At 67.9% G+C, this 57671-nt stretch carries 52 protein-coding genes (2 of these 52 only partly in view); 14 read left to right on the forward strand and 38 right to left on the reverse strand.

The features are described 5' to 3' along the window. The 3 genes from purC to purQ all read left to right on the forward strand — a co-directional run. Window positions 1–267: the 3' end of a phosphoribosylaminoimidazolesuccinocarboxamide synthase gene (gene purC / locus C507_RS0118450; protein ID WP_018701204.1), read on the forward strand. It extends 531 nt beyond the left edge of the window; only the last 267 of its 798 coding nucleotides appear in the window; its start codon lies beyond the left edge, outside the window; its stop codon occupies window positions 265–267. Between the two features lie 84 nt (window positions 268–351). Further along, complete coding sequence (gene purS / locus C507_RS0118455; protein ID WP_018701205.1) at window positions 352–591, forward strand: phosphoribosylformylglycinamidine synthase subunit PurS; 240 nt, start codon at window positions 352–354, stop codon at window positions 589–591. Window positions 592–617: 26 nt separating this feature from the next. Next, window positions 618–1295 carry a phosphoribosylformylglycinamidine synthase subunit PurQ gene (gene purQ / locus C507_RS0118460; protein ID WP_018701206.1) on the forward strand — a complete coding sequence of 226 codons (678 nt, stop codon included), beginning with the start codon at window positions 618–620 and terminating at the stop codon, window positions 1293–1295. A 23-nt stretch (window positions 1296–1318) separates the two neighbouring features. Here the strand turns inward: purQ and C507_RS0118465 are convergent, their stop codons facing one another. Genes C507_RS0118465 through C507_RS0118475 form a run of 3 tightly spaced genes read right to left on the reverse strand, consistent with a single transcriptional unit; the run spans window position 1319 to window position 4792 of the window. Further along, window positions 1319–1765: a hypothetical protein gene (locus C507_RS0118465; protein WP_018701207.1), complete on the reverse strand. Its 447-nt coding sequence runs from the start codon at window positions 1763–1765 to the stop codon at window positions 1319–1321. A gap of 49 nt (window positions 1766–1814) precedes the next feature. Continuing rightward, entirely contained in the window at window positions 1815–2366 is a 552-nt protein-coding gene (locus C507_RS0118470; protein ID WP_018701208.1) for a sugar O-acetyltransferase, read from the reverse strand. Window positions 2367–2371: 5 nt separating this feature from the next. Beyond that, window positions 2372–4792, reverse strand: a complete 2421-nt coding sequence (locus tag C507_RS0118475) for a mechanosensitive ion channel family protein (protein ID WP_083923678.1) — start codon at window positions 4790–4792, stop codon at window positions 2372–2374. Window positions 4793–4974: 182 nt separating this feature from the next. Between C507_RS0118475 and purL the strand changes: the two genes are divergently transcribed. From purL to C507_RS0118500, 5 genes are all read left to right on the forward strand, one after another. After that, window positions 4975–7176, forward strand: coding sequence for a phosphoribosylformylglycinamidine synthase subunit PurL (gene purL / locus C507_RS0118480; protein WP_018701210.1), 2202 nt, complete (start codon window positions 4975–4977; stop codon window positions 7174–7176). Between the two features lie 54 nt (window positions 7177–7230). After that, the gene (locus tag C507_RS0118485) at window positions 7231–7467 is read left to right on the forward strand and encodes a BolA family protein (protein WP_018701211.1); all 237 of its coding nucleotides are present in this window, start codon (window positions 7231–7233) and stop codon (window positions 7465–7467) included. Between the two features lie 62 nt (window positions 7468–7529). Next, window positions 7530–7865: a Grx4 family monothiol glutaredoxin gene (gene grxD, locus C507_RS0118490; protein ID WP_018701212.1), complete on the forward strand. Its 336-nt coding sequence runs from the start codon at window positions 7530–7532 to the stop codon at window positions 7863–7865. A 159-nt stretch (window positions 7866–8024) separates the two neighbouring features. Next, window positions 8025–8282, forward strand: coding sequence for a type II toxin-antitoxin system ParD family antitoxin (locus C507_RS0118495; RefSeq protein WP_018701213.1), 258 nt, complete (start codon window positions 8025–8027; stop codon window positions 8280–8282). Window positions 8283–8287: 5 nt separating this feature from the next. Then, the gene (locus C507_RS0118500; RefSeq protein WP_018701214.1) at window positions 8288–8596 is read left to right on the forward strand and encodes a type II toxin-antitoxin system RelE/ParE family toxin; all 309 of its coding nucleotides are present in this window, start codon (window positions 8288–8290) and stop codon (window positions 8594–8596) included. 81 nt (window positions 8597–8677) lie between these two features. Here the strand turns inward: C507_RS0118500 and gatA are convergent, their stop codons facing one another. The 9 genes from gatA to C507_RS0118550 form a co-directional block, all read right to left on the reverse strand. Beyond that, complete coding sequence (gene gatA, locus C507_RS0118505) at window positions 8678–10153, reverse strand: Asp-tRNA(Asn)/Glu-tRNA(Gln) amidotransferase subunit GatA (protein WP_018701215.1); 1476 nt, start codon at window positions 10151–10153, stop codon at window positions 8678–8680. Between the two features lie 83 nt (window positions 10154–10236). Next, window positions 10237–10524 carry an Asp-tRNA(Asn)/Glu-tRNA(Gln) amidotransferase subunit GatC gene (gene gatC, locus C507_RS0118510; RefSeq protein WP_018701216.1) on the reverse strand — a complete coding sequence of 96 codons (288 nt, stop codon included), beginning with the start codon at window positions 10522–10524 and terminating at the stop codon, window positions 10237–10239. Between the two features lie 127 nt (window positions 10525–10651). Continuing rightward, window positions 10652–11818: an ABC transporter permease gene (locus C507_RS0118515; RefSeq protein ID WP_026319238.1), complete on the reverse strand. Its 1167-nt coding sequence runs from the start codon at window positions 11816–11818 to the stop codon at window positions 10652–10654. Further along, window positions 11815–12840, reverse strand: coding sequence for an ABC transporter permease (locus C507_RS0118520; RefSeq protein ID WP_018701218.1), 1026 nt, complete (start codon window positions 12838–12840; stop codon window positions 11815–11817). Before C507_RS0118520 ends, C507_RS0118515 begins: the two co-directional genes overlap by 4 nt. 135 nt (window positions 12841–12975) lie before the next feature. Continuing rightward, window positions 12976–14886, reverse strand: coding sequence for an ABC transporter substrate-binding protein (locus C507_RS0118525; protein ID WP_018701219.1), 1911 nt, complete (start codon window positions 14884–14886; stop codon window positions 12976–12978). After that, window positions 14886–16784: an ABC transporter ATP-binding protein gene (locus C507_RS0118530; RefSeq protein WP_018701220.1), complete on the reverse strand. Its 1899-nt coding sequence runs from the start codon at window positions 16782–16784 to the stop codon at window positions 14886–14888. Before C507_RS0118530 ends, C507_RS0118525 begins: the two co-directional genes overlap by 1 nt. A 214-nt stretch (window positions 16785–16998) precedes the next feature. Next, window positions 16999–17304, reverse strand: a complete 306-nt coding sequence (locus tag C507_RS0118535; RefSeq protein ID WP_018701221.1) for a hypothetical protein — start codon at window positions 17302–17304, stop codon at window positions 16999–17001. Next, window positions 17295–19301, reverse strand: coding sequence for an adenylate/guanylate cyclase domain-containing protein (locus tag C507_RS0118540; protein WP_018701222.1), 2007 nt, complete (start codon window positions 19299–19301; stop codon window positions 17295–17297). The genes C507_RS0118535 and C507_RS0118540 overlap by 10 nt, the downstream gene beginning before the upstream one ends. Window positions 19302–19414: 113 nt before the next feature. Beyond that, window positions 19415–20629: an acyl-CoA dehydrogenase gene (locus C507_RS0118550; protein WP_018701223.1), complete on the reverse strand. Its 1215-nt coding sequence runs from the start codon at window positions 20627–20629 to the stop codon at window positions 19415–19417. A gap of 191 nt (window positions 20630–20820) precedes the next feature. On the opposite strand from C507_RS0118550, the gene pepN reads away from it, so the two are divergent. Continuing rightward, the gene (gene pepN / locus C507_RS0118555; RefSeq protein WP_018701224.1) at window positions 20821–23463 is read left to right on the forward strand and encodes an aminopeptidase N; all 2643 of its coding nucleotides are present in this window, start codon (window positions 20821–20823) and stop codon (window positions 23461–23463) included. 246 nt (window positions 23464–23709) lie between these two features. Then, window positions 23710–26118 (forward strand): PAS domain-containing sensor histidine kinase, encoded by a 2409-nt coding sequence (locus C507_RS0118560; protein ID WP_018701225.1) that lies wholly within the window; start codon window positions 23710–23712, stop codon window positions 26116–26118. A gap of 88 nt (window positions 26119–26206) precedes the next feature. Here the strand turns inward: C507_RS0118560 and C507_RS22005 are convergent, their stop codons facing one another. The 14 genes from C507_RS22005 to C507_RS0118630 form a co-directional block, all read right to left on the reverse strand. Then, window positions 26207–26941, reverse strand: a complete 735-nt coding sequence (locus C507_RS22005; protein ID WP_018701226.1) for an EF-hand domain-containing protein — start codon at window positions 26939–26941, stop codon at window positions 26207–26209. 193 nt (window positions 26942–27134) lie between these two features. Beyond that, entirely contained in the window at window positions 27135–30083 is a 2949-nt protein-coding gene (locus tag C507_RS0118570) for a bifunctional [glutamine synthetase] adenylyltransferase/[glutamine synthetase]-adenylyl-L-tyrosine phosphorylase (RefSeq protein ID WP_018701227.1), read from the reverse strand. Continuing rightward, window positions 30083–31516, reverse strand: coding sequence for a sensor histidine kinase (locus tag C507_RS0118575; protein ID WP_018701228.1), 1434 nt, complete (start codon window positions 31514–31516; stop codon window positions 30083–30085). The genes C507_RS0118570 and C507_RS0118575 overlap by 1 nt, the downstream gene beginning before the upstream one ends. Next, window positions 31491–32183, reverse strand: coding sequence for a response regulator transcription factor (locus C507_RS0118580; protein WP_018701229.1), 693 nt, complete (start codon window positions 32181–32183; stop codon window positions 31491–31493). The genes C507_RS0118575 and C507_RS0118580 overlap by 26 nt, the downstream gene beginning before the upstream one ends. Window positions 32184–32523: 340 nt before the next feature. After that, window positions 32524–34050 carry a Do family serine endopeptidase gene (locus C507_RS0118585; protein ID WP_018701230.1) on the reverse strand — a complete coding sequence of 509 codons (1527 nt, stop codon included), beginning with the start codon at window positions 34048–34050 and terminating at the stop codon, window positions 32524–32526. A 169-nt stretch (window positions 34051–34219) separates the two neighbouring features. Beyond that, entirely contained in the window at window positions 34220–35464 is a 1245-nt protein-coding gene (locus C507_RS0118590; protein WP_018701231.1) for a bifunctional alpha/beta hydrolase/OsmC family protein, read from the reverse strand. A gap of 33 nt (window positions 35465–35497) precedes the next feature. After that, window positions 35498–35974, reverse strand: coding sequence for a cytochrome c-type biogenesis protein (locus C507_RS0118595; RefSeq protein ID WP_018701232.1), 477 nt, complete (start codon window positions 35972–35974; stop codon window positions 35498–35500). After that, the gene (locus tag C507_RS0118600; RefSeq protein ID WP_018701233.1) at window positions 35971–37950 is read right to left on the reverse strand and encodes a heme lyase CcmF/NrfE family subunit; all 1980 of its coding nucleotides are present in this window, start codon (window positions 37948–37950) and stop codon (window positions 35971–35973) included. The genes C507_RS0118595 and C507_RS0118600 overlap by 4 nt, the downstream gene beginning before the upstream one ends. Window positions 37951–37997: 47 nt before the next feature. Further along, window positions 37998–38447: a cytochrome c maturation protein CcmE gene (ccmE, locus tag C507_RS22010; protein ID WP_018701234.1), complete on the reverse strand. Its 450-nt coding sequence runs from the start codon at window positions 38445–38447 to the stop codon at window positions 37998–38000. An 82-nt stretch (window positions 38448–38529) separates the two neighbouring features. Further along, the gene (gene ccmI, locus C507_RS0118610) at window positions 38530–39654 is read right to left on the reverse strand and encodes a c-type cytochrome biogenesis protein CcmI (RefSeq protein ID WP_018701235.1); all 1125 of its coding nucleotides are present in this window, start codon (window positions 39652–39654) and stop codon (window positions 38530–38532) included. Window positions 39655–39901: 247 nt separating this feature from the next. Then, window positions 39902–40342, reverse strand: a complete 441-nt coding sequence (locus C507_RS22015; protein ID WP_083923680.1) for an RT0821/Lpp0805 family surface protein — start codon at window positions 40340–40342, stop codon at window positions 39902–39904. A gap of 123 nt (window positions 40343–40465) precedes the next feature. Next, on the reverse strand, window positions 40466–41851 hold the full coding sequence (locus C507_RS0118620) for an ATP-binding protein (RefSeq protein ID WP_026319239.1): 1386 nt from the start codon (window positions 41849–41851) through the stop codon (window positions 40466–40468). After that, window positions 41835–42527 carry a response regulator transcription factor gene (locus tag C507_RS0118625; RefSeq protein WP_018701238.1) on the reverse strand — a complete coding sequence of 231 codons (693 nt, stop codon included), beginning with the start codon at window positions 42525–42527 and terminating at the stop codon, window positions 41835–41837. Before C507_RS0118625 ends, C507_RS0118620 begins: the two co-directional genes overlap by 17 nt. A gap of 9 nt (window positions 42528–42536) precedes the next feature. Beyond that, a complete protein-coding gene (locus C507_RS0118630; protein ID WP_018701239.1) occupies window positions 42537–42815 on the reverse strand; it encodes a PepSY domain-containing protein in 279 nt (92 codons plus the stop codon). Between the two features lie 145 nt (window positions 42816–42960). On the opposite strand from C507_RS0118630, the gene C507_RS0118635 reads away from it, so the two are divergent. The 4 genes from C507_RS0118635 to C507_RS0118650 all read left to right on the forward strand — a co-directional run bounded on the left by C507_RS0118635 (window position 42961) and on the right by C507_RS0118650 (window position 46107). Continuing rightward, window positions 42961–43677, forward strand: a complete 717-nt coding sequence (locus C507_RS0118635) for a bactofilin family protein (RefSeq protein ID WP_018701240.1) — start codon at window positions 42961–42963, stop codon at window positions 43675–43677. 166 nt (window positions 43678–43843) lie between these two features. Next, window positions 43844–44893, forward strand: a complete 1050-nt coding sequence (locus tag C507_RS0118640; protein WP_040401436.1) for an AI-2E family transporter — start codon at window positions 43844–43846, stop codon at window positions 44891–44893. A gap of 144 nt (window positions 44894–45037) precedes the next feature. After that, window positions 45038–45493 carry a hypothetical protein gene (locus C507_RS0118645; RefSeq protein ID WP_018701242.1) on the forward strand — a complete coding sequence of 152 codons (456 nt, stop codon included), beginning with the start codon at window positions 45038–45040 and terminating at the stop codon, window positions 45491–45493. Window positions 45494–45528: 35 nt separating this feature from the next. Then, window positions 45529–46107: an OmpA family protein gene (locus tag C507_RS0118650; protein ID WP_018701243.1), complete on the forward strand. Its 579-nt coding sequence runs from the start codon at window positions 45529–45531 to the stop codon at window positions 46105–46107. Window positions 46108–46339: 232 nt separating this feature from the next. Here C507_RS0118650 and C507_RS0118660 read toward each other — a convergent pair whose 3' ends face one another. The 12 genes from C507_RS0118660 to C507_RS0118720 form a co-directional block, all read right to left on the reverse strand. Then, window positions 46340–46741: a hypothetical protein gene (locus C507_RS0118660; RefSeq protein ID WP_018701245.1), complete on the reverse strand. Its 402-nt coding sequence runs from the start codon at window positions 46739–46741 to the stop codon at window positions 46340–46342. Next, window positions 46741–47778 (reverse strand): peptidoglycan-binding protein, encoded by a 1038-nt coding sequence (locus C507_RS22900; RefSeq protein WP_156829385.1) that lies wholly within the window; start codon window positions 47776–47778, stop codon window positions 46741–46743. The genes C507_RS0118660 and C507_RS22900 overlap by 1 nt, the downstream gene beginning before the upstream one ends. A gap of 675 nt (window positions 47779–48453) precedes the next feature. Further along, window positions 48454–52347, reverse strand: coding sequence for a baseplate multidomain protein megatron (locus C507_RS0118675; protein WP_018701248.1), 3894 nt, complete (start codon window positions 52345–52347; stop codon window positions 48454–48456). After that, on the reverse strand, window positions 52347–52802 hold the full coding sequence (locus C507_RS22030; RefSeq protein WP_083923684.1) for a C40 family peptidase: 456 nt from the start codon (window positions 52800–52802) through the stop codon (window positions 52347–52349). The genes C507_RS0118675 and C507_RS22030 overlap by 1 nt, the downstream gene beginning before the upstream one ends. Then, window positions 52780–53661 carry a DUF2163 domain-containing protein gene (locus C507_RS0118685; RefSeq protein WP_018701249.1) on the reverse strand — a complete coding sequence of 294 codons (882 nt, stop codon included), beginning with the start codon at window positions 53659–53661 and terminating at the stop codon, window positions 52780–52782. Before C507_RS0118685 ends, C507_RS22030 begins: the two co-directional genes overlap by 23 nt. Further along, window positions 53658–54302 (reverse strand): DUF2460 domain-containing protein, encoded by a 645-nt coding sequence (locus C507_RS0118690; RefSeq protein ID WP_018701250.1) that lies wholly within the window; start codon window positions 54300–54302, stop codon window positions 53658–53660. Before C507_RS0118690 ends, C507_RS0118685 begins: the two co-directional genes overlap by 4 nt. 184 nt (window positions 54303–54486) lie before the next feature. Continuing rightward, window positions 54487–55074: a phage tail tape measure protein gene (locus C507_RS0118695; RefSeq protein ID WP_018701251.1), complete on the reverse strand. Its 588-nt coding sequence runs from the start codon at window positions 55072–55074 to the stop codon at window positions 54487–54489. A 10-nt stretch (window positions 55075–55084) separates the two neighbouring features. Beyond that, on the reverse strand, window positions 55085–55333 hold the full coding sequence (locus C507_RS23575) for a phage tail assembly chaperone (protein WP_281167856.1): 249 nt from the start codon (window positions 55331–55333) through the stop codon (window positions 55085–55087). A gap of 68 nt (window positions 55334–55401) precedes the next feature. Then, window positions 55402–55746, reverse strand: coding sequence for a gene transfer agent family protein (locus C507_RS0118705; RefSeq protein ID WP_018701253.1), 345 nt, complete (start codon window positions 55744–55746; stop codon window positions 55402–55404). Then, window positions 55743–56156 (reverse strand): phage major tail protein, TP901-1 family, encoded by a 414-nt coding sequence (locus C507_RS0118710; RefSeq protein WP_018701254.1) that lies wholly within the window; start codon window positions 56154–56156, stop codon window positions 55743–55745. The genes C507_RS0118705 and C507_RS0118710 overlap by 4 nt, the downstream gene beginning before the upstream one ends. Before the next feature lie 702 nt (window positions 56157–56858). Continuing rightward, window positions 56859–57287, reverse strand: a complete 429-nt coding sequence (locus C507_RS0118715) for a hypothetical protein (RefSeq protein WP_018701255.1) — start codon at window positions 57285–57287, stop codon at window positions 56859–56861. A 96-nt stretch (window positions 57288–57383) separates the two neighbouring features. Beyond that, window positions 57384–57671 carry the 3' portion of a DUF3168 domain-containing protein gene (locus C507_RS0118720; RefSeq protein WP_018701256.1) on the reverse strand. The gene runs 120 nt beyond the window's last position, so 288 of the gene's 408 nt are visible here — the last part of the coding sequence; its start codon lies beyond the right edge, outside the window; it ends in the stop codon at window positions 57384–57386.

Here is a 57671-nt window from a genome sequence, read left to right on the forward strand (position 1 = left end):
CTCGGCGTCGGCATCCGACTCGTCGACTTCAAGATGGAGTGCGGGCGGCTCTGGGAAGGCGACATGATGCGCATGGTCGTCGCCGACGAGATTTCCCCGGACTCCTGCCGTCTCTGGGACATCCAGACCGAAGAGAAGCTGGACAAGGACCGTTTCCGGCGCGACATGGGGGGCCTGCTCGAGGCCTATCAGGAAGTTGCCCGGCGCCTCGGCATTCTCAACGAGGTCGAGCGGCCGCAGGGCTCCGGCCCGGTTCTGGTGAAATAGAAGGAACGCCCCGGCGTTTCCGTGACGGGGCACCGCCTGCGACAGTGGCGGTGTCCGGCAAGCAAAGGCGAGCTTGAACAGACGATGCGTGCGCGCGTGACGGTTACCCTGAAGCAGGGCGTTCTCGATCCCCAGGGCAAGGCAATCGAAGGCGCCCTGAAGGGCCTCGGATTCGGCGGCGTGAATGCCGCCCGCCAGGGCAAGGTGATCGATCTCGATCTGGCGGAGAGCGATCCGGAGCGGGCCCGGGCCGAGGTTGCCGCCATGTGCGAGGCGCTTCTGGCCAACACGGTGATCGAATCCTACGCCATCGAGCTGGAATAGCGCCGAGTTGCGCTTGAGGTGACCCCATGAAATCCGCCGTCATCGTCTTCCCCGGCTCCAACCGCGACCGCGATGTGGCTGCCGCCTTGGAGGCCGCCACCGGGCGCGACCCGACGTTCGTCTGGCACGCCGACACCGAGCTCCCGGATGTGGACCTGGTGGTCATGCCGGGCGGCTTCTCGTACGGCGACTATCTGCGCTCCGGCGCCATCGCCGCGCGGGCCGGCGTCATTCCCGCCGTCACCGAACACCATCGGCGCGGCGGCTACGTGCTGGGCATCTGCAACGGGTTTCAGATCCTCACCGAGGCGGGCTTCCTGCCGGGCGCGCTGATGCGCAATGCCGGCCTGCGCTTCGTCTGCCGGAAGGTAAAGCTGAGCGTCGAGCGCACCGACACCGCATTCACCAGTGCCTACGAAGACGGCCAGGTGATCCCCTGCCCCGTGGCCCATCATGACGGCAACTATTTCGCCGATCCCGAGACGCTCGCGCGCGTCGAAGGCAACGGCCAGGTGATTTTCCGCTACGCCGACGGCACCAATCCGAACGGTTCGGTCAACGACATCGCCGGCATCACCGACGAGACCGGACGCATCCTCGGCATGATGCCGCATCCGGAAAACCTGATCGCCTCGCACCAGGGCGGCACCGAGGGCCTCGGCCTGTTCGCCAGCCTCGCCGGCGCGGTGTCCGAGCCGGCCTGAGCCGGCACCACCTCCCCGCTGCGTCAGGCGCTCCTCGGAGGCCACCAGATCGCCAGCACCAGCCCTCCCGCCAGCAACACCAGGTGGGGCAGGAAGACGTGCGGAAGGATGGCCGTCTGCAGCCAGTCCGTCATCTTGTCGTCAGCATAAGATGCCCGCCAGCTGCCCAGGACCTGGGCGGGCCGACAGTCCTTTCCCATCCCGTCGAAGCACAATTCGATCTGGACGATGCGTTCCAGGTACGCGTTCTGGAAGAGCTTCCAGGACGTCTCCATGGCCCAGAACGGTAACGCCGACAGCGAGGCGATGACCACGCCGATGCGGCCGGAACTCGAGACGCTCTGCGTGTAGGCGGCGATCAGGGCAGCGACACCGACCGTGACCGACCAGCCCTTCAGGATCAGGATCTGGTCGTTGTAGCCCTCGTAGAGTTCGATCAGAAGGTTGTACTCCGACCAGAGCCGATCCATTGCCGCCCTCCGTGAGCCACCGCTGATGAAAGGGACCGCCGCGCTCCCGTCAGAGCTTCACGCGGGCCGGGTTTCCGTAGGCGACGCCGTAGCCCGGCACGTCCCGGGTCACCACGCTACCGGCACCGATGCGGGCATGGTCGCCAATGGTCACGCCCGGCAGGATCAGCGCCCCGCCACCGATCCAGACATTGTCTCCGATCGTGATCGGGCGGCCGAACTCCAGGTGCTCGGCGCGGTGCGAGGGGTCGCGCGGATGGTCGGCTGTGAGGATCTGGACGCCGGGGCCGATCTGGGCACCCGCGCCGATCCAGACCTCCACCACATCGAGAATGATGCAGTTGAAGTTCAGGAACGCGCCCTCGCCGAGGCTGATGTTGTAGCCGTAGTCGCAGTGGAAGGGCGGCCGGATGTCGGCGCCCTTGCCGACGGACGCGAAGAGTTCGGAGAGCAGCGCGTGGCGCTCCTCCTGCGGGCGCGCCTGCGTGGCGTTGTAGCGATCGAGCCAGAGCGAGGCGCGCTGTCTGTCGGCGGCGATCTCCGGCCCTTCGGCGTGGTAGAACTCGCCGGCGAGCATCTTGTCCTTTTCGCTTCTGGCCATGCCGCTCACCTCGCCGCGGAGGGATCCTCGCCGCCCCGCTTCCCTGCTTCCGCCTCTTCGTCGAGAAGCCGGCGCGCGGCCGCCCCCGCGGCCAGCTTGCGGCGCTCCTCTTCGTTCTCGGCGCCTTCCACCTCCTCGTCGTCCACGAAGCGTACGGTCACCTCACGGTGGGCGAAGTGGATGTCCTCGCGCTCGAAGAGCTCCCGGATCTCCGCGTAGACGCGCTTGCGCACCAGGAACTGATCGCCCGGCCGGGTCATGAACTTGACCCGGATGATCATGGCGGAATCCTCCATCTGGTACACACCCTGGGACTTCAACTGATCCAGGAACATGTGGCCGATATCGGGATCCTCCAGGAGCTGGGTGCCGAGCTTCTTGACCAGCTTGCGCACCTTCTCCGGATCGGTGTCGTAGGTGAGCCGCAGTGGCAGCTTCATGATCACCCAGTCACGCGAATAGTTGGTGAGGCGCTTGATCTCGCCGAACGGGATCGTGTGCAGCGGGCCGTTTTGATGACGCAACTGGAAGGAGCGGATGGAGATCTTTTCTACCACGCCCTTGACCCCGCCGAGATCGATGTACTCGCCCCTGCGGAAGGCGTCGTCGATCAGGAAGAAGGCGCCAGAGAAGATGTCGCGGATCAGCGTCTGCGCACCGAAACCGATGGCAAGGCCGACGACGCCGGCACCGGCGAAGAGCGGCGCGATGTTCACGCCGATGCCGGCCAGCCCGATCATGATCGCCATCGTCGCGATGGTGATCAGCAGGAAGTTGCGGAACAGCGGCAGGAGTGTCGCGACCCGGCTGGCGCCGGTTCCCATCTCCGCGTCGCCGTGGCCGCCGTGCCCGTCGCCAGGGCTCGTCGCCTGTTCGGCGGCGATCTTGCCGTCGATCCAGAGCTTCACCGCCTCGTAGGCCATGTAGGAGACGAACAGCACCATCACGATGCCGAAGAAGCGCGCCACGATGTGGCCCTCTGCGGTGACCGGAATGCCCCACATGTGCAGGATCAACACCACGCCAAAGGCACAGGCGACGATCGCCGCCCCGTGCTCGAACAGGCTCTTGAAGGCGACGCGTCCGACCTCGCGACGCTCCAGCGGCACCTCCTCCTCGAATGCATCGTCGTCCAGGTCATCGACCTCCGCGACCGCCGCGCCGAGGGGCTGCGGCACAGGCTCAGGCTCCGCCGGGCGCGGCAGCGGGAACCAGCGCTCGATCAGCAAGACCAGAACCGCGTAGACACCGAGCGACAGGATGAGCGCGATCACCGGGCCGATGATCAGGCCGCTGTCCGTCCCGTCCCCGACCAGACGTCCGACAGCGCTGACGACGAAGGCCAGTGCGAGATAGGCGACCACGAGGATGTGCCAGGACTGCGCCAACAGGCGGCGCCCGAACGAAGTGCGGCGACCGGGCTCGTGAGCGAGGATCGCGTCGCGGATCTCCCGGCGATAGGCCAGTGCATAGAGGCTGAGTGTCAGGGCGCCCACGAAACCCGCCAGAACGAAGACGATCTGATAGGCATCCTCCACCATCCCCATCGTCTTCATCCAGGAAGCGATGGTGAGGACGAAAAGTGCCGCCCAGGTGCACAACATGAAGCGCGAGAACATCGAGCGCGCGGACGCGTCGGAAAAGGCGAACGGACGGTAAGCGGGCAGATCCGGGCAAAGCAGAGTGCGCGCCACCGCGCGAAAGGCGAGGCCGACGCCGCCGGCCGTGACCACCAGAAGGTTGGTCGCGCGGATCGGGCTGCCCCCTTCAGTCACCAGCACCGCAATGACATGGCCGACGGCACTGAACACGGCGGCGACCAGCAGAAGCACGACAGCACGGGTCAGCAGGAACCCGATCTTCTGCGCCCGGCTCTGTGGCACTGGCGGGAAATAGCGGAACAGGTGACGGCGCGACCAGACCACGATGGCCAGGTAGGCGAGCGCTCCGGCCGCAAGCGTTATCGCGCCGAGCAGGGCCGCACGACCGAGCCACGACAGCGACCCGTCGTGCGAGGCATTGCGCAGCGTGTCGACGACATGCTCGGGAAGGAAGGGCAGTCGGGTGGACAGCGAATCGAGCTTGTCCTCGACCTCCGCCGTCGTCTTCAGGAGCTTGTCGCGAAGCTCGCCGGCCGCCTCCATCGGCGTGTCCGGCTCCTCCTCCTCAACCTCTGTGCCGCGGGGAGCGATCACGATGACCTGGGCGCCGGCTGTCTCCGCCTGCTCGATCACCGCCTGCAGACCGGCCGATAGATCTTCGGAGCCGCCCGACGGCGCCTGGCTGTCGGAGGCTGCCTTTTCCCGGGCAACCAGCGCCGCCTGGGCGGCAGCCGGCGAGGACAAGGCCACGGCCACGACCGACAGAAGCATCGCAATGCACGCGAAGAGCGCGACCGCCCTATGGCCCGTACCAGACCGTTTCATCGATCTCACCCCTTCACACAACTGACCGCAGCGCTGCGGATGGCCCGGTGTGCAGGAAAATGCATGCAAATTCCAGCCGTCAATCCACGCCGGATGGGGCCGGGAGCGTTCCAATCGATTGACGCGCGCGCCGCACCCGCCTATCGCCGGGGGACAGATCCGCAAAAGGCCGCCGTCCGCCCATGACCATCCCGAACGCGATCCCGATCACCCCCGAGCTCATCGCCGAGCATGGCCTCACGCCTGACGAGTACGAGCGCTTTGTCGGCCTGATCGGCCGTGAACCGACGATCACCGAGCTCGGTATCGTCTCGGCCATGTGGAACGAGCACTGTTCCTACAAGTCGTCGAAGAAGTGGCTCAAGACGCTGCCCACCAAGGGGCCGAAGGTCCTGCAGGGGCCGGGCGAGAACGCCGGCGTCGTGGACATCGGCAACGGCCGGGCTGTGGTCTTCAAGATGGAGAGCCACAATCACCCCTCCTACATCGAGCCCTACCAGGGCGCGACGACGGGCGTGGGCGGCATCCTGCGCGACGTGTTCACCATGGGCGCGCGCCCCGTCGCGGCACTGAACGCGCTGCGCTTCGGCTCGCCCGACCATCCGCGCACCCGCCATCTGGTCTCCGGCGTCGTGGCGGGCGTCGGCGGCTACGGCAACTCCTTCGGCGTGCCCACGGTGGGCGGCGAGGTCGAGTTCGATCCGTCCTATGACGGCAACTGCCTGGTGAACGCCATGGCGGTCGGCCTCGCCGATACCGACAAGATCTTCCTGTCGAAGGCCGAGGGCGTCGGGATGCCGATCGTCTATCTCGGCTCCAAGACCGGCCGGGACGGCGTTGGCGGCGCCACCATGGCATCCGCCGCCTTCGACGACACCATCGAGGAGAAGCGGCCGACGGTTCAGGTCGGCGACCCGTTCTCCGAGAAGCTGCTTCTGGAAGCCTGCCTCGAGCTGATGCAGACCGGGGCGGTGATCGCGATCCAGGACATGGGCGCGGCCGGCCTCACCTGTTCGGCAGTCGAGATGGGCGCCAAGGGCGATCTCGGCGTGCGCCTCGACCTGGACCACGTGCCGGTGCGCGAAGAGGCGATGAGCGCCTACGAGATGATGCTCTCGGAAAGCCAGGAGCGCATGCTCATGGTGCTGAAGCCTGAGCTGAGGGCCGAGGCCGAGGCGATCTTCGTGAAGTGGGGGCTGGACTTCGCCGTCGTCGGCGAGACCACCGACGATCTGCGCTTCTCCGTCTGGCACCAGGGCGAGGAAGTCGCCAACCTGCCGATCAAGGAACTGGGCGACGAGGCGCCGGAATATGACCGCCCCTGGGGCGAGCCGGCGAAGCCCGTGCGTCTTTCCGCCTCTGACGTGCCGGCCACCGACGATCTCGGCGCCACGCTGCTGTCGCTGGTCGGCTCGCCGAACCAGTCCTCCCGCCGTTGGGTCTGGGAGCAGTATGACCACATGATCCTGGGCGAGACCGTCTCCGGGCCGGGCGGCGATGCCGCGCTCGTGCGCGTCGACGACACGCCGCAGGGCCTCGCCATGACCGTCGACGTCACGCCGCGCTACTGCGCCGCCGATCCTTTCGAGGGCGGCAAACAGGCGGTGGCGGAGGCCTGGCGCAACCTGAGCGCCGTCGGCGCCGACCCGCTGGCGGTCACCGACAATCTCAATTTCGGCAATCCCGAGCGGCCCGAGATCATGGGCCAGTTCGTCGGCTGCATCAAAGGCATCGGCGAGGCCTGCACGGCGCTGGCCTTCCCCGTGGTCTCCGGCAACGTGTCGCTCTACAACGCCACCGGCGACGAGGCGATCCTGCCGACACCCACCATCGGCGGCGTCGGCACGCTTCCCGACATCGCCAAGAGCGCGGTTGCCGCGTTCGGCGCAACGGGCGAGCGGATCCTGCTTCTCGGCGGCCACGGCAAAGAGATGGGCCAGTCTGTCTATCTGCGCGACGTCCTGGGCCGATCCGAGGGGGCGCCGCCACCGGTGGACCTGGAGCGCGAGCGCAACCACGGCGACTTCGTGCGCCACGCCATCCGGGAGATGGGCCTGCGCTCCTGTCATGACATCTCGTCCGGCGGCCTCGGCGTAGCGCTTGCCGAAATGGCGATGGCGTCCGGCCTCGGCTGCACCGTCTCCATGCCGGATCCGGCCCACGTGGCCCTGTTCGCCGAGGATCAGGCGCGCTACGTTCTGTCCGCGCCGGCGGAGCTGGCCAGCGCCCTGACGGACGCCGCATCGAAGGCCGGGATCGAGATCATCGAGCTCGGCACCGTCGGTGGCGGGGATTTGACGGTGGAGGGTACGCTCTCCATATCCGTTGCATCCCTTGTCGAGGCGCACGAGAATTGGTTCCCGGCCTTTATGGGCGCGAACTGAGGGCCTCCAGGGCCGAGACACCGGGACGTCGAGGGAAAGGACGCGAACCGCACCATGGCGATGGATGCCAGCGAGATCGAGAAACTGATCAAGACCGCCCTGCCCGACGCAGATGTCGAGATCCGCGACTTGGCGGGTGATGGCGACCACTACGCGGCGGTCGTCGTTTCGGCGGAATTCAAGGGCAAGACCCGCGTCCAGCAGCATCAGATGGTCTACAATGCGCTGCAGGGACAGATGGGCGGCCAGCTCCATGCCCTGGCGCTGCAGACCTCTGCGCCCGAGGCCTGAGGCCGGGGCGCGACCTTCTGAACCGCCGGGCCTTGACCCCGGCCGGATACGGAGACTTTCGAATGAGCGACGTGAAAACCTGGATTGCCGACACCGTCCGTGACAACGACGTCATCCTCTTCATGAAGGGGACGCCGACCTTCCCGCAGTGCGGGTTTTCCGGCCAGGTCATCCAGATCCTCGACTATCTTGGCGTGCAGTATCAGGGCGTGAACGTTCTGGAGTCCGACGACCTGCGCCAGGGGATCAAGGACTATTCCAACTGGCCGACGATTCCGCAGCTCTACGTGAAGGGCGAGTTCGTCGGCGGTTGCGACATCATCCGCGAGATGTTCCAGGCGGGTGAACTGCAGACCCACTTCAAGGACAATGGCATCTCGGTCCGCGAGACCGCCTGACCGTCTCCACCTTCGTGCCTGACACAAGAAAGGCGCTGCCGGCGATCACCGGCAGCGCCTTTTTTCATATGCAGCTTGGCACGTGCACTGGCACAGAGAATGCCAAACTTTGCTACACTGCCAGGTATCCTCGAGCTGCTTGCCGCATGGGAGGTCGCAATGAACCTGAACGTCTCGCTCACCGACGAGCTGCATCGCTACGTCAAATCCAAGGTCGATTCCGGACGTTACACGTCGTCAAGCGAGGTGGTTCGCGAGGCCTTGCGCCTGCTTGAGAAGCACGATCAGGCAGAGGCCGAGAAGCTCCGCTGGCTGCAACATTCCTACCAGGAAGGCCAGGAGAGCGGCGACTTTGCACCCCTCGACCGCGAGGCCGTCCGCTCCGAAGGGCGGAGGCGCCTCGCCGCGAAAGCCTGAATGGAATGGCCTCGATCGTCTATTCGGCAATGGCTCGTGCCGACATCACGGAACTCTGGACCTGGATTGCCGAACGGGATGGCGAACGTCGCGCCGAGGAGATCGTAGACCGCCTCGATGTGCGAATCCGGCAACTGGCCGATCGTCCGGATCTGGGGCCCGCGCGACCCGAGATCCATCCGGATGCCCGCAGCCTCGTCTGTGGCCGCTGGCTCATTCTCTACGACCACACAGTCACGACAGTGCGGATCATGCGGGTCTTGGATGGTGCGCGAGACCTGTCAGAGGCCTGGCAACCCAATCCCAATCGTTAAGCAGCTCGGACCCGGCAATGGGTTGGCACTTCAACGCAAAGCCGGGCCGGAAAGCCGTACGATAACAGTCCCTGGCTTCGCTCAGGCCCACCACTTGGTGGCGGTGAAGGAGCCGGCGGCTTCCTCGATGGCGCGGGCGGGCGCGAACAGGCCAGCCTCACGGAACGGCTGCCCGATGAGCTGCAGACCGAGCGGCAGGCCCTCCGACGACAGGCCGGCGGGAACCGCGATGGACGGCAGGCCGGCCATGTTGATCGGGACCGTGAAGACGTCGGAGAGATACATCTCGACCGGATCGTCGGTCTTGGCGCCCAGCGGGAAGGCAGGGCCCGGCGTCACGGGCGCGAGGACCGCGTCGACACCGTCGGCGAAGATGGTCTCGAAGTCGCGCTTGATGAGCGTGCGGACCTTCTGGGCCTTCAGATAGTAGGCGTCGTAGTAGCCGGCAGAGAGCACGTAGGTGCCGAGCAGGATGCGCCGCTTGACCTCCTCGCCGAAGCCGGCGGCACGGGTCTTCTGGTACATCTCGACGATCTCGTCGGCCGGCACGCGCTCGCCGTAGCGCACGCCGTCATAGCGCGCGAGGTTGGACGAGGCCTCGGCCAGCGCCACGATATAGTAGGCCGGCAGGGCGTACTTCGTATGCGGCAGGGAGACCTCGACGACCTCGGCACCGGCGGCGCGCAGCCAGTCGGCACCTTTCTGCCAGGATTCCTCGATCTCGGCCGGCATGCCGTCGACCCGGTATTCCTTCGGCAGGCCGATCTTCAGCCCCTTCATGGGCGCCTCGAGGGCCGCCTCGTAGTCCTCCACCGGCGCATCCACCGAGGTGGTGTCCTTGTCATCGACGCTGGCGATCACCTTCAGGATCGCGGCGGCGTCGCGCACCGTCCGCGCCACCGGGCCGGCCTGATCGAGCGACGAGGCATAGGCAACGATGCCGTAGCGCGAGCAGCGGCCGTAGGTCGGCTTCAGGCCGACGGTGCCGGTCAGGGCCGCGGGCTGGCGGATCGATCCGCCGGTATCGGTCCCCAGCGCTGCGGCGCACAGGTGGGCGGCAACGGCGGCTGCGGACCCGCCGGAGGAGCCACCCGGGGTGCGCGGCGTGTCGTCACCGGCCGCCTTCCAGGGGTTCACGACCGTACCGAACGCCGAGTTCTCGTTGGACGAGCCCATGGCGAACTCATCCATGTTGAGCTTGCCGAGGAGCACCGCACCGGAGGCCCAGAGATTCTCGGTGACGGTGGATTCGTAGGGCGGAACGAAGTTGCCGAGGATGTTGGAACACGCCGTGGAGCGGATCCCCTTCGTGCAGAACAGGTCCTTCACGCCGAACGGGACGCCTTCGAGCGCGCCGGCCTTGCCCTCGGCGCGGCGCTTGTCGGAGGCAGCGGCCATCTCGCGCGCCTTCTCCGGCGTCTCCAGCACGTAGGCATTCAGCCCGCGCGCACCCTCGATGGCCGAGAGATAGGCGTCGGTGAGCTCGCTGGAGGTGAACTCGCCGGCAGCGAGGCCGTCGCGGGCTTCGCAGAGCGATAGCGCCGTCAGATCCGTCACGGGGTCGATCCTTTGCTCAGGCGCCCTGCCCGCGCCGGATGCGCGGACGGGCAGACATCAAACGGGACAGGAAGGCGGGAGGATTACTCGACCACCTTGGGAACGAGGAAGTAGCCGTCCTCGGACTCCGGTGCGTTGGACAGCACCTCGTCGACGCGGTCGCCGTCGGTGACGCGGTCCTCACGCATTTTCATGGCGGTGGCCACGACGGCCGTCATCGGCGGCACGTCGGTCACGTCCACTTCGTCGAGCTCGTCGACGAAGGCGAGAATGCCGTTGAGCTCGGCCGTCAGCCGTTCCGCCTCTTCCGGCGTCACAGCAATCCGCGCGAGCGAGGCCACGTGCTTCACCGTGCTGGAATCCACCGACATGGTGCGGTCTCCGAAACCCGAAATTCCGAGAATCCGCGCCGTTGCCGGCGCGGGGTTCGCCGCTTGATAGCACCGCCCCGCGCGGCGGGGCAACGGCGGTCGACAAACCCCGCCGCAGTGCCCGGACTTAGTGCTTGTACGGGTCCGCCGCGTCCCGCAGGCCATCGCCGAGGAAGTTGAAGGCGAGCACCACGATGATCACCGGGATCACCGGCGCCATCAGCCACGGATAGACCGTCACCACGGTGATGTTCTGGGCCTCGTTGAGCATCACGCCCCACGACACCGCCGGACGCTGCAGGCCGAGATTCAGGAACGACAGGGCCGTTTCGCCGAGGATCATGGTCGGGATCGACAGCGTCGCGGAGGCGATGATGTGGCTGGTGAAGCCCGGCAAGAGGTGCTTGCGGATCACCCGTCCGGACGGCGCGCCCATCAGGACGGCGGCCTTGGCGTAGTCTTCCTCGCGCAGCGACAGGAGCTTGGAGCGCACCGCGCGCGCCAGGCCCGGCCAGTCGAGCAGCCCGAGAATGATGGTGATGCCGAAATAGACCCAGCCCTGGCTCCAGGTCACGGGGATGGCCGCAGACAGGGCCATCCAGAGGGGAAGCTCCGGCAGCGAGCGGAGGATCTCGATCAGTCGCATGATCGCCGAATCGACGATGCCGCCGAGATAGCCGGCCAGCCCGCCGAAGAACATGCCGAGCAGGATGGAGATGGCCACGCCGACGAGGCCGATGGTCAGCGAGAGCCTGGCTCCGTAGACGAGGCCCGACAGCACATCACGCCCCAGCCGGTCGGTACCGAGGAAGAAGGCCGTACCGCCCTTGGCCGGGCAGACCAGGTGGAATGTCCCCTCGCCCAGCCCCCAGAAGTCGTAGTCGTCGCCGAGGCAGAAGAATCGCAGCTTCTGCACGTCCGTGCGGTCGGGCGAATACTCCCACTGCAGCGTGTCGAGATTGACCTGGGAATCGTAGCCGTAGACGAACGGCCCGACGAACCGGCCCTCGTGGAAAAGGTGGGGCAGTTGCGGCGGGGCGTAGAGGTGGTTGTTGTCGCGCGTGTTCGGGTCGTAGGGCGCGATCACCTCGGCGAACGGAACGCAGAGATAGAACAGCACCAGGATGGCGCCTGACCAGACCGCCAGCTTGTGACGGCGGAAGCGCCACCAGATGATCCGCCATTGCGAGGCCTGGTAGAACTTCTCCTGCTCGGGGGTGAGGGTCTCGGCCTCCTGCGGATCGAACGGCTCGCGGTCGACATAGTGCTCGGTCATGGGGGACAGGTGGCTCATGTCTTTGCCTGGCCTCCAAGACGAATCCGGGGATCGAGAACGGCGAGAAGCAGGTCGGAGACCAGCATCCCGAGAAGGGTCAGCACCGCAACGAACAGCAGGATGAAGCCGGCCAGGAACTGGTCCTGCGACTGCAGGGCGGAGAGCAGCACCGGACCTACGGTCGGCAGGTTGAGCACAACCGAGACGATGACCGAGCCCGACACCAGCGACGGGATCAGGTTGCCGATGTCGGAGATGAACGGGTTCAGCGCCATCCGCAGCGGGTACTTCAGGAGCAGCTTGTTTTCCTTCAGCCCCTTGGCGCGCGCGGTGGTCACGTATTGCCGGTGCAGTTCGTCGAGCAGGTTGGCCCGCAGGCGCCGGATCATGGCTGCCGTTCCGGCAGTGCCGATAACGATGGTCGGCACGATGAGGTGGGCGAGGATCGATCCGAGCTTGGCCAGGCTCATGGGCTGGTCGACATATTGGGGATCCATCAGGCCGCCGATGGACAGATCGAACCATGCGTTCGCCAGGAACAGCAGGATCAGGCCGAGCAGGAAGTTGGGCGTGGCCAGGCCGATATAGCCAAGGAAGGTGAAGCCGTAGTCGCCCCAGGAGTACTGGCGCGTGGCGGAGTAAATGCCGATCGGGAAGGACACGATGTAGACGAAGAGGATGGTGGCGAAGTTCAGGACGACGGTCAGGAGCAGCGTCCCCGAGACCACCTCGTCAACCGGCTTCTGGAACTCGAACGACCAGCCCCAGTTGCCCTGGATGAGCCCGTCGAAGCCGTTCGGTCCCGGCCAGATCCCGACCCAGATGGCGTAGCGCTCGATGAACGGACGATCGAGGGCGAACTGGTCGCGCAGGAACTCGACGCGGGCGATCGCTGCCTGCTCGCCCTGCATGCGCAGCTGCTCGATCTGGTTCGACAGATAGTCGCCGGGCGGCAACTCGATGATCGCGAAGATGAGGAAGCTGATGACGAACAGCGTCGGCACCATCGTCAGCAGCCGTTTGAGGATGTAGACGCCCATGATCTCGCTGTCGCTCGGCCTCCCGTCCTTGCAGAACGAGGAGCCGGTTTAAGGAACGGTCAGGAGCCGAGCCTCCGACCGGGCGGCGGCGCTGCACCCAGCCGGGCGCAAACGACCGCCGCCATGCCGATCATCCTATTCGGACTGGTCGAAGAAGAACTCGTCCATGCGATAGATACCGAACTGGGCGCCGGGATCCCAGCCATAGACGCCCTTCTCCGGCACGTTCTTGAGCCGGTCCTTCACCACCACCGGCTGGCGAACGCCGGCGACGGTGCCGATGGTCAGCTGCTCCTCGGCGTGGATCCGGAGGATCTCGTGCCACTTCGCGGCCATCGCCTCGCCGTCCTCGGCCAGCAGCCAGTCCTGGTAAGCCTGGTACAGCTTCTGCACCGGCTCGTAGTCGATCTGCAGGCCGCTCTCGCCCTTGCTCATCACGTAGGCGCCCCAGGCCGGCCCGACATAGAACGTCGTATCCAGCGGCACGCGCTGATGCGGCGCCATTTCCGGGGTGGGGATGCCGTTGTCGAAGCCCGACCAGACCAGCATCTGCAATTCGCCCGCGAACGCCCGGTTGCGCAGGATGTCGCGCTGGCTGGGCCGGATGAACATGCCGACGCCGATCTCCGCCCAGGTATCCTTGATCAGCTCAAGCGCATCGATTTCCTCGCTGCTCTCGCCCGAGGTCTCGATGATCAGCTCCAGCGGGCGACCGTCCTCCAGGATGCGCACGCCGTCGGAGCGACGCTCGGTCAGCCCTACCTCGTCGAGCAGCGCACCCGCCTGCTCCAGGTCGAACTGGGCCCAGACTGTCTGATACTCTTCCTTGAACAGGGGGCTGGCATCGAGAACCGCGTTGTTGCTGGGCTTGGCGAGGCCGAAGAACAGCACGCGATTGATCGCATCGCGGTCGATGGCGAGCGACAGGGCGCGGCGGAAGCGCACGTCGCGGAAGAGCTTGCGCAGCACCGGGTCGTTCAGGGTCAGGTTCGGGTAGATGGTGATCTGGTTGGCCTTGGCGATCGGCCAGAGCCGGGTCTTGTAGCCCTCGCTCTCCTCGCCGCGCTTCAGGACGGTGATATCGGAGAAGCCGAGCCCCCGCGCCTGCAGGTCGACCTCGCCGGCCTGGGTCTTGGCGGCGATCAGGCTGCCCTCGGACACGTTCATGACCACCCGATCGACGTAGGGAAGCTGCTGCCCGGTGGAATCGATGCGGTGATAGAAGGGGTTGCGGATCATGATGGCGCGCCGGTCCGTGCCCAGCTTCGACGGCACCCACGGCTGCAGCGAGGGCAGGTCCGGGTTGGTGGCGTCGTACATCTCGTCCTGCTGGTTATGGAGCTGAGCCCAGTTGCGGACCTTCTCCTCTTCGACCGCAGACTGGATCGCGTCGGGATCACCGTAGGCCTTGTGGAACTGCTTCAGATAGTGGGCCGGGCGATAGATGAACGGCGGCGCAGACTGCGCCAGGGTCGGCAGAAACTGCGGGTTCGGCTCGGGCCACGTGTAACGCACCGTGGTGTCGTCGATGACCTCGAAAATCGGCGGCGTGCCGTTCACCAGCATGAACGGCGGAGGCCCGGACGGCGTCAGCTCCTTGTTGCTGATCACGTCTTCCCAGTAGTAGCGGAAATCCTCCGAGGTGAACGGCGTACCGTCAGACCATTTGTGTCCCTCCCGCAGGAACAGCGTGAAGGAAGCGCCGTCCTCGACCTGCACGTCGGCGAGAATGTCCGGCACCAGGTCCAGCTCCGAGGTGTAACCGACAAGGCGGGCATATCCCCACACATTGATTAGGCGTACGTCCTTGGCCCGGCCGATCAGCGTTTCGATGTCGCCGCCGGGAATGCCCGTGTCTCGGCCCTCTTCCGGAAGATCGACAATCAGCGGATCGGCAGGGATGCGCTCGGCAAGCGGCGGCAATCCGTCGGGGTGCGTCCGCGACAGGGTCGGCGTTTCCTTCAGCTCCGGCAGATCCTGCGCCAAGGAGCCCGATGATCCGGCCAGAGCGAGAGCGAGAGTGGCGAGAACGAGACGAGTGAGCATCACACGGCTTCCTTCAGGGACGGGCTTGCGAGACCGGGCGCGCAGACGAAATGATCCGGCGAGACTTCGACGAGAACGGGCTGCGTGTCCGCATCCAGCCGGTATGGCTCCGGCCAGGCAGACGGCTGCGAGGCTCGCGTCTGCGACAGGTGATCGAAGTCGAGCGGGTGGTCGAGGCTGGCTTCCGGCACGGCGGCCAGCAGCGCCTGGGTGTAGGGGTGCTGGGGATCGTTCACGACCGTCGAGGTCGGGCCCATTTCCACCAGCCGGCCCTTGCACATCACCGCGACGCGCTCCGACAGGTAGTCCACGACCGCGAGGTTGTGGCTGACGAACAGGTAGGTCAGGCCAAGTTCGGCCTTGAGGTCCTGCAGGAGGTTGAGGATCTGCGCCTGGACCGAGACGTCCAGGGCGGAGACCGGCTCGTCGCAGACAACCAGATCGGGCCTGAGCGCGAGTGCCCGGGCGATACCGATACGCTGGCGCTGACCGCCGGACAGCGAGTGCGGATAGCGGCGCAGATAGCGCTGGTCGAGCCCCACGAGCGCCATCAGCTCGCGCACCCAGTCGGCACGCTCCGCCGAGGTGCCGACATTGTGGATGATGAGGGGCTCCATCAGGATCTCGTTCAGCGACATGCGCGGATTGAGCGAGGAGAACGGGTCCTGGAAGATCATCTGGACGCGGCGGCGATAGTCCATCAGGTTCGCGCCGCGCAGGGCGTAGATATCCTCCAGCCCCCTGCCCGCGTCGAACCGGACACTGCCGCCATCGAGGTCCAGCGCCCGCATGACGGCATTCGCCGTGGTGGTCTTGCCGGAACCGGATTCGCCGACGAGACCCAGACACTCGCCCCGCTGGATGGTCAACGACACACCATCGAGCGCCTTCAGCACACGCCCCTGACTCTTGCCGAACAGGCTGCCGCCCTGGCGAAGCGCGAACGTCTTGGAGATGTTGTCGACAACGAGCAGCGGCTCCCCGGCCCGGGCGCCGGCCGCCTCGGCGGGCGCGCGCTCCTTGGACAGAAGGCCGCCGATCTTCGGCGCGATGGGCCGGATCGGCTGGAGCCGCTCGTTGGCATCCATGTGAAAGGTCGGCACTGCGTCGAGAAGCGCCTTCAGGTAGGGATGCTCCGGCGCGCGGAACACGGTCTCAACCGGCCCCGCCTCCATGACGCGACCCTGGTAGACCACCACCACCGCGTCCGCCATATTGGCCACCACGCCGAAATCGTGGGTGATCAGCAGTACCGACATCTGCAGCTCTTCCTGCACGTCGCGGATGAGCTTCAGGATCTCGGCCTGGATGGTGACGTCGAGGGCGGTGGTCGGCTCGTCGGCAACCAGCAGTGCCGGCCGGCAGATCAGCGCCATTGCGATCATGGCGCGCTGGCGCAGGCCGCCGGAGAGCTCGAACGGATAGGTATCGAGCGCACGGTCGGGATCGGGGAACTGCACCAGCCGGAGCATGTCGCGGGTGGCCTCCCGGGCCTCCTCGCGGGACATGTCCTGGTGCAGCCGGGCCGCTTCGCCGATCTGATCGCCGATGGTGTGGAGCGGCGACAGCGAGGTCATCGGCTCCTGGAAGATCATTGCGATCCGGTTGCCGCGGATGTCGCGCATGAGCGGTCCGTCACGTTCCAGCGACGCAATGTCCACCGGGGCGGCCTCTCCGGCCGGGTCGGAGAACAGGATCTGACCGGATGCGACCTTCGCGGCGGGGGGCAGAAGGCCCATGACGGCCTGGGAAATGGTCGACTTTCCACAGCCGGACTCGCCTACGAGCGCAATGGTCCGGGCGTTCGGAACGTCGAATGAGACGCCGTTGACCGCGCGCGTGGTGCCGCTATCGGAGTGATAGTCGATGCACAGATCCCGTATGGATACGACGCTCACTCGTCCTCCCCGACAAAGCTACCGTCCGGCCACGGGCTCCCCTCCCCGACGGCGGATGCCGTTCCCCACTAGAGCATTTTCCAGCCGAGGGAAATCACTGCGGCGGCCGAAAACGATCTCGCCGACCGCTTTAACGCACAAGCAGTGCGAAATGGTACCGTGCAATGCGAGGAATGCGCCGACCGTGTCCTTTCGGTCGGCCAAGATCGCAGTCCTAGCTGAGATCGGTCTCGTCGATCTCTTCGTAAATGCCGGCCACGACGGTCCTGTCGACAAGAGCAGCAATCCGTTCGTGCCTGGCCGCCTCGCCATCCGCGGTCCGCTGAAGCCACGCATCGAGCTCCTCGCGGGTCACGTCCATCCGGGCATAGGACACGATCTCGCTGGGATCCTTGATGCTGCGCGCGTGCGTGACGTGCACCGGACGGCCGAAGTGCCCCTCCTCTGCCAGCCAGGCTTCCTTGAAGGCTTCGAAGGTCGCGCCGTCTTTCAGGCGCCGCACCAGCACCGCTACGAACACTCCGGATCTCCTTCGGTGGCAGGCCCCCGCAGGCCGGGCACCCCCGCCTCGTCCATCAGTCGCCAGATCTCCACCAGCGCCTCGCGCCCCTGCAGATGGACCGCACCGACGGCCTCGCGGCTGACCGGATAGCCCAGCCTGCGCACGGTCTCCTCGCTGGCGAGCAGGATCGCGTCGGCGTGCGGGTCGATGTTGCGTCCGAACGATTCCAGGCGCGACGCGACGTTCACCGTGTCGCCGACGATCGTATAGTTGACCCGGTCGGGCGATCCGAGATTACCCACGATCACCGGTCCGGAATGGATGCCGATGCGCAGCCTCAAGACCGGTGCGCCACTCACCCGGGCCTCCCGGGCGCACTCCTCCGCGTGATGCAGGATGGACAGTGCGGCACGCACCGCCCGCTCGGCATGATCGGGCACGTCCTGCTCGGCCCAGAAGGCCATCATTCCGTCGCCCATGAACTTGTCGATGATGCCCTGCTCCTGCTCGACGCAGGCGACCAGGCCGGCGAAGTGCCGGTTGAGCAGCGCGGCCGCCTCCTCCGCGCTCATTCGCTCCGACAGGGCCGTGAAGCCAACGATGTCGGTAAACATCACGGTCGCCTGCTGCGAACCGCTGCGGGTCGCCTCGGCAAAGCCGAGCTGCATCAGCCGGTGGACGAGCTGTCGCGGCACGTAGAGCGAAAAGGTGCGCAGGCCATCGACCATGGCATTGAAGGCGCGCGCTTCGGAGTCGACCTCGTGGATGCGGCTCGCCGGCAGCCGGCTGACGTTGTCGAACTCGAATCGCGCAATCCGTTCTGCCTCTGGCGCGACGCGGCCGATGGCTCGGGCAACGGCCCGGCCGGTGAGGATGGCGACGATCACCGAAAGGACCAGCAGGCCCAGCCCGAGCAGGAAGGAGCCGCGCAGCCGGTGCACCTCGTCCATCACCTCGTATTCGGGCTGAAACAGCACCGCGTACCAGGGCTCGGGCCCGTACCCCCTGATCTCACGGGCAAGCACGACGAAGGGCCCGTCCGTCGTTTCGATGGTGCTGACGGAGACCCCGGCGTCAAACGCCCGCCTGAACCCGACCAGCGGCTTGCGATCGGGAAACTGGCTGAGGATGGGGTCGTCCAGTCGGCCCAGGGGCACCGTCGGATCCTGCTCCTGCGCATCCAGCGGCACCAGCTTGCCCGTCAGGGTGGTGTGGGCGAAGACCGTGTCGTCTCCATACAAGAGCGCCACGGCGCTGGAGAATTTCCGGCCGATGTCCTCCACGATCGACGAAAAGCCGTCGATGCCGACCGCCGCCACGACGTAGCCCTCGAGCCGCCCGTTGCGGGCCAGCGGAGCCGCGACATTCATGAAGGTTGCCCCCGCGACATGCACGGGAGGCCCCCACTTCGGCGGGTCGCCAAGGCGAATTGTTCTGAGGGCTTCCTCGATGACGGGCGACACGGACTCCGTCTGGGTGGTGAACTCGAAGTTGCCCTTGTCGTCTCGAAAGACGCCCTCGGCATTGAAATCGCGCGTGTAAACGACGATGGCGCGGATGGCCTCGTCGGCCGCCAGCATGCCCTCGAACAATGCGGTCCGCCGGTCCGTGCGCTGCAGATCGATCTGGCCGGTCTCGTAGAGACGCGTCAGGGCCGCGACCGACGGCTCCACGTTGGCCACGCGGTCGGTGATCCGCTCGACGAGCGTCTCCATCACCAGGACCGCCTTGTCGTTCAAAAGGGTGTAGGTGTTCTGGAAATTGGCGCTGATGGTGAGCGCCAGCACGCTCAGGATCGCAGCCGCGACCAGCAAGCCCGACGTGCCGGCGAGGAAGACCGCCAGCGAGATGCGCGGCCAGCGGCGAGTGCCCTCGCGCGCTTCCGGCTTCGAGGAGCGGCCGGCCGCACGCACGGCGGAGCGGCCGTTGGACAAGGCCGCAGCCTGGGCAACGTCCTTCGCCACAACCGGCCCCGAGGGCTCATCGCCCCCGGCGGACGTCTTCCGCTCGCGCACCGCTGTCGCTCCCCTGTCGTTTCCGGCCCTTGCGCTCCACCGCCCCTTTCACCTCGACAGTGCGCCGAAAGCGAGGCGGCAGCCGGACCGGAAACGCCGGGAAGGGCGCCGCCCTACGAGAAGGCCTGAATGCCCGTCTGCGCCCGGCCCAGGATCAGGGCATGCACGTCGTGCGTACCCTCGTACGTGTTGACGGTTTCCAGGTTCGCCATGTGGCGAATGACCTGGAACTCCTCGGAGATGCCGTTGCCGCCGTGCATGTCGCGGGCCTGCCGGGCGATGTCCAGGGCCTTGCCGCAGTTGTTGCGCTTGATGATGGAAATCATCTCGGGCGCCATCTTTCCGTCGTCGAACAGGCGACCGACCTGCAATGCCGCCTGAAGGCCGAGCGAGATCTCGGTCTGCATGTTGGCCAGCTTGAGCTGCACGAGCTGCGTGGCGGCCAGCGGGCGACCGAACTGCTTGCGGTCGAGGGTGTACTGGCGCGCGGCGTGCCAGCAGAACTCGGCTGCGCCCATGGCGCCCCAGGCGATGCCGTAGCGGGCGCGGTTGAGACAGCCGAACGGCCCCTTCAGGCCGGCCACGTTGGGGAGCAGGTTTTCCTCTGGCACGAACACGCCATCCATGACGATCTCGCCGGTGATGGAGGCGCGCAGCGACAGCTTGCCCTGGATCTTCGGCGCGCTGAGGCCCTCCATCCCCTTGTCGAGGATGAAGCCGCGGATCTGGCCGTCGTGCGCGGCCGACTTCGCCCACACGACGAACACGTCGGCGATGGGCGAGTTGGAGATCCACATCTTGGTGCCGGTCAGCTTGTAACCGCCGTCCACCTTGTCGGCGCGGGTCTTCATGCCGCCGGGATCGGAGCCGGCATCCGGCTCGGTCAGGCCGAAACAGCCGACGAACTCGCCGGACGCGAGCTTCGGCAGATATTTGTGGCGCTGGTTTTCGTCGCCGTAGGCGTAGATCGGGTACATGACCAGCGAGGACTGCACGCTCATCATCGAACGGTAGCCGGAATCGACACGCTCCACCTCGCGCGCCACCAGGCCGTAGGAGACGTAGCCGGCGCCGACGCCGCCATATTCCTCCGGCACGGTTACGCCGAGCAGACCCAGCTCGCCCATCTCGTTGAAAATGGCGCGGTCGGTCTTTTCTTCGCGATAGGCATCGATCACCCGCGGCTGCAGCTTGTCCTGCGCATACTGGGCGGCCGTGTCACGGATCATCCGCTCTTCTTCGGAGAGCTGATCCTCAAGAAGGAAGGGATCGGACCAGACGAACGCGGAGGTCGTCTTCTTGGGGGCGGAATCGGCCGCAGCAGTCATGCCGTGTGTCTCCTACTCGGGCTTTCGCGATTGGCCGCACACTATAGGGGCGAGCCCGTGGCGGGCAAGCGCGCCCTAGCGCGACCCCCGTCGCGGGCGTTATGACGGATCCGGCCATGCTGCTACGGTTTCGCGGCCGAACCGGACACCTCTGTCGATCACACCCATCCGCCAATTTTGGGACGCACCCGATGAAGACTTCGACCGGCCAGACCGTCCGCCTCGAGGACTACCGCCCGACGGACTATGCGATCGATACGGTGAACCTCGATTTCCGCCTCGATCCGACTGAAACCCGCGTGGCGGCAACGCTGGCCGTCGAGCCGCGTGAAGACACGGCCGAGGGCACTCCGCTCGAGCTGGTCGGCGACGGCCTGACGTTCGTGACGGCGTCGGTCGATGGCAGCACCCTGGCGGAAGACGCCTTCGACGCCACCCCAGACGCCTTCATCCTGAAATCGCCGCCGGCGGCCCCCTTCCGGCTGACGATCGAGACGCGGATCAACCCGGAGGGCAATTCGGCCCTGATGGGGCTGTTCCGCTCCAGCGGCACCTACTGCACCCAGTGCGAGCCCGAAGGCTTCCGTCGCATCACCTACTTCCTCGACCGACCGGACGTCCTGTCCGTCTACACAACGCGGCTGGAGGGCCCGAAGGACCAGGTCCCGGTGCTTCTCTCCAACGGCAATCCCATTGAGGAAGGCGAGCTCGACGGCGGGCGGCACTACGTCGTCTGGCACGACCCGTTCCGCAAGCCGAGCTACCTGTTCGCGGCCGTCGCCGGTGACCTCGCCCACATCTCCGACACCTTCGTCACCGCCTCTGGCCGTACCGTCGATCTGCGGATCTACGTTGAAAAGGGCAAGGAAACCCGCTGCGACTGGGCCATGGACAGCCTCAAGCGCTCCATGCGCTGGGACGAGGTGCGCTTCGGCCGCGAGTACGACCTCGACATTTTCATGATCGTCGCCGTGTCCGACTTCAACATGGGGGCTATGGAGAACAAGGGCCTCAACATCTTCAACGACAAGTACATCCTTGCCGATCCGGCCACGGCCACCGACGTCGACTACGCCGGCATCGAGAGCGTCATCGCCCACGAATATTTTCACAACTGGACCGGAGACCGCATCACCTGTCGTGACTGGTTCCAGCTCTGCCTGAAGGAAGGGCTCACCGTTTTCCGCGACCAGGAGTTCACCTCCGACGAGCGCTCGCGCCCGGTGAAGCGCATTTCCGACGTGCGCACCCTGAAGGCGCACCAGTTTCCCGAGGATGCCGGCCCCCTCGCCCATCCGGTCAGGCCGCAGACCTATCGCGAGATCAACAACTTCTACACGGCCACCGTCTACGAGAAGGGCGCCGAGGTGGTCCGCATGCTCGCCACCCGCCTGGGCGAGGACGGATTCCGCGCCGGCATGGATCTCTATTTCGAGCGCCATGACGGCGACGCGGCCACCATCGAGGACTTCATCGCCTGCTTCGCCGATGCCACCGGCACCGACCTGGACGCGATGCTGCTCTGGTACGCCCAGGCCGGAACCCCGACGGTGACCGCCAACGGGTCCTGGGACGGAGCCAATCACACCTACACGCTGACCCTCTCCCAGAGCGTTCCGGCAACACCAGGGCAGCCGGACAAGCAGCCCATGCCGATGCCGATCCGCTTCGGTCTGGTCGGCCCCAACGGCGACGACATGGCCTATGACAGGGTCGAGGGGGCGCGGGTTGAAGGCGACGTCCTGATGCTGGAGGAGGCCGAGCAGACGGTCGTCTTCCACGGCATCGGTGCCCAGCCGGTGCCGTCGCTGCTGCGCGGCTTTTCGGCTCCCGTCCGCCTGCGATCCAACGAAACCTCGGAAGACCGGTTGTTCCTGCTCGCTCATGACAGCGACCCGTTCAACCGTTGGGAAGCGGCACAGCGGATCGCCATGGACCTACTGCAGGCCGGGACACGTGCGGTGCGCGCCGAGGGCGACGTCATCACCGACCCGGACTTCCTGCGAGGCCTGGCCACCATCGCCGAGGACGCCAGCCTGGAGCCGGCCTACCGGGCACTCGCTCTGCAGCTGCCGGCCGAGTCCGATGTCTTCCGCGAGATCGGTGAGGACGTGGATCCGGCCGCGATCGCGGTCGCTCGCCGCACCATCAAGGCGGCGGTGGGACAGGCCCTCGCGGGAACGCTGGAACGGCTCTACGGGGAGCTTGCCGACGAAGGCGCCTATTCGCCGGATCCCGAGGCGACGGGACGCCGCGCGCTGCGCAATCTCGCGCTCGACTATCTGGTCTCGGCCGGTGCCGATGGGGCGGAGGCCCGCGCGGTCGCTCATTTCGAGACCGCCCGCAACATGACCGACCGGCTTGCCGCGCTGTCGACGCTGGCGATGCACCGGCTGCCCTCTGCCGAGGCCGCGTTCGAGACCTACGCCGACCTGTTTGCGGGCGACGCGCTCGCCATGGACAAGTGGTTGTCGCTGCAGGCCATGATCCCGGAAGAGGACAATCTCGACCGGGTCCGCAAGCTGATGGACCACCCGGCCTTCTCCTTCTCCAACCCGAACCGGATTCGAGCCCTGATCGGCGCCTACGCCACTGGCAACCCGGTGTCCTTCCATCGCACGGACGGCGACGGCTACCGCTTCATTGCCGGTGTGGTGATGGAGTTGGACCCGAAGAACCCGCAGGTCGCGGCTCGGATGCTGGCCGCGTTCCGGTCCTGGCGCTCCCTGGAGGCGGGACGCCGCACGCTCGCGAAGGCGGAGCTCCAGCGGGTGGCCGACCGCCCCGGCCTGTCCACCGACACGTCGGACATCGTCACCCGCATGCTCGACTGACCGCCGGCAGGCGACGGCGAGCGACGCGCCGGGGCAAATCAGTTGCCCCGGCAGCCCGGTTGCGCCCGCCCGCGACACCCGCTCCAGCCCGCCCGCGCAACCAAATTCGCGAGCCGGATTCGCGGGTTGACGGAAAATTAATCTTAATGCTGGACAACAGGATTCGCGTCGATTCAAATGGAAATGATTCGGCGCTGATCGGCGCGTTTCGCTAACGCAATCAAACGGTTTCCAGGGGATATTGCCATGGCGCGCGCGGGGGCGGCCCACGCGACCATTCGACGTCGCGCATCTATCTCATGGCTTTTTTCCGCGGCCCAGCAGAGGCTGCAGGGCCTCGTTTCGCCGGCATCCACCGGCGAGGCGGAGACCCCTTCCGAACGTCTCAGCGGTCACGTCCGCCTGCTCGCCGCGCCCGGCTATCGGCAGCTGCTCGACACGGAGCCGCTGTTCCGCAAGGCCATCCCCTTCCTGACGATCATTTTCGTGCTGGTCATCGCCGCCTACCGGACGGCGGTCATCGTCGCCGACTACGAGGCGACCGACGAGGCCGCCAAGCAGGATCTCGCCCTGATGGCGAGCGCCATGTCGGCACGGATCTCGGCCGTCACCGACAGCGCCGCCGGCACGCTCGACCGCGGCCGGATCGCGGCGGCGCTCGCCGAGGCGCTTCCCTCCGGCGCGACCCGCAACGATCGCCAGATCGTGGTCGCGGACGCCGCGGAAACCATTCTCGCCACCGCGCCCTACCGGCCGGAGCTGCTCGGACAGCCGCTGACGGCGATCCTCGGCTCCAACCAGCCGCTCACCACCTTCGGCGAGCGCGCTGGCGTCCTGGAGATCACCCCGCTTGGCCAGAACGACACAACCTACGCCACCGTCCATCATCTGGACGGAGATGTCGGCATGGTGACCATCACGCAGCCGGTGGAAGCGGTGTTCTTGCGCTGGCGGCGCGATCTGTCGGCCAACGTCACCCTGTTCGTCTGCACGTCGGGCGTGATCCTCGTTTTGGTCTATGCCTTCTACGCCCAGTCGACCCGGGCCCGCAGCGCCGACCAGATCTACGAGAGCACCCGGGCCCGCATCGACACCGCCCTCACCCGCGGCCGCTGCGGCCTGTTCGACTGGGATCTTGCCCGCGGTCGCATGTTCTGGTCGGCCTCCATGTACCAGGTGCTCGGGCTGGAACCGCGTGACGAGCTTCTGGGCTTCCGTGAATTCGCCGAGCTGGTGCACCCGGAAGACGGCGATCTCTACGCCATCGCCGAAACCATGCTGGCCACCGACACCACCATCCTCGACCGCGCCTTCCGCATGCGCCATGCCGACGGACGGTGGATCTGGCAGCGCTTCCGCGCCGAGCTCGTGTCCGATGGCGCCAACGGCACCCCGCACCTGATCGGCATCGCGCTCGACATCACCGAGCAGAAGCTGATGGCGGAGCGCTCCGCCACCGCCGACCTGCGCCTGCGCGACGCCATCGAGACCGTGTCCGAAGCCTTCGTGCTGTGGGACGCGGAAAACCGGCTGGTGATGTGCAACTCGAAGTACCAGTCGCTGCACAATCTTCCGGACGAGGCCATCCGTCCCGGCTCGCCCTACCAGACCGTGATGCAGGCCGCCCGCCAGCCGATCGTCTCCAGCCAGACCCCGCCGGAGATGATCGAGACGGAGGAAGGCGCGCGCTCCTACGAGGCGGAACTCGGCGACGGCCGCTGGCTGCAGATCAATGAGCGCCGCACCAAGGATGGCGGCTTCGTCTCCGTCGGCACCGACATCTCGGCGCTGAAGCGCCACGAGGAACGGCTGATGGAGAGCGAGCGCCAGCTGCGCGCCACGGTCGTCGACCTGCGCCAGTCGCGCCAGAAGCTGGAAAGCCAGGCCCGCCAGCTGGTCGAGCTCGCCGAGAAGTACGCGGAGGAGAAAACCCGGGCCGAGGACGCCAACAAGGCGAAGTCGGAGTTCCTCGCCAACATCTCCCACGAGCTGCGCACGCCGCTCAACGCCATCATCGGCTTCTCCGAGATCATGCAGCAGGGCATGTTCGGCTCGCTCGGCTCGGAGAAGTACGAGGAGTACTGCAACGACATCCATCACTCCGGCACCTACCTGCTCGGCGTCATCAACGACATTCTCGACATGTCGCGGATCGAGGCGGGCCAGGTCGACCTGTCGGTCGAGGTGGTGGAACTGGAGGAGCTCGTCGGCGAGGCCACGCGCATCATGACGCCGACGGCCCGCGAGAAGGACATCGTGCTGGCCTCCTCCATCGCACCGCAGATGCTCATCAACGTCGACCGCCGCGCGATGAAGCAGATCCTGCTGAACCTCATGTCCAACGCGGTGAAGTTCACCCCGGAGAACGGCCGTGTCACCGTGCGCGCCCGGCTGGAGCAGCAGGCGATCATCGTTTCGGTCGAGGACACCGGCATCGGCATTCCCAAGCGCGAGGTGGAACGGCTCGGCCAGCCCTTCGTGCAGGTGGAGAACCAGTTCACCAAGACCCACCAGGGCTCGGGCCTGGGTCTGGCCATCGCCCGCTCGCTGGTGGAGATGCACGCCGGCACCATGGACATCCGCTCCGAGGTCGGCGAAGGCACCGTGGTCACCGTGAAGCTTCCGCGCGAGCCGCAGGCCAAGAAGCTCTCCTGACGCAATTCCATGCGCATGCAGAAACGGCCGGGGTCGGTATCGACCCCGGCCGTCTGCGTTTCAGGCAGGCGCTTGGAGGTGCCCGGTCCTATTCGGCGTCAGGGCCGTTGGCCGGACCACCGCGCATATCGCCCTGGTGCCAGCCGGGGCGCTCGCCGCGCGGGCCGTCCGCCCCGTGGCCACGCCAGCCATGACGGTCGCCGCCACGCGGGCCGCAATCATCGCCGCGCGAGGCATGGTGCTTGCCGCGGTGGCCATCGTGACCCTTGCCCTTGAGGTGGCCCGGCCCCTTGCCCTTGTGCATCTCGGGTCCGGCCATCTCGCGCATGAGCTTGCGGAAGGTCCGCATCTCCTTGGCGTCGACCGTGCCGTCGTCGTTGCGATCCATCAGGGCAAAGACCTTCTCGCGCTGACGCTGCATCTCCTCGGCGGTGATGGTGCCGTCGGCATCCAGGTCGAACCGGTCGAGGATGTGCTGGCGGCGGCGCTCGATCATGCGCTCGACGAGCGCGTCGTCGATCTCGTCGGTGGTGATCGACCCGTTGCCGTCAGCATCGAACCGGGCCATCGGACGCTCGCCGACCGTGGCGAACTCCTCGATGGTGATGCTGCCGTCACCATTCGTGTCGAGACGTTCGATCATCGTCATGCGCTTGCCGCGCGGACCGCGCTCACGCTTGGCGTCCGGACCGGAGGCGGCGGGCGCCGCTTCGGCCTGAACGGCCGGCGTGTCGGACCCGGTGTCCTGCGCGAAGGCAACGGAGGCCGGGGTGAAGGCGAGCAGCGCGGCAATCGCGAGGCTCGGGACTTTGTGGAAAGCCATGGAATCTGCTCCTCGGTGTCGTTCGGCCGGGTGCGCTGCTGTTGGCGCGGGTCCCGACCCTTCCGGCCGACCCGGAGGCGTTTCGTACGCTTTCCGGCCGGTCTGCAGGGTTGAACGGGGAGAAGCGGGGCGGCCTACGCCTGCGGTGCGGAAAGATGCACCGGATCCATCGTCACGCTTTTGTGAGCGGATCTCAGTCCGCCGGTTGTTCCAGCGGACCCATGACGCGCTCGAAGACCGCGCGCACCTCGGACTGCGTTGCCCGCAGTTCGGCCTCGAGGCGGGAGAAGTCCGGCGCGTCGCCGGCGCGCACCAGCAGATCCTGGACACCCTGGGGGGCAGTGTCCGGCTTGAAGACGCCGTCCACCGCCAGGCGCAGGATCTGGGTGAGGGCGTGGTAGCGATTGACCGCGGGCACCAGCGTCTCCGCGGCACCCTTTTCGAGCACGCCGGCCTCGGCCGCTGCCCTCAGGCAGGCTTCCGTGGTCCGGGCCAGGATCTCCGGGTGCTCCTGCGCATGAACGAGCTGCAGGTACTGGGCCAGGAACTCGATATCCACGAGCCCGCCGGCGACCTGCTTGATGTCCCAGATATCGCTGGTCCCCTTCTCCTTTTCGATGCGCCGCCGCATGTCGCGCACGTCGGACCGGATCGCCTCCGCGTCCCGGGGCCGGCAGAGGATAGCGCCGACGATGCCGTTCACGCGCGCGCCGAGATCGACGTCGCCCGCGATCACCCGGGCCCGGGTCAGTGCCATGTGTTCCCAGGTCCACGCCTGGTCCGTCTGGTAGGCCTCGAACGAGCTCAGCCGGGTGGCGAGCGGGCCGGCGTTGCCGGACGGGCGCAGCCGGAAGTCCACCTCGTAGAGGGTGCCTTCCGCGGTCGGTGCGGAGAGCGCGGCAACCAGGCGCTGGGTCAGCCGCGCATAATACTGACTGGGCGCCAGCGATCTGGCCCCGTCGGAGCCGTCGGCGTCCGCATCGTGGTCGTAGAGCAGGATCAGGTCCAGATCGGAGGCTGCCGTCATCTCGCCGCCACCGAGCTTGCCCATCGCCACGACGGAGACCAGCCCGCCGGGCACCACCCCGTGCGCGGCTTGGAATTCGACGCGCACCCGCGCCAGCATGCGATCGACCAGGGCGTCGGCGATCCGCGCGTAGGCGTTGCCGGCATCGGCAGGCGACAGCGTGCCCGTGAGGACCCGGACGCTGACTAGGAAGGCCTGCTCCTGGCCGAAGATGCGCGCGCGGTCGAGCGCCTCCTCGTAGGTGCGCGCCTCGTCCACGCTCCGGTCGAGAAGCGCCGACAGCTCTTCGGCATCGGGAAGCGTGCCGAAGAAGGCCGGGTCGAGCACCGCGTCGATCACCCGCGGTCGGCGTGTCAGGATCTGCGCGAGCTTGGGCGCCGCGCCCATGATGGTCGCGAGAAGCTGCAGCAGGCCGGGATTGGACTTCAGCAGCGAGAAGAGCTGCACGCCGGCCGGAAGCTGCGCGACGAACCGGTCGAAGGCGGAGAAGGCCGCGTCGGCGTTCTTGGTGTGGGCGAGCGCGTCGAGGATGGCCGGAACAAGCTCCGTCAGAAGCTGGCGCGACCGCGACGAGCGCGTCGCGGGATAGCGGCCGAAATGCCAGGCACGGATGGCGCGCGTCACCTCCTTCGGACGTTCGAATCCAAGTCCGTGCAAGGTCTCCAGCGTTTCCGGGTCGTCCTCGTCTCCGGTGAAGACCAGGCTCCCGAGACCGGTGGTCAGGCTCGGCGCGTCCTCGAAGAGCTCGCCATAGTGGCCCTGCACGCGCTCCAGGTGGCTGCGCAGCGCACGGGCGAACTCATCGATCGTGGCGAATCCGCAGAGCCGAGCCACCGGGGCGAGCGCCTCGTCGGTTGCCGGCAGGGTATGGGTCTGCTCGTCGGCGATCATCTGCAGCCGGTGCTCGACGAAGCGCAGGAAGCGATACGCTTCCTCCATTTCAGACCGGGTGGCCTCATCGATCCAGCCCGCCTCGACCAGCTCCGCCAGCATCGGCAGCGTCCGCAGGCCGCGGAGCGCCGGATTGCGCCCACCTGCGATGAGCTGCTGGGTCTGGACGAAGAACTCCACCTCGCGGATGCCGCCCCGGCCGAGCTTGATGTTGTGGCCGGCAACGCCGATCTTGCCGTGGCCCTTCACGGCGTGGATCTGGCGCTTGATGGAGTGGACGTCGGCAATCGTCGCGTAGTCGAAAGAGCGCCGCCAGATGAAGGGTGAGATGTCCTTCAGGAAGGCCGTGCCGGCCTCGGCGTCACCGGCCACGGGCCGCGCCTTGATGAGGGCCGCGCGTTCCCAGTTCTGGCCGATGGATTCGTAATAGTGCAACGCGGCCGGGACAGAGAGCGCCACCGCCGTCGCACCCGGATCGGGTCTCAGCCGCAGGTCGGTGCGGAACACGTACCCGTCGCCGGTGCGCTCCTGCATGATGTGGACGAGCTTGCGCGTCATCCGCACGAACAGCGTCGTCAGGTCGTCGCGATCCTCCGCCTGCACGCGGTCGGGATCGAAGAAGACGATGAGATCGATGTCGCTGGAGTAGTTGAGCTCCTCCGCGCCATATTTGCCCATGCCCAGCACGATGTAGCCGGAGCCGTCCTGGGCGTTGTCGGTATCGGGAAGGATGATTTTGCCGCGCTCGTGAAGCTCGCGCAGCAGGTGACAGATGGTTGACTGCAGGGCTGCATCGGCAAACGCGGTCAGCCCGCCGGTCACCGCTTCCAGCTCCCATAGGCCGCCGAGATCGGCAAGACCGATCAGGAGGGCGGCTTCCTGCTTGCCGCGACGCAGCCGCTGCATCAGCCCGGCTTCGCTGTCGGCGGGCTCGCCGGTGGCCGCGATCAACTCAGCAAGGCTCGCCTCGGGCGGAGCCGACAGGAGGCGCGCCAGCCGGCCTGCGTCGCGGAAGGCGAGATCGCGCAGGAACGGGCTGTTGGAGAACACGCCCGTCAGGAACGGGGCGAGCGACGGCTCCTCGTCCAAGAGACGGCGCAGCGCGTCGCCCTCCTCGGTCCCGGCCAACTGGTCGAGATCGGCGGCGATGGCATCGCAACGGTCGGGATCGGCCGGAATCTCCCGGTCGATGCGGCGATAAAGCGGTTGGTCCTTGGCGTCCATCAGCTCCGGTCTTGGGCCAGATGCTTCGGGTCATGCGGGAAGACCAGAGTGGCCTTCAGGCCCGGCTCGGCATCGCCGAGCTCGAATCGGCCCCGGTGCACATTGGCGATTGCTTCGACCAGGCTCAAGCCAAGACCGGACCCGGGCGTCGATCGGCTCGCCTCCAGCCGCACGAAGCGGTCGGTGACCCGCGACCGGTCGGCCGGCGCGATGCCCGGGCCGTTGTCCGCCACGCTGAGCTCCGCCGCCACCTGGCTGTCGGTCAGGATCACCGACACCTTCGGCCCCTCCTCCGCGTCGCGAGCGCCATGCTTGATGGCATTGTCGATCAGGTTGGCGAGTGCCTGGCCCACCAGTTCGCGGTTGGCTTCCACCATCACGGTGTCGGGCACCTCGACGGACAGCGTCACCTCCGCCTCTTCCGCCACGGGCTCGTACATCTCGGCGACGTCCCTGGCGATCTGGGCGATATCGACCGGGGCAAGCGCCACCGTGGCCGAGCCGGCCTCGCTGCGCGCGATCATCAGGAGCGCGTCGAAGGTCCGGATGAGCGCCTCCGATTCCTCGATGGTCGCCTGAAGTGCGTCCCGCAGCGCCTCTTCCGACGTCGCCTGGCGCAGCGCCGCCTCCGCCTGCATGCGCAGGCGCGTCAGCGGTGTCTTGAGGTCGTGGGCAATGTTGTCGGAGACCCGGCGCAACCCGGCATGCAGCTCGGTGATCCGGTCCAGCATCGTGTTGAGGCTGTCGGAGAGCCGGTCGAACTCGTCGCCGGTCCCCGTAATCGGCAGGCGGCGGGTGAAGTCGCCATCGACGATCTTGCTGCCGGTGGCGGCGATGGCATCGATGCGCCTCAAAACGCGGCTGGAGACCACCAGGAAGCTCAGCAGGCCGAACACGATCGCCACCAGCAGCGACCACTGCGCCGCCTGGGCGATGATCGCCCGGAACTCGGTCCGCTCCTCCAGGTCGCGGCCAACCAGCAGCCGGAAGCCGCCCGGCAGCACGAAGACCCGCACCAGCGCCGGCCGGGGCCGCGCTTCCTCCTCGCCCGACGGACCGAGCCGCACATAGTAGACCGGCCGCGCCTCCCCGTCGGGGTTGGCGATCAGCGACTGGGTGAGGCTGTCGATGTTCCCGGCGATCCGGTTGCCGGCGAAATCGGTGATCAGGTAGAGGCTCGCGCCCGGCGCCACCGAGCGCCGTTCCACCGAGTTGACGAGACCGGTCAGGCCACGCACCCGGTACTGGTCCGACAGGCCCCGGATCTCCGCGTCGATGGTCTCGCGCAGCTGACGATCGAGGAGATCGTCCGTCATGGTGAAGATGTAGACGATCAGCCCGACCAGCAGCGCCGTGAAGACGGCGACGTAGACGAGCGTCAGCTTGACCGCCGTGGTGCGGAGAAGCCTACCGAGCGTCGTCACGAATGACATAGCCGGCGCCGCGAACGGTGTGGAGGAGCGGCCGGTCGAAATCCTTGTCGATCTTCGAACGCAGGCGCGAGACGTGGACGTCGATGACGTTGGTCTGCGGGTCGAAATGATAGTCCCACACATTCTCCAGCAGCATGGTGCGCGTCACCACCTGGCCGGCGTGCTGCATGAGATATTCAAGGAGACGGAACTCGCGAGGCTGCAGCGGGATCGGTTGACCGGCCCGGCTGACCGAATGCGACAGGCGGTCGAGCTCGAGATCGCCGACCGTGTAGGCGGTTTCCGCCTGGATGGGCTTCTGGCGGCGACCGAGCGCCTCGACCCGCGCGAGCAGTTCGGAGAAGGCATAGGGCTTGGCGAGATAGTCGTCGCCGCCGGCGCGCAGTCCCTTCACCCGGTCATCCACCTGGCCCAGCGCAGACAGGATGAGGATCGGCGTGGTGTCGCCCGCCTCGCGCCGCTCTTCGACGATGGAGAGCCCGTCGCGCAGCGGCAGCATCCGGTCGATCAGCAGAACATCGTAATCGTTGGCGTGGGCGAATTCCGCCCCCTGGGCCCCGTCCTGGGCCAGGTCCACAACGTGGCCGGCTTCCCGGAGGCCGCGGGAGAGAAAACCGGCTGCGTCGCTGTCGTCTTCGATGAGGAGGATTCGCATGGCGTCCGTCATGTGTCGGGTTCGGGCCGATCTTGCATCACTTTGGGCGCTGGCGGAAACCACAAGAGGCGGACGGCAGACCGCACGGAGCGATCTGCCGTCCCACGGTGCCGAGTCGGCGGGGGCGACGGGAGCCAACAACGACACCGATACTGAAACGAGCGGCGGCTTCATCCAGCCAGAAGCCGCGGCCAAGAGGAGGGCCCTGTGCCGGGCCGTCAGTCGCGAGCGACACGCAGTCGCCGTGGCAGCCTCTAGTCCCGAACGATACGAGCGCGGCGTCCGTACGGATCGTCAGCCCGTCCCGGTGCGGGGACCGGAACCGCCCGTGGGGCGGATCCGGACGTCGGGGTCAGCCCTTCTCGACGGGCAGCGCCACGAAGCGGATCTGATCGCCGGATCGGACCCGGAAGAGCACGGCCTTGCGGCCCTCGGTCTCGGCGACCTCGATGCTCTTCTTGATGTCGGCGGGCGAGGAGACATCCACGCCGCCGGCGTTCAGGATCACGTCGCCGACCTTGAGCCCCTTATCAGCGGCCGAACTGTCGGGATCGATCTCGACGACGGCAACGCCGGTCTCGTCGACACCCATATCCTTGGCCGGAGCGAGCCGCATGCCGAAGGAGAGGTCCGTCCCCGGCTCGACACCCGGCGTGGCGTTGGCCGTCATGTCCGGGTCCAGCGTACCGAGCTCGACCTTGACGTCTTCCTTCTTGCCGTCGCGCCAGACCGTCAGCGTTACCGTCGAACCCGGGGCCTTGGACGCGACCGTGCGGGCCACGTCGCGCGGGTTCTCCATGGTCTCGCCGTCGATGGCGACGATGGCGTCACCCGCCTTGATGCCCGCCTTGGCGGCCGGGCTGTCGGTCTGCGGCTGGGCCACGAGGGCGCCGTTGATCGCATCGAGGCCGAGCGAATCGGCGATGTCCGGCGTGATCGGCTGGATCTGCACGCCGAGCCACCCGCGGGTCACGGTGCCGTCGTCCTTGAGGTCCTCGATCACCTGCTCGGCGATCGCGGCGGGAATGGCGAAGCCGATGCCCACCGATCCGCCCGAAGGCGAGTAGATGGCGGTGTTCACGCCGACAACCTCGCCGTTCAGGTTGAAGGTCGGGCCACCCGAGTTGCCCTTGTTGATGGGCGCATCGATCTGCAGGAAGTCGTCATAGGGACCCGCACCGATCTCGCGGCCACGGGCCGACACGATGCCGGCCGTCACGCTGCCGCCAAGGCCGAACGGGTTGCCCACAGCGACCACCCAGTCACCGACGCGCACGTCGCCGGGGGTGAACTCGACGAACGGGAAGGAGGTGTCGTCCTCGATCTTCACCAGCGCCAGATCGGTCTTCTCGTCGGTGCCGATGACCGTCGCATCGTAGGTCTTGCCGTCGTTCATCACGACGGTCACTTCATCCGCGTTGTCGACGACGTGGTTGTTGGTCACCACGTAGCCGTCGGACGAGATGATGAAGCCGGAGCCCTGCCCCATGGCGAACTGATGCGGCTGGCCGCCGCCGCGGCGCTGCGGCATCTGCTGGCCGCCGAACTGGTCCTCGAACTGCTTGAAGAAGCGCTCGAACGGGCTGCCTTCCGGCATGCCCTGGAAGGAGGACAGTTCGGGACCCTTCTCCGCCTTTACGCGGATCGACACGACGGCCGGGCTGACGCGCTCGACGATGTCGGCGAAACCCGGGGCCTGGGGCTGGGTGACGCTGCTGGAGAGGTTCTCCGCGTTCGCCGGGGTGCTCGGAGCAACGAACATGGGGGTGGCAAGGACACCCGCGACGCCGAGCGCGATGGTGCCGGCTGCGAGAGCCTTGCGGCGCTTCATGAACAGACCTTTGTGGTCGGTGCGCGCGGTGGTGTGGGCCTTCGTCATCAATGACTGCTCCCTGAGAGGGTTTGGTCTCACGCGAAGCGGGTCTTGGGAGGATTCCCGCATTCGCTCATGCCCCTTTGTGACGGGGCGCGCCTTACGGGTTCCTGTCCGGCAGATGACGGATTGGTAATGTTGCAGTCGGGTTCGGCAGGCCCGGCCGGACGCGGCTTCAGTCGGCCGTCGGCTTCGCTTCCCGCGTGACGACCGCCGCCCCTTCCACGATCGTCTTGTGGACCGGGCACTTGTCGGCGATTTCCAGGAGCCGCGCACGGGTCGCATCGTCCACGTCGCCGTCGATGCGAATTTGCCGCTCGAACCGGTCGACCTTGCCGGAGCGCGTCCTGGCCTCCTCCGCGCAATCCTCGCAGTCCGCCGCGTGCACCTTGCCGTGCCTCACTTCCACAGCGAACCGGTCGACCGGCAGCCCCTTGTGATCGGCGTACATGCGCAGCGTCATGGCGGTGCACGCGCCAAGTCCGACGGCAAGATAGTCGTAGGGCGAGGGTCCGCTCGCCAGGCCCCCGACCGAACGCGGCTCATCGGCAAGCATCCGGTGCGGGCCCACGAGGACCCTGTTCTGAAAACGGCCCTCCCCGGTTTCCTCCACCAGCACGGAATAGGCCTCGTCCGGCGCCTCCTCGCCCTCCGGCTGCGGCAGATAGCGTTCGGCCCAGGCCGCGATTACACCGGCTGCATAAACCGCGTCGCGTCGGTCGGTCACGAGATGGTCGGCGTCGTCGAGGGAGATGAAGCTCTTGGGATGCTTGGCGGCCTGGAAGATGGCGGAGGCGTTCTCGATGCCCACCGTTTGGTCCAGCGGCGCCTGCAGGATGAGAAGCGGCTTGCGCATCGTCGCGACCCGGTCCAGCAGCGTGTGCTCGCCGACATCGTCGAGGAACTGCTTGCGGATCCGGAAGGAGCGCCCCGCAAGCGACACCTCGGCTTCCCCGTCGGCCTCGATCCGGTCGACATCGGCCGCGAACGCCTGGACGACGTGCGCAACGTCGGCTGGCGCGCCGATGGTCGCAACGGCCTTCGCCTCGGGGATCTCGCCGGCCGCCGACAGGACGGCCGCACCGCCCAGCGAATGGCCAACGAGCAGGCTCGGCGCCTCCAGGTTGGCGCGCATGTAGTCGACCGTCGCCTTCAGGTCCGCGACGTTGGAGGAGAAATTGGTGGAGGCGAACTCTCCCTCCGACGAGCCGAGCCCGGTGAAATCGAAGCGCACCACCGCAATGCCCGCCCTGGCCAGCGCTCCGGCGATCTCTCGGGCCGCGACGATGTCCTTGGAACAGGTGAAGCAGTGGGCAAAAAGCGCATAGGCGCGCGGTTTTCCCGCCGGCCGGTCCAGCCGTGCGGCGAGACTGGCGCCCTGCCCCCCCTGGAACTCGAGCTTTTCCCCGGTCGTGCGCATCGCCTGTCTCCTGCCGTTTGCCCGTTCAGACAATCACCCGCGCGTGTCGTCGGAAAGAACCCGCTCCAGTTCCGCCTCTTCTGCCGCGCTCAGCGGAGCAGCGTCCGTTGCCGTCCGGCGCCGGCGGACGCCGACCCAGGCAGCGATCCCGCCCAGGATCAGCACAAGCGGAGCGGTCAGCCAGAGAAGCAGCGTGCTGGCGTTGAAGCGTGGCTTCAGGAGCACGAACTCGCCATAGCGCGCCACGAGATAGTCCAGCACCTCGGCGTTCGTGTCGCCGGCCTCGAGCCGCTCGCGCAGGAGGATGCGGATGTCGCGGGCGAGCGGCGCGTTGGATGCGTCGATAGATTCGTTCTGGCACACCATGCAGCGCAGTTCGGCGGAAAGCTCGCGTGCCCGCGCCTCCAGCGCCGGATCGTCGAGCACCTCGTCGGGCTGCACGGCCATCACCGGCGCCGCCAGCGTCAGGGCAAGGGCCAGTACGGCAAGCGACCGCAGGATCCGGCTCATGCGGTCCGCGCTCCGCTGGCACGCTTCGCCGCCGGTCGCGGTGCGCCCACCCTGAGCCGCCGGTCCGACAGCGAGACCAATCCGCCCAGCGCCATGACCACGGCTCCGAGCCAGATCAGCAGGACGAACGGCTTGTCGTAGGCACGCACGACGATGGCCCCGCCCTCCTTCGCATCGCCCAGCGACAGGTAGAGCTGCGACAGGCCGTGGGTGCGGATCGCCGCCTCGGTCGTGGGCATCTGGCGGGCGGTGTAGATCCGCTTCGCCGGGCGCATTTCTGCCGCGCGGCCGCCGCGCACGGAGCGGAACACACCGACCTCCTGCCGGTAGTTCGGGCCGATCTCGGCGACCATGCCCTCGAATGTCAGTCGGCTGCCGGCGATCTCGATGGTTTCGCCCGGCGTCATGACCACGATCCGCTCGCTCTCGAAGGCTGAGCTGGCGACGATACCGAACAGCGTCATGCCGAGTGCGAAGTGGCCGAGCATGGTGCCGAAGGCCGAGCGCGGCAGCCCGACCAGACGGCGCACGGAGGTGCCGAACGCCTCGCGGCCGACCTTTGCCCGCACCAGCGGTTCCGTCAGCGCCCCCGCCATCAGCCAGACGGCCAGTCCGATCCCCAGCGCGGCCAGCAGATGCGTGTTGCCGGCGAGCCAGGCCACCACGGCGACGGTCACCAGCGCCGCCACCAGCGCCACCCAGAGCCGCTGGGCGACGGCGAACAGGTCGCCCCGTTTCCAGGCGAGCATTGGCCCGAACGGCACCGCCATCAGCAGCGGGATCATCAGCGGCCCGAAAGTCAGGTTGAAGAAGGGCGCACCCACCGAGATCTTCTCGCCGGTCAGGGCCTCAAGGACGAGCGGATAAAGCGTGCCGACGAGCACCGTGGCGCACGCCGCCGTCAGGAACAGGTTGTTGAGGACCAGCGCCCCCTCGCGGCTGATCGGCGCGAACAGGCCACCGGGCCGCAGCATCTGGGCCCGCCAGGCGTAGAGCGCGAAGGAGCCGCCGATGAAGACGATCAGGATGCCGAGGATGAACACGCCGCGGGTGGGATCGGTGGCGAAGGCATGGACCGACGTCAGAACGCCGGAGCGCACCAGGAACGTGCCCAGCAGCGACAGCGAGAAGGTCAGGATCGCCAGCAGGATCGTCCAGATCTTCAGCGCGTCGCGCTTCTCCATGACGATGGCGGAATGCAGCAGCGCGGTGCCGGCGAGCCACGGCATGAAGGAGGCGTTCTCCACCGGGTCCCAGAACCACCAGCCGCCCCAGCCGAGCTCGTAGTAGGCCCAGTAGGAGCCCATCGCGATGCCGAGCGTCAGGAACAGCCAGGCAAGCAGCGTCCACGGCCGGACCCAGCGCGCCCATGCCGCGTCGATCCGACCCTCGATCAGGGCGGCCACCGCGAAGGAGAAGGCAATGGAGAAGCCGACATAGCCGACATAGAGAAGCGGCGGATGGATCGCCAGCCCGATGTCCTGGAGGATCGGATTGAGATCCTGCCCTTCCAGCGGCGCCGGCGACAGGCGCACGAACGGGTTGGAGGTGGCCAGGATGAAGACCAGGAAGGCCACCAGCACCCAGGCCTGGACCGACAGCACCGTCGCCTTGAGCGAGCGCGGCAACGCCCCGCCAAAGGCCGCGACCAGCGCGCTGAACAGCGCCAGGATCAGCACCCACAGGAGCATCGAGCCCTCGTGGTTCCCCCAGACGCCGGAGATCTTGAAGATCATCGGCTTGGCGGAATGCGAATTCTGGAACACGTTGAGAAGTGAGAAGTCCGAGCGGACGTAGGCCACCATCAACGCCGCGAAGGACAGCCCGACCAGCAGGAACACCATGCCCGCCACCGGGTCGGCGATGCGCATGATGCGGGCATCCCGCATCCGGGCACCGGCCAGCGGAACGGTGGACTGGACGAGCGCCAGCGCCAGGGCCAGAACCAGCGCATAGTGTCCAAGCTCGTTCAGCATGAAGGCCTTGTCCGCAACTTGCGAGGGTGCACGAGCCGGGCCCCACCCTACTGGGTCAGGGTCTCGCTCTCGAAATAGTGGTTCTGTTCCTTCAGAGCGTCGGCCACTTCCTTCGGCATGTAGCTCTCGTCGTGGCGCGCCAGCACGCTGTCGGCCCTGAAGGTTCCGTCAGGCTGCAGGATGCCTTCCGCGACAACACCCTGGCCCTCGCGGAAGAGGTCGGGAAGGATGCCCGTGTAGGAAACCGTGACGGCATCGTTCAGGTCGGTCACCCGGAAGCGCACGGTCGTGTCCGTCCCGCGGTCGAGGGACCCGTCTTCCACAAGACCGCCCAGGCGGATGCGCTTGCCGGGATCGGGCGTCATCGTGGCGAGTTCGCTCGGCGTCTTGAAGAAGGCGACCTTGTCGCCCATCGCGGCGAACACGAGCCCGACGGCGCAGGCCAGCACTGCTCCGATCACGCCGATGAAGGTGAGCCGCCGCTGCTTTCGCGTCATGCCCGACTGTCCGCCACTCTCTCGCTGCCGGCCGACGGCGCTTGCCCCGGCTCCGGTCTTCTAGTCCGCTCACATAGAACGATTATTGATTTAGACCAATTTCGCTCTCAGTGGAGGCGATGCGCGCTTGTGCCTCAGGATCGCCGGCGAAGGCTTCGCGGGCCTTCGCTGCGGCGTCCCGCGCCGCGTCGCTGCGACCCAGTACATGGTAAGCGCGCATCAGCCGTTGCCACTCCTCCACGCTGCCGCCTTCCTCGTCCAGGCGGGTCGCGAGTTGCGAGACCATGCCCTCGACCATGGCCTGCCGGTCATCCGCGCTCATGGAGGCTGCGGCCTCCACGTCGGCCCGCCGCGGGCCGGGCATGACCGGTTCGGTCTCGGGAGGAGCTTCTCCGCCCAGCGCCACGATCTGGGCGCGGGCGAAGGGCAGCCACGGCTCGCCGCCTTCAGCCGAGGCGGCGAGATCGGTCCAGGCGGCGATCGCCTCGTCGGTCTTGCCTTCCTGCGACAGGCCCATCGCCAGGAAGAATCGCGGCCGGGTCGCGCCCGGATCCAGGTCGCGCGCCTTGGCGAAAGCGGCGGATGCCTCGTCGGTCACGACGCCGCCGTTGGCCTGGACGATGGATTCGCCAAGCCCCGAGAGCCGCTCGGCGTTCTCGCCCTGCAGCCGCAGTGCGTTGCGATAGGCGGCCACGGCATCGTTCGCCCGGCCCATGCGCAGATAGATCGGGGCCAGCACCTCCCAGCCGCGCCCGTCGTCGGGATCCTTCGCCAGCTGATCTTCCACCCGGGCGATCAGCGTGGCCATGTCGCCGGTTCCGGCCGGCTGTTCCAGGCGCGCCGACCGCGGCTGGTCCGGGTAGCCGGGATGACCGAGCCCCGCATAGAGAAGCAGGGCGACGGCGGGGACCGCCACCAGCGCCACGACCGCCACGGCGCGTCGGCGGGTGAGCCCCGATGCTGCCGTCGCCTCCGCCTTGCCACTGGCCCGCAGCAGCCGTCGGGCGATCTCGGCGCGGGCGGCCTCCGCCTCTCCGGGCTCGATGAGCCCGCGGTCCACGTCCCGCTCCACCTCTTCCAGCTGATCGCGGTAGACGGCCACGTCATGGGATGCGTCGTCGTCAGCCTCCGCGCGCCGCGACAGGGGCCACAGCACGGTCAGCACCGCCAGCGCGGTCAGGATCGCCACCGAGAACCAGAGCAGCATCACGAGGGGTTGGGCTCCATCGGCCGAACATCGGTTTCCGTATAGGGCCGGTTCGCGCCGGCCACAGGTTTGGCCGGGAAAAAGCGGCGCCGGAGCCGGCACGTCAATGAAAGAATGCTTGAACGGTCGCCGGTCAGCAGCCTGCCCACAGCCGCGACGGGATTCCGCCGCGCCCGACGCGACACCCGTTGCACGGCCAGGAATCCCCGGTTTCCGGGACCGAATGGCGGCCGCCCCGACCCCTGGCTCAGGTCACCACCTGCCAGATGCCGTCCGAGCCGCGACATGCCGTCGCCTGGAAACTGGCCGGCTGGTCGGCGGCGGTCACGTTGTGCGTGTAGTCACGGCAACTCTGCGCGTTCACCTGATAGGCCGGGCCCGGCAGCACATCGCCGGCATGTCCGGTTTCCGGATTCCGCCAGGAAACCGCCGCCCCGGCCGGCGTCGCCTCGAGAGCCCGTAATTCCGCTTGCAGCGCCACCGCCCGGTCTTCCGACGTCAGGCCCAAAGCCCCGTCGCGCGCGATCTGCGAGCCCTCGACCCGGCCCACCGACGCGCCACCCGAAGGGGTACCCGTCGTGGTGCACGCCGATACCGCGCCGGCAAGCACCACCAGCGAGATCAGACCAACCGCCCTGACGCGGGCGGCGCGCGGGCATGAACGGGTAAAAGCGGCTTCGGACAGCATCGACTCGAACGCGGAGGACGGAGGAGGACGACGGGTGGGTGGCATAGGTTGGTGGCCGAATTGCGTCGGCACAACCCTCTAGCAAACAATCCTCTGCGATCCGAAAAGATCCGCCCCGGTCACTCAGATTCCGGGGAGGCGCACCTCGGCCCTGAGCCCGCCGGCGTCCGCGCGGCCCAGGCTCAGCCGGCCGCCGTAGAGCCGCGCCAGCTCCGAAACGATCGAGAGACCCAGCCCGCTCCCGGGCTTGGTTTCGTCCAGCCGGCGGCCACGCTCGACGACCTCGTCGAGCGCCTGGTCGGCGATGCCCGGCCCGTCATCCTCCACCACGATCACGAAGAAGGGCCGCTCGCCGGAGATCCCGGCATCCGGCTGCACGCGCACCCGCACCCGCCCGCTGGCCCACTTGCAGGCATTGTCGAGAAGGTTGCCGAGGATCTCCAGCAGATCCTGCTTCTCGCCGCGAAAGCGGACCGTTGCGACCGTGTCCGTCTCCAGCGTGACGCCCTTGTCCTCGTAGAGGCGGCGCATCGCCCGCACGACCGATTCGACCACCGGCTCCACCGGCGTCACCACGCCGATCACCCGGCGCTGGGCCGCCATCTGCGCGCGGTCGAGATGATGCGCGATGTGGGTCTGCATGGCGCTTGCCTGCTCTTCCACCTTGCGCGGAAACGGGCCTTGCGCCTCGCGAGCCTCGTTGAGGATCACGCTGAGGGGTGTCTTCAGTGCATGGGCGAGGTTGCCGACGTGGGTACGGGAGCGCTCGACCACCTCGCGGTGGCTGTCGAGGAGCGCATTGAGTTCCGTGGCAAGCGGCGCGATCTCCAGCGGAAAGTCGTCTTCCAGACGCTCCTTTTCGCCTACGCGGATGGCCTGCAGCGATTCCCGCATCCGTCCCAGCGGTTTCAGGCCCAGCCGCACCTGCAGCACGATGGCCAGCACCAGACCCGCGCCCATCACGAACAATGTCGCGGCCACGCTGGTACCGAAGGAGCGGATGTCGCGGCGCACCTCGGTGGTGTCACCGGCGACGGAGACCAGGTAGCGCGCTCCGTCCGGCAGGCGGATGTTGCGGCTCACCACCCGCAGGGGCTCGCCGTCCGGCCCGGTAAGGGACGAGGTGATCGGATTGCGCCAGTCCTCGGGGCGCGCATCGGGGGCCGGCTGCCTCAGGCTGTCGCCGGCAAGCGACGGAGAGGTGGTGATCACCGCCCCCGTCACGCCATTCGCCACCGTCCAGTACCAGCCCGACAGCGGCAGCCCGAAGCGCGGCTCGCCAAGCCCGCCGACGGTGATCGTCCCATCGCCGTCCGGTGCCTCGGCATCGGCCGCCACCTCCGCGACGATGGTCTTCAGGTAGACGTCCAGCCGCTCCTCGAAGGCGCGCTCCACCGACTGGCTGTAGAGCGCGACGACGATGACGCCCGCCACCAGGAGCGCCGCCGTACTCCAGATAACGGAAAGGAGAAAAAGACGGCGGGCGAGCGAATTAGGATAGGGCCGCATCGTCCCCGGCACCTTCTCGCGGCTCTGCGATCCGATAGCCGAGACCGCGGATCGTCTCGATGATCGGCGCGCCGACCTTCTTGCGAAGCCGGCCCACGAACACCTCGATCGTGTTGGAGTCGCGATCGAAATCCTGGTCGTAGAGGTGCTCGATCAGCTCGGTCCGCGAGACCACGCGGTCCTTGTGCAGCATCAGATAGGCCAGCAGCCTGTATTCGTGCGAGGTGAGCTTCACCGTCTGACCGTCGACGGCGACCCGGCCGGAGCGGGTGTCAACCTCCACCGGCCCGCAAGAAACGACATTGCTGGCGTGGCCGGCCGAGCGCCGCACCAGGGCGCGTAACCGCGCCAGCACCTCTTCCATGTGGAAGGGCTTGGCCACGTAGTCGTCGGCGCCGGCGTCGATGCCGGCCACCTTGTCGCTCCAGCGATCGCGGGCTGTCAGAAGCAACACCGGCATGGTCCGCCCGTCGCGCCGCCAGCGCTCCAGGACGGAGATCCCGTCCATCATCGGCAGGCCGATATCCAGCACCACCGCGTCGTAGGGCTCGGTGTCGCCGAGGAAATGGCCTTCCTCGCCGTCTTCCGCCACGTCGACCACGTAGCCGGCATCGCCCAGCGCGCTCTTCAACTGGCGCAACAGATCCTGATCGTCCTCGACGACGAGTATCCGCATTAATCGTCCCTACTGCCTGGCGCCCGAGCGCGCGTCGAACGTCACCCGCTCCACCTGGCCGCCCGGCATCAAGACCGTCGCCACGTAGACGAGGCGGCCGCCCTGGTCGCACAGATCGAGGCGCAGGAGTTCGCCCTGCACCTGCCCCTGGACGGTGGCGGGTCGCACCGCCGCGCCGCTCTGCACCGCCTGGCGCTGCTGATCCGGCGACAGGCAGGCCGCGGCGGCCGCCTGGGGGGCAGCCGCAAGCAGAAGCAGGGCGAGAAGAAGGGTGCGGGTTCGTGTCATGGTGGGATCGGTCTACAGCGGCGGATCTGAACCTGCCATGAACGACCGGCGCTTGTCGCCCTCCGTTAACGCCGCCGTCCGCTCCGGCTTGACCCCGGAGCGAGAGCCGGGTTGGTTGGGCGCGCCCGCTCCAGAGGATGATGCCATGGCCACCCCCGAGAACGTCGAGTTCCTGATCGGAGTCGAGACCGAGGTCGAGCACGCGCGTGCGCGGGTCGGCGCCACCGCCCAGGTCGACGGGCGATTCGAAGGCGAGATCGAAGCCGGGCATCTGGTGATCGGAAAGGCTGGCAGCGTCACCGGCACGGCCAGGACCGAGACCGCCGAAATTCACGGCGCCTTCCGCGGCACCATCGAGGTCGCCGGGCTCCTCACGGTTCGCTCCAGCGGTCTCGTGGAGGGTGAGATTTCCTACGGGTCGCTCGCCATCGACAGCGGCGGCCAGCTTGTCGGCGCGCTCACTCAGGCCGAGCCCGGCGACACCGAGGCGCGGGAACAGGCACCGTCTCCCGCCCCTGCAGTCGTCCGGGAGGTTGAAGCCATCGCCGAGGTCGAGACCGAGGCCGACCCCGAGCCCCTTGCCGACGCCCTTCCCGAGGCCGAGCCTGACGAGGACTGGACCATCGAGCCCGATGCGGCCGTGGAGACCGCCGCGCCCGCCGAGCCGGCCGCTGAACCGGCGCCCGCCGCCGAGAAGAAGAAGGCCCCGTCTCGTGCCCCGAAGGCCTCGAAGGCAGCGCCGTCCGGGCGTGCAGCGGCGGCAAAGTCCAGCACCGGCGCAAAGGCATCGGCGGCAAAAACCACGTCCCGCAAGACCGGCGGCAAGACGGCTGGGTCGCGCAAGACCACGGACGATATCTGATTTTTCTGCGCTCTCGCACGATCCGAAGCCGAACCGCGCGCCGTTCCGCGCGTTTCAGTTGCGCCGATGCGCGTATCTGACGGTGGAATGATCCGCCAGTTGATAGGATCGGCCTCGATCCCGGATGGTTGCCGAAGTCGTCGGCCCTCCCAATCAGCGTGAGCGCATGAAAACCGCCGTCATCGGGATCTTTCTGATCCTCCTCGTGGGTGTTCTCTATTTCGGCAAGGGCCTTCTGCTGCCGGTCACTCTCGCCTTCCTTTTCGCGCTCGTGCTCTTGCCCATCGTGCGGGTCCTGAGACGACGCGGCATCCCGGAGGGGATCACGGCGGTGGCGCTCGTGCTGATCCTCGGTGTCGGCGTCGGCACCGCCGCCTACACGCTCAGCGGTCCGGTGACCGAGTGGATCAAGTCGGCGCCCCAGGTCCGCTCGGAAATCAGCTTCAAGCTTCGCAACCTGCAGAAGTCGGTGGACGATTTCCGCGAGGCGCAGGAACAGATCAACGACGCCATCCAGCAGCCGGCCGACGGCTCCACCCAGGAGGTCGTCATCCGCGATCCCGGGCTGCTCGACGCCGCCGCCAGCAACGCCTCGCAGGTGGTTGCTGGCGCCGGCCTGACCTTCATCCTGCTGGTGTTCCTGCTGTCCTCGGGCGACATGCTCCAGGAGAAGCTGGTTCGGGTTCTGCCAACCCTCACCGACAAGAAGCACGGTCTGGCCATCGCCAAGGAGATCGAGCGATCGATCTCCACCTATCTCTTCACTATTTCCCTGATCAACGCTGGCCTGGGGGCAGTTATTGCCGCCGGCATGTTCGCCATCGGCATGCCGAACCCGGTCCTCTGGGGCGTCGCTGCCGCGCTCCTGAATTTCGTCCCCTATCTCGGCGCAATCGTGGGTGTGGCCGCCGTCGCCCTGATCGCGCTGATCTCCTTCCCAACCCTCGGGCACGCTTCACTGGCGCCCATCATCTATTTCGCCTGCACGACCATCGAGGGTCAGTTCGTGACGCCGATGCTGGTGGGGCGACGGCTGCAGATCAATACGGTCGCCGTGCTGCTCGCCGTTGCCTTCTGGGGCTTCATCTGGGGATTTATCGGGATTCTGATCGCCGTTCCGCTGTTGGTCGTGACGAAGGTCTTCGCCAGCCGCATCGAGTCCCTCTCCGGCCTGAACGAGTTCCTCAGCACCCGCGGCGACCTGGAACGGTCCTGAACTGTCCGCAAAAGCGGACATTTGCCGGGCCGAAATGCCGGTTTCAGTTGCAACGGGCGTCCCGAGTCGGTTTCTTGGGCGCGGGGGGTTGGGGACCTCAGTCGGATCCAACCTCGTCGTGTAGATTCCGACCGGGAGGACACCATGTCCAAAACCAGACTGTTCGTCGCCGTGCTGTCGGCCGCTTTCGTCGCCCTGATGATGGCGCCGCCGAAGGCCTCGGCCCAGACGATGGGTTATGCCGACGCCATCAAGATCCTCGCCCAGAGCTGCGGCGCCGACATCAACAAGTACTGCCCCAAGGCGAACATCGGTAACTTCGGCATCCAGAAGTGCCTGCAGGCCAACTCCTCCAAGATCACGCCGCAGTGCAAGACCGACTACGTCCGCGTCTACGAGCTCATCCGGCTGCGCCACGAGGCCCAGCAGGCCGTCTTCCAGATCTGCTCGCGCGACTCCGCGCAGCTCTGCAGCGTGCACAGCAATGTCCGCACGCAGAACTTCGCCGGCAAGGTTCCGGTCCTGCGCTGCCTGCTGAAGGCCGAACGCTCCGTCGGCAATAAGTGCAACCAGGCCATCACCGACGCCGGCTATCGCTGAGCCAGCCAGATCCGAAAACGAGCCGAGTAGATCCCATGAAAAGACTGATCCTCGCCGCGGCCGCACTGGCGGTTCTGTCGCTGCCGGCCTCCGCCCAGACCCCGCTCACGCGGAACGAAATCATCAACAACCTGCAGAACGTCGAGGTGCATCGCACGCAGATCACCGCCGAGGAACTGCGTCAGCAGGCGCTCGACAACATCCGGCTGCATCCGGGTGACGACGCCACCACCGACCTGCCGGCCGAGTCCGAACTCGCGAGGCTCCGCCAGTTCATCGTCGAGATCACCTTCGACTTCGATTCCTCCCGCATCCGGCCGGAATCCTACGAGTCGCTGGGTCTCATTGCCGACGCCCTGCACACCGTCTATCTCGGCGGCGACCGCTTCCTGGTGATCGGCCACACCGATGCCAAGGGCGCTCGCGAGTACAATCTGAAGCTCAGCCAGCGCCGCGCCGACGCCATCGTCGAGGCCCTGACGACGACCTTCAACGTGCCGGCCAACATGGTCGTGCCAGTCGGCCTCGGCGAGGAAGACCTGCGCGATCCGGCCAACCCGTACAGCGAGGTCAACCGCCGGGTGCAGCTGATCAACCTGGGTCCGGCCCAGTAGGCAGCGGCCTCGGAACGCGACTGTCGGGAACGGGCGGGGATCTCCCCGCCCGTTCCTTTTTGGGGCGGGTCGGCACGTCCCTCAGCGCAGCGCCGTGTCGCGGAGCCCGTAGAAGGCGCGCAGCCCGGAATGGCGACGTTTGCAGGTTGTCAGCGCCGCCCGATCGCGCGCCCAGACCGTCACCACCGTTGCCTGGTCGAGATCCGCCAGGCCGGCAAGCGTGACCGGGTCGTCACAGACGCGGGTGAGGCCCGCCGGTGGATCCGCCAGGCTCGGGCGAACCGCTGAGCCGGTCGAGGAGGCGCAGCCCGTCAGCGCCAAGGCCGCAAGCATCGCCATCGGAAAGGTCGCGCGCGTCATCGGCAATCTCCATGAGAAGGGTTTTCAGGCGCGCGTTTTCCTCGGCCAGCGCCGAGACGATCTCCGCACCGCTGGCGAGGGCGAGCTGGTTGGCGCGGGCCTGCCGCAGGCGCTCTGTCGAGGCAGCCGTCCGGAATTCCGCCTCGCACGCCGCACGGCCGCGTTCGAAGGCCAGGTCGATGGCCCGCCAGGCCAGCGCGGCCGCGGCGGCAAGGACAACACCCTGCCACTTCACCTTCCCGACCAGCGTCAGGACGGCGGCAAGAACGGCCATCACGGGGCACCCCCGAGCCAGCCGGGCAACGCGCCTGCCCGCTTCAGCATCCGCCAGGCCTGCAGGCCCAGAAGAAGCGCCACCGCGAGGCCCAGCACGCCGTAGAGCGCCGTTCCAGGGGAAAACACGGCCTGGCCGTGGCGCGCCGCCTCCGCCGCCTGCTCCACACCCTGGCCGACCAGGCCGGCCCCGGCGAGCGCCCCCGATCCGCCTGTCACCGCCGCCTGGCGGGTGGCGGCGGCCTGCTCGGTCTCCTCTCCGGGAGAGGCAGAGACCCCTGCCACTTCGAGATCCGCGCGTGCCATGTCCGCGCCGGCCGGCTCGCCGCGTCGCTGCGCCGCAACCATCGCGTCGATGGCGGTACGCGTCCGCGGCCCCAGAACGCCGTCGATTGCCAGCCCGTTCTGGCGCTGCACCACCCGCACGACAAAGACGGTGCGCGCGTCCACCAGCCCGTTCACCGGCACCACGTAGCCGAGGCGGGCAAGCTTGGCCTGGACATCCCGCACGACGGCGCCTTCATGGCCGGCGCGCAGGATCGCTTCATCGGGATCCCGCGCCCCGGGTGACCGCTGGGCGGGAACCGGCCTCGCCGCCGGGTACGCCTTCCAGGGCAGTTGCCAATGGGGATAGTCCCGGAAGCGCTGCCAGTCGCCACCCCACTCCACCGGCACGCCAAGCTCCCGCGCGGCCGTCTTCACCGCCATTTCCAGCCGGCGCCAGGCATCCGCACCCTGCGGCGACGCCGGGTTCGCCCAATGGTCGGTTCCGTCGATGGTGCCGTCGCCATCCACGTCGAAGGCCAGCACCAGGTCGACCGCATGACCGACACCGTTGGCCGCCTTCAGATGCCGGGAGTTCATGGTTCGCGACACGCCCCGGCGCACATAGTCGCGCTGGCGGGCGACACTTCTGACGCCTTCGAAGACGCGAAACGGCACGGGTGTCAGCATGGCCGCGCGCGCCACCACGCGCACCAGGTCCGGATGCACGCCGGCAAGCGCCGCGCGGTCGCGCGACGTGAGGGTCATCGACATCAGCTCGTCTCCGGTATCGGTCATAAATCGCGGGATCTGGTCGGGCGGGCTCGATCGCCCGCGTCATCGGCGCCGCTGCGTCCCAGCAGGCTGTCGCGCCCCAAAAGGCCGCCGGGATCCGGCTCGCATTTCACCAATCTGTGGTAGAGTAATGCTATCTACGGCTTGCCTTCTCCCGTCGGCCCGGTGCGAAGCCCCTGGGTCACGACGCGAACCGCGGGCCCACGCCTGCTGTGCAGGCGCGGCGGCAGCCGCCGGGCGAGCGCGGTTGGTTGTCCGGCGGGCGGGGCCGGCAGCGGATCTAGCCGTCCGGCCGACGGTCGGCGGCAGGATCTCGGACGGACTGACGGGAGAGATTGGACAAGGTTGCTGTCGGCTCGAGCGTCGGGGCCAGTTGCCCGACGGCCGAGTTCTTGGGGTGGGGAAAGGTCGTGCCACGCTTTCAGGTTGGGCTCTTCGGGGGAACCCTAAAGATCAAGACGCGCGGATGGCTGCAGAGCTACGAGCGCAACGGCGAAGTGCCCGTACGGCGCATCGGGAACTGGTATTTCGTCTGGATGTCGAACCGTAACTTCGTGAGGTTCAGCATGGACGGGAAGCATCGAAGCCGCATGAAGCGGATCTACTACTAGCAGCGCCGTCCCACGGCGCGTCCCCCTGCCCGCCGGTGCGATATCAAGCCGTGAGCGTCGCCTGTAGCGGAACGTCCGCGCCGATACCGCTGGCAAGCTGGGCGATGCGCACATCCACCGACCCCGGCACGCTGCCGAAGTCGGCAACCTGCTCCGCCGCGGTATAGGCGTACGAAGGCATGACGGTTTCCACCGTCCGCACGACCTCCCCGCCGTCCAGGATCTCCAGCCGGTAGCGTTCCGCCGTCTCGCCAAGCGGAACGTCCTCGCCCATCCAGTCGTCGCCGCCGATGCGCGTGCGCCGGATCCAGGTGAGCACCAGGGCGCCATCCGCCCGGCGCCGCCCACGCGCATGCACCGGGCTGAGCGGCAACAGCCCCCGGGCCGAGGCCGCATGGTTCGTCTGGACCACCGCGGTCCCCGCGATGCCGCCCTGCGGCGGACCGATCCGGTAAATCCGCTTAAGCCCGACTGCCGACCGGTCCAGCGGCAACCGGGTCACCGCCTCCGAGAGAAGGACAACCCGCGATCCCGCCGGATGGCCGGCCACCATGACGTCCTCGGTTCCGAGCTGCCCCCGCAGCAGCCGGCTCAACCGATAGCGCCGCTCGCCGACCAGTTCGGCGTGCGCGAACTGCACGATTTCCCAGTCGCCACCCGCTGCCTCCACCGCGAGCGCGTTCGCCCCGGCCAGCACATCGAGATCGGCGCGGCCTTCCAGCCGTCCACCGGCAAGTTCCAGGAGGATCGCGTTGGCGCGGTCCCATCGGCCGAGCGGTCCCACGGCGACCGCCTCGACGAGCCGCCCCAAAATTGCCGGTCCGGTGATGGAAGCCACCGGCTCGTAGGCTTCGCCGGTGACGCTCCGCCACACCGTCTCCGATCCCGGCCAGGGCGCGGCAAAGGCCGCCACGTAGGGTCGGTGGTCGTCGCCCTCGACGAGCCGCGGCAGATCGAGGAAGACCACCTCTGCCGGCCCGAAGCTCGCCGCGGCCGCCGGCGTCCGACCGACACCGATGGCAGCGGCCGGCCGGTAGACATTCTCCGCCTGGCTGCGCGCCTCCATGCGCCGATGCGCGCCATCCTCGATCTCCTCCAGCGTCAGGATCTGGCGTCCCGCCCGGCTCGTCAGCGCCACCACGTCGCCCGGCTCCAGCGCGATCCGGCTCGGCGGCAGGGCGAACGAGGCCCGCGTCCGTTCCGCCCAGCGCGCATGCAGCCGACGCTCCGCCGCCTGCCCCGCAAGCCCGTCCCACAGCGCCGCCGGCAGCGACATGTCCACCACCTGCCGGCTCGCCCCGACCAGACGCCGCGACGAAGCGGCAGAAGCGCCGAAATCCTTCAGCGTGTCGCGGTAGCCAAGGCGCAGCTCGATGGGCAGTTCGCTCGCCTCTTCGCGCACCACCGAGGACAGCACCCCCTCGCCTCCCGGTTCGTCGACCAGGTCAGCCTCGCCGATCTCGGCGGCAAGCCGTGCCGCCCGGTCGGCGAAGCGGACATGGGTTCCGGCGTCGATCCCGATGTAGCCGAATGCCTCGCCGAGCGGGGCCAGCACCGCACGCAGATCGCTCGGCCGCTCGATGGAAATGCCGTCGATGACCGTGTCCAGCCCGATGATCTCCGGCTCCGGCAGTCCCCAGTCGGCGAAAAGCGCCCGCACCAGCGCAGCCAGGCTGGTGCCACCGAACCGGCCGTTGAGCCAGTGGCCGCGCTGCCAGTTCGGCCCATCCGACCAGGCGTCCTCGCGCTGGGGAAAGGCGGGAAAAGGCCGCGCATCCCAGGTCCAGGCGTGGATGCCGTCGGCCGTCACCATCCGCCAGCCCTCGCCCGGATGGGACGGGTTCACCGCCCCGTCCGACCCGAACGCCGCATCGAACGCCCCGATGAGCGCTTCCAGGTAGCGCCGTTGCACGGCATCGTCGCGCCCGCCGCTGGAGAAATGCGGAAAGAAGGATTCCGACGACTTCGGATCGTAGAAGACGTTCGGCTGGTTGGCGCCGCGGTCGATGGCCGGGCAGCCGGCCTCGGTGAACCAGACCGGCTTCATCGCCGGCGTCCAGCCCGTCGGCCCGCCCGCCTCCGCGCCGCCCGGCCGGTTCACGTGGACGTTCGACCACCAGCCGGCCAGGTCCTTATAGCGGAACACCCAGGGCTTGCCGTGCGCCCCGTCGGTGATCGGCGTGCGCACCTGTGCCGTCCGGTCGGCCTCGCTGGCATAGAACCAGTCGTAACCCTCGCCGCCCGCCACGTTCGCTGAGAGATAGGCAAGATCCGCCGGCCCGGTCGCGATATCGGCGTCCAGATGCTCGCCGTCGCGCCAGTCCGACAGCGGCCAGTAGAGGTCGATCCCGACGAAATCGACGGACGGCCGCGCCCACAGCGGATCGAGATGGAAGTGGACGTCGCCCGTCCCGTCCGCCGGCTGATGGCCGAAGAATTCCGACCAGTCGGCGGCATAGGAGATCTTCGTCTCGGCCCTCAGCACGCCGCGCACGTCGTCGGCGAGCGTGCACAGCCCGTCGACGAACGGGTAGGACGACGGCGCCGACCGTGTCCAGGTGAGGCCACGCAGCTCCGATCCAATGAGGAACGCATCGACCCCTCCCGCCGCCTCGCAGAGATGCGCGTAGTGCAGGATCATCCGCCTGAGCGACCACTCGTCCGGTCCGGAATAGGCAATCGACCCGTCCACCTCTGCAAAATCCGCAGCCTGCGCCGACCCGAGGATCGTCGCCACCTGGCCCGTCGCCGCGCCCGTCTTGTCGGGCGATCCGGGTTGGCCGGGGGCCGGGAACACGCTGATGCGCCCACGCCAGGGATGCGGCGCCTGTTCCGCTCCGCCATAGGGGTCCGGCAGTCCGTTGCCGGCCGGAATGTCCATGAGCACGAACGGATAGAACACCACCTTCAGCCCGCGCGCCCGAATGTGCTGGATCGCCGCCATCACGCTCGCGTCGGATGGCGTCCCGCCATAGGCCGGCCGCCCGTCGACCTGCGAGGTCAGCCGCGCTTCACCCCGCTCCAGCCCGGCGACCCCCCACGTCGCCCCGCTCGTCTCCCGGGTGGCGTCCTCAACCTTCGGCTCGATGCGGCACTCCGCGGCCCTCAAATCGTCGCCGAACCACGCGACCACCAGCGCCACCCGTTCCAGCCGCGGGCACAGGGCCTGCAGCTCGTCGAGGGAGGCTTCCAGGTCGGTCCCCGCCGTTGCGAGGTGCCGGTTGTCGCTGACGCTGCGCCCCGGGCCGAGCTCCCGGCGCACCTCTTCGGGGTGGTAGCCGAACTCCGTGGCGCCCGGGATCAGCGTCACCGCCCTCACCATCCCCTCCAGCCGGTCCACCGGCCGGATCACCTCAAAGGAGAGCTGCGGGATGCGGTTGCCGAACTCCGCGATCGGCATCCGCTCGAACACCACGTAGACGAGCCCGCGATAGCCCGGCGCGGTGCCCTGCCGGGCCTCGATCAGCGGGTCCGGCGTCTGGTCCTCCGCGCCGAGATGGATCCGGTGCATCACCGCCTCCCGGTCGAGCAGCTTGCCGTCGGCCCAGATCCGGCCGATCCGCGCCACGGGCCCCTCGCAGATCGCCACCGCGAAGTTGGCAAAATAGACATAGGAGGAGCTCTGCGGCTGCGGCGCGCCCTTGCCGCCCGACGCCTCCTCCACCACCACCGTCTCCTCGTAGCGGGTCGCCCAGATGATGCTGCCGGCAAGCCGCATCCGGCCATAGACCCGGGCGATGGCGGTCCCCTCGGTGGCGGCCTGCACCCCGATATCGTCGAGCTTGCCGGTCGGGCCGGATCCGCTGCGCGACCCGAACAGCCGGTCGTCGATGGCTGCCCCGGCAATCGCGCCGGCCGCCCGGCCGACGACGGCGCCGACGGGGCCGAGCAGGCCACCAGCGGCCGCGCCCGCGGTGGAAAGAACCAGCGTTCCCATCAGTCCGACACTCCCGGAAAGCCGAAGACGAAGGCACGGCGCCGCGCCCACCAGGGCGACAGCTCGGTGGCGACGACGCCGCCGGCCGCGTCGTAGGCGTGTAGAAAGCGGCCCGGAGCGATCAGGATACCGGCGTGCTTGGCCGGCAGGTCGCGCCGCCAGCGAAACAGCAGCACGTCGCCGATGCCCGGCTCGCCAGGCACCGGCACGAGATGCCGGAAGCCGGCCTCCGCCAGCGTCTCCGTGCCGCCGGCCTCCGCCCAGTCCGCCGTGTAGATCGGACAGGGCTCCGGCTCCGGCCCGATCGTCTCGCGCCAGACCCCGCGCACCAGCCCCAGGCAGTCGCAGCCGATGCCCCGCAGCGATGCCTGGTGGCGTAGGGCGTGCCCCGCCAGGCGGTCGCCGCCGCCACGATCTCCGCCCGCGCGACCATCAGGCGAGCAGCCCGCCGTCATTGGCGCCGCTGGCCGACGCGGCCGCGAGCGCCGCGTCGTTGCCGGGCATGTGCGGAAAGCCGCGAAAGTTTACCGCGTTGGCGAAGCGGTCGGCGCAGGTCGAAAACCGCTTGTCGCATCCGGCCGTCAGCACGACCTGGTCACCCGGCGCCATCACGGCCGGCATCGGCTGCCAGAGATCGATGGTCCAGGTCCGGTTGGAGTGCGCCTTGATCTCCGAAGCGCGCCCGGCATTTGCGCCGCTGGTGACCGCAAGCCGCCCGTGTGCGAACCAGCCGTCGGCGTAGCCGGAAAGCCCGCTCACCGACAGGCTGGCGCGTCCGTGAACGCCCGTCACCTCCGCCTCCAGCCGGTAGGCCGAATCGCCGAGATCGATGCCGCAGCGCGCGTCGCCCAGGTCGGCATCGCAGCGCGGCTGGTAGAGCCGCCCCGTTACCAATTCGAGATCGATGGTCGGCCCGCGCACCTCTGCCCGGAACGCCCCGTCGGCCCGCGTCACCTCGCCGAGCGTGCCGCGCCGCAGCAGCACCCGTTGCTCCGGGCCCGCCCAGTTGACCAGCCACAGCTCCACGGTCGCACCGTCATAGGCGCCGCCTTCCAGCTCCGCCGCGGCCAGCCGCTCGTCGGTGAGCGCCCCCTCGATCTCGAAACCGCCCACGGCGAGCCCGCTCGCCGCCACGTCCGAGGTCGCTGCCAGCCCGCCCTCCGCCGAATGCGTCACCCCGTCGAAGACGATGTTCCGGTCGTGGTCGGTGAAGCCGAACACCGCCCCGTCGGCGCGGGTCAGCCGCCAGCAGCGGCAGAGCGTGGTGGTGCCGCCGGCCAGGTGCGCGGCGAGATCTTCGGGAAGCGTCTTCACAGCCGGATCTCCACGATGGGAATGGACGGCAGCACACCGGCAGAGAAGGCCGTCAGCGAGATCTCCAGCCGGTCGGTGTCGAAGCGCACCGGCACGTCGAACAGGAAGCCCGCTGTCACCGCCGCCCCGTTCGCCGGCACCGCACCGGGCTGGAAGGTCACGACACCGGTGGCCGCATCGACGGTGAAGTCGGCACCGGCCGTCTGCTCCACGCCGGCCACCGCCACACGCACCGTCTCCGCCACCGGCTTGTCGATGCGCCGCACCCAGGGCGCATGCGCGCTGCCATAGGTCTTGCTGAGCTGGAAGATCGCCGTCGCCCCGTCCCCGGTGCCGATCGCCTGGTCGGTGGACGTCGGCGTCGCAGAGGGCGCTCCGGACCGGTGGTCGACCGGATCGCGGTAGCGAAAGCCGCTCAGCCGGCCGCGCCGCTCCTCGAAGAAGCTCGCCACCGTGTGCAGATCGTCGATGGAGCGCACTCCGGACCCGGCGTCGTAGCGCCGGCGGGAGTCCGCCCAGCGGGCGTTGCGCTCCTCGTGGCCGGATCCGAGCAGCACGATCTCCGTGCGTCGCTCCGGCCCGCCCGTCGCCCCGAACGCCACGGCAAGCGGAAACAGGATTTCGTGGAAGGCGGTGGTCATTGGCTTTGATCCTTTCTCCCCTCACGCGGAGTTCGCTCCGCTCACTCGCTCCGGGTGGGCGGCCTCCGGCCGGCGCACGGTCGCGCGCTGGCGGGCGCAGTCCGGGAAGGCCGTGCCTTTTTCTCCGCTCACCCCCGCGAAGGCGGGGGTCCAGGGCGGAAGATTGCTGCCTGTGTGTCACCCCTCAGCTTCCGCGCCGGCCGCGACCGACGGCGCGCGCCAGCATTGCCGTCACCTGCGCCTCCGACCGCCGGAAGCTCTCCGCATCCGGCGTCGTCACCGTCATCGTCACGTGCACCGGCGCCCCGCCGGACGCCGACACCCCGAGCCGTCCGTCCGGCCCGCGACTGAGCGGCAGGATCGCCTCGGGGCCGGCTTCGCCGGCGAGGCCGGTCCGACCCCCGCCGAGCGGAAATGTCGCCGGCGCGCCGATCACCCCGCCCTCGGCAAACGGCAGGAGATTGCCGGCGGTCTTCACCGCCCCTGCCGCCGCCGCTCCCAGGATCGAACCGCCCAGCCCGCTGCCGCCGATGAGCGCCTCGCCCAGCGGCTTCAGCGCCGCCTTCAGCACCGAGGCGGAGATGCTCCGCGCCGCCGACGCCAGCACCCGGTCGAGCCGCCGCCCCTCCACCACCGCCGATTTCAGACCGCTGACCACGGTGGCGGAAAAGCGTTCCGCCGCCCGCTCCAGCTCGGCCGAGGTGCGCGCCACGGAGGTCTCCAGCGCGTCGGGATCGAAGCCCGCGCCGGTGTCGTTCGGATCGTCCGCCATGAGACCTCCGTCAGGATGAATCGTGTTGATCGATGAGTGCCCGCAGTCCGGCCGCCGCGCCCGTCCCGGGCGGCTCCAGCGCGGCGCGGAGTTCCGGCAGGCTCATGGCCCAGAAGGACGCGGGCGACAGCCGCATCTGCCCCAGCCCGAACCGCATCGCCTCGGTCCAGGGGAAGGCCCGAGCGCTTCCAGGCGAAGTGGAAACCGGTTCGCCGTCCGGAAGCGCGGCTAAACAAGCGCTTCCAGGAAAAGTGGGCACCGGTTTTCCGTCCGGAAGCGCGCAGGAAGATTCTGCCGCCTCGCCGTCTTTGCGAAGGCCAGGCGGCTCTAGAGAGGGTTTTCGCCCGCTTCCTCCTCCCCCGCCCCGAAGGTCGCGGTCAGGAGATCGGTCACGATCGCGGCGAACCCCGCCGCCCCTCCGGGCGTGGTCATCGCCGCCACCTCGTCGTCGGACACCGGGTTGCCGGCGCCCCGGAGGCCCGCTCCGATCACCCGCACGGCGTCGCCGGCCTTGAGCCGGCCGGAACCGAAGCGTTCCGCCAGCGCCACCAGGTCGTCGGCCTGGAAGGCCGTTTCCAGCTCCGCCAGCGCCCCCAGCGTCAGGCACAGGGTGAAGCGGCGCCCGTCGAAGACGGCGGCGACCTCGCCGCGATGCCGGTTCGCCATGGTCATGCCGCCGCAAACGTCAGTTCGCCGGCCGATTCCAGCGAGATCTCGTAGTTCACCTCGCCATCATGATTGCCGGCATAGTCGAGACCGGTCAGCTGGAACGGCCCGGACACGGTACCGAAGTCCGGGATCACCACCTGCCAGCTCCGGATCGCGCCGGCGAAGAAGATGGTGCGCGCCGCGGCATCCGAGGCGCCGTCCTTGAAGATGCCCGAGCCCGACAGGCTGGCGCGCCGCACACCGGCCCCGTCCAGGAGTTCCCGCCAGCGCCCGGCCGACTCCGTGTCGGTCACGTCGACCGCATCGGCGTTGAACGACAGCCGCCGCGCCCTCAGCCCGGCCACCGTTACGAACGACCCCGCCCCGCTCTGGTCGAGCCGGAGCACGAGGTCCCTGCCCCGCTGTGCGCCCATGCGCGCCTCCCTTGTCTGGTGGAAGAGCAAAGCCAGGCGAAGTGGGAACCGGTTCGCCGTCCGGCTTTGCGGAGTGAAAGAGCAATCCCAGGAAAAGTGGGAACCGGTTTTCCGTCCGGGATTGCGTGGAAAAGATGCCCCTCACGCCGAGTACGCTTTGCGCACCGGCTCCGCGTTTTTCCCGCTCACGCCGAACTCGCTTCGCGCGCCGGCTCCGCGAGGGCGTGGGTGTTTCTTTCCGCTCACGCGAGTTCGCTGCGCTCACCGCTGCGCGGGCGCGGCCTCCGGCCGGCGCGCGGTCGCGCGCTGGTGGGAGTTGTCCGGCAAGGCTGAACTTGTTGAGGGAGCGCGCGCCCCAAACTCCGCTCATCCCCGCGAAAGCGGGGATCCATAGGGCCTGTCAGCCGACACCCAGCGGAATGATGGATGTCTCAGACCCAGCCCAGAACTCCGCTCATTCCGGCGGAGGCCGGAATCCAGTTGCGGAGGAACTCCAGGCTGACTCGGCAAGAGGATGGGCGCAGCCACCGGCAGCGGGCCTCATCCCACCGCGCCGTGCGGGGCAAACTCGGCCCCTGGGTTCAGGCATTCGCCGGAACGAGCGGCTGGGGAAGGACCGTCGGGCATCTGAGCCCGCAGTCACAATCAAGCACCCAGCCAGCTTCTCCGCCGATCCCGACGAAAGCCGGGATCAGCCCGCCCCTACTTCGCGTAGTTGTAGATCGCGCAGGGATCCGCATCCGGCGTCGGCTTGGCGTCGCCGGTGTAGACGATCAGGCTCATCCCGTCGTCGAACGGTGCGAGCACCAGATAGGTCGGCTTGTTGCCCGGCAGTCCGCAGAACTTGTTGCCGTTCAGGAGCGTCAGATCCTTCGGCGGGTCGATGCGGAAGATCGAGCCCTCGACGGCGGCCTGCTGGTCGCCCCACTTGCCCTTTTCCGATCCGTCGGCGGCGATGGCCAGCGTGCTGCCGTCCTCGAAGGTGATGGAGTCTTCCGCCACCTCGATGCTGCCGGTGATGGAGGTCGCCGTGTTGCTCAGCGGCTCCCAGGTGCCGTCGAGACCGGCGGCCATCGCCCCCTGCGTCAGCCCGAAGGCCAGAACGGCTGCCGTCAGCATCGTCGTCTTCATAGTCTCGCTCCCCGCGGTTCCAGGCTCATCGATCCGAACGACACGATAAAGCCTGCAGGCCACAGCGTCACGACAGCTTTGTTGCGGGCTCGCCCCCTACTGTGTCGGCTCTGTAACCGCCCTCAGCCGGATGACGGCCACCACCGAGCGCCGGTCCGGTGCCTCGCGGAAAGCCCGATCGACGAGGGTGAGCGACACCAGCCGGTGCCCGTCGAGCGGCAGGGCCGTGCCCACCAGCACCGCCTCGATCCGGTCGGCGATTCCCGCCGCCTCCGAGCGCCCGTGCGCGGTGGAGTGGATGTCCAGCGCGATCCGATGTTCCCGGAGCGGTGGCAGGTCGCCGTCGAGCCGCCGGTCGCTCGCCGGCCCGAACGTCACGAACGG

Origin of the sequence: Amorphus coralli DSM 19760, assembly GCF_000374525.1 — a bacterium.
GTDB lineage: Bacteria > Pseudomonadota > Alphaproteobacteria > Rhizobiales > Amorphaceae > Amorphus > Amorphus coralli.

Coding starts and splice junctions, on each gene's coding strand:
- purS (WP_018701205.1), top strand. CDS start 352: ATGCGTGCGCGCGTGACGGTTACCCTGAAGCAGGGCGTTCTCGATCCC.
- purQ (WP_018701206.1), top strand. CDS start 618: ATGAAATCCGCCGTCATCGTCTTCCCCGGCTCCAACCGCGACCGCGAT.
- C507_RS0118465 (WP_018701207.1), bottom strand. CDS start 1,765: ATGGATCGGCTCTGGTCGGAGTACAACCTTCTGATCGAACTCTACGAG.
- C507_RS0118470 (WP_018701208.1), bottom strand. CDS start 2,366: ATGGCCAGAAGCGAAAAGGACAAGATGCTCGCCGGCGAGTTCTACCAC.
- C507_RS0118475 (WP_083923678.1), bottom strand. CDS start 4,792: ATGAAACGGTCTGGTACGGGCCATAGGGCGGTCGCGCTCTTCGCGTGC.
- purL (WP_018701210.1), top strand. CDS start 4,975: ATGACCATCCCGAACGCGATCCCGATCACCCCCGAGCTCATCGCCGAG.
- C507_RS0118485 (WP_018701211.1), top strand. CDS start 7,231: ATGGCGATGGATGCCAGCGAGATCGAGAAACTGATCAAGACCGCCCTG.
- grxD (WP_018701212.1), top strand. CDS start 7,530: ATGAGCGACGTGAAAACCTGGATTGCCGACACCGTCCGTGACAACGAC.
- C507_RS0118495 (WP_018701213.1), top strand. CDS start 8,025: ATGAACCTGAACGTCTCGCTCACCGACGAGCTGCATCGCTACGTCAAA.
- C507_RS0118500 (WP_018701214.1), top strand. CDS start 8,288: ATGGCCTCGATCGTCTATTCGGCAATGGCTCGTGCCGACATCACGGAA.
- gatC (WP_018701216.1), bottom strand. CDS start 10,524: ATGTCGGTGGATTCCAGCACGGTGAAGCACGTGGCCTCGCTCGCGCGG.
- C507_RS0118515 (WP_026319238.1), bottom strand. CDS start 11,818: ATGAGCCACCTGTCCCCCATGACCGAGCACTATGTCGACCGCGAGCCG.
- C507_RS0118520 (WP_018701218.1), bottom strand. CDS start 12,840: ATGGGCGTCTACATCCTCAAACGGCTGCTGACGATGGTGCCGACGCTG.
- C507_RS0118525 (WP_018701219.1), bottom strand. CDS start 14,886: ATGCTCACTCGTCTCGTTCTCGCCACTCTCGCTCTCGCTCTGGCCGGA.
- C507_RS0118550 (WP_018701223.1), bottom strand. CDS start 20,629: ATGACTGCTGCGGCCGATTCCGCCCCCAAGAAGACGACCTCCGCGTTC.
- pepN (WP_018701224.1), top strand. CDS start 20,821: ATGAAGACTTCGACCGGCCAGACCGTCCGCCTCGAGGACTACCGCCCG.
- C507_RS0118560 (WP_018701225.1), top strand. CDS start 23,710: ATGGCGCGCGCGGGGGCGGCCCACGCGACCATTCGACGTCGCGCATCT.
- C507_RS22005 (WP_018701226.1), bottom strand. CDS start 26,941: ATGGCTTTCCACAAAGTCCCGAGCCTCGCGATTGCCGCGCTGCTCGCC.
- C507_RS0118570 (WP_018701227.1), bottom strand. CDS start 30,083: ATGGACGCCAAGGACCAACCGCTTTATCGCCGCATCGACCGGGAGATT.
- C507_RS0118575 (WP_018701228.1), bottom strand. CDS start 31,516: ATGTCATTCGTGACGACGCTCGGTAGGCTTCTCCGCACCACGGCGGTC.
- C507_RS0118580 (WP_018701229.1), bottom strand. CDS start 32,183: ATGACGGACGCCATGCGAATCCTCCTCATCGAAGACGACAGCGACGCA.
- C507_RS0118585 (WP_018701230.1), bottom strand. CDS start 34,050: ATGACGAAGGCCCACACCACCGCGCGCACCGACCACAAAGGTCTGTTC.
- C507_RS0118590 (WP_018701231.1), bottom strand. CDS start 35,464: ATGCGCACGACCGGGGAAAAGCTCGAGTTCCAGGGGGGGCAGGGCGCC.
- C507_RS0118595 (WP_018701232.1), bottom strand. CDS start 35,974: ATGAGCCGGATCCTGCGGTCGCTTGCCGTACTGGCCCTTGCCCTGACG.
- C507_RS0118600 (WP_018701233.1), bottom strand. CDS start 37,950: ATGCTGAACGAGCTTGGACACTATGCGCTGGTTCTGGCCCTGGCGCTG.
- ccmE (WP_018701234.1), bottom strand. CDS start 38,447: ATGACGCGAAAGCAGCGGCGGCTCACCTTCATCGGCGTGATCGGAGCA.
- ccmI (WP_018701235.1), bottom strand. CDS start 39,654: ATGCTGCTCTGGTTCTCGGTGGCGATCCTGACCGCGCTGGCGGTGCTG.
- C507_RS22015 (WP_083923680.1), bottom strand. CDS start 40,342: ATGCTGTCCGAAGCCGCTTTTACCCGTTCATGCCCGCGCGCCGCCCGC.
- C507_RS0118620 (WP_026319239.1), bottom strand. CDS start 41,851: ATGCGGCCCTATCCTAATTCGCTCGCCCGCCGTCTTTTTCTCCTTTCC.
- C507_RS0118625 (WP_018701238.1), bottom strand. CDS start 42,527: ATGCGGATACTCGTCGTCGAGGACGATCAGGATCTGTTGCGCCAGTTG.
- C507_RS0118630 (WP_018701239.1), bottom strand. CDS start 42,815: ATGACACGAACCCGCACCCTTCTTCTCGCCCTGCTTCTGCTTGCGGCT.
- C507_RS0118635 (WP_018701240.1), top strand. CDS start 42,961: ATGGCCACCCCCGAGAACGTCGAGTTCCTGATCGGAGTCGAGACCGAG.
- C507_RS0118640 (WP_040401436.1), top strand. CDS start 43,844: ATGAAAACCGCCGTCATCGGGATCTTTCTGATCCTCCTCGTGGGTGTT.
- C507_RS0118645 (WP_018701242.1), top strand. CDS start 45,038: ATGTCCAAAACCAGACTGTTCGTCGCCGTGCTGTCGGCCGCTTTCGTC.
- C507_RS0118650 (WP_018701243.1), top strand. CDS start 45,529: ATGAAAAGACTGATCCTCGCCGCGGCCGCACTGGCGGTTCTGTCGCTG.
- C507_RS0118660 (WP_018701245.1), bottom strand. CDS start 46,741: ATGGCCGTTCTTGCCGCCGTCCTGACGCTGGTCGGGAAGGTGAAGTGG.
- C507_RS22900 (WP_156829385.1), bottom strand. CDS start 47,778: ATGTCGATGACCCTCACGTCGCGCGACCGCGCGGCGCTTGCCGGCGTG.
- C507_RS0118675 (WP_018701248.1), bottom strand. CDS start 52,347: ATGGGAACGCTGGTTCTTTCCACCGCGGGCGCGGCCGCTGGTGGCCTG.
- C507_RS22030 (WP_083923684.1), bottom strand. CDS start 52,802: ATGACGGCGGGCTGCTCGCCTGATGGTCGCGCGGGCGGAGATCGTGGC.
- C507_RS0118690 (WP_018701250.1), bottom strand. CDS start 54,302: ATGACCACCGCCTTCCACGAAATCCTGTTTCCGCTTGCCGTGGCGTTC.
- C507_RS0118695 (WP_018701251.1), bottom strand. CDS start 55,074: ATGGCGGACGATCCGAACGACACCGGCGCGGGCTTCGATCCCGACGCG.
- C507_RS0118705 (WP_018701253.1), bottom strand. CDS start 55,746: ATGACCATGGCGAACCGGCATCGCGGCGAGGTCGCCGCCGTCTTCGAC.
- C507_RS0118710 (WP_018701254.1), bottom strand. CDS start 56,156: ATGGGCGCACAGCGGGGCAGGGACCTCGTGCTCCGGCTCGACCAGAGC.
- C507_RS0118715 (WP_018701255.1), bottom strand. CDS start 57,287: ATGAAGACGACGATGCTGACGGCAGCCGTTCTGGCCTTCGGGCTGACG.